Consider the following 56,222-nt stretch of genomic DNA (forward strand, 5'->3'; position numbering starts at 1 on the left):
CACCGACCTCAAGGTGCAAACCCAAGACGACCTGAACAACCACAGCACCCTGGCAGCGGCCAACAGCATCAACCTGGGCAGCGGCGGGCAACTGAACAATCAGGGCATCATCGAAGCCGGGGTCAACGCCGATAACAGTCGCAACCCGAATGGCGATGTCACCCTGACGGCGCAAAACCTGAACAACAGCGGCAAGAGCGTGGTGGCCAGCCGCGATCTGAACGTCACGACCAAGCAGACCCTAAACAACCAGGGCGGCACTTTGAGTGCAGGGCGGAACGTTAACCTCCGCGCCGAGACTTTGGATAACCAGAACGAGGGGCGGGTGCTGAGTAGCGGTAGCGCTGATCTTGCGATCAGCCAACTGAGCAACGCCCAGGGCGGGCTGGTCAACAGCCACGAGCATCTGAAGGTCCAGGTCGCCAACCTGAATAACCAAGGCGGTCAGCTCACCAGCTTGAAGACCCTGGAGCTTAAGGCCCGTCAGGTCGACAACAGCAATGCCGGACGTATTGCCAGTAACCAGGCATTGAGCGCCAGCGTAACGGGCTTGGACCAGCGCAATGGCGGTCGTTTGACCAGCGTTGGCGAACTGAGTCTGGACCTGAATAAGGGGTATCTGAACAACCAGGACGGTTTGATTCGTGGCCCGAGCCTGGTGTTGAAAAACCTTGCTGACGTCAGCAACCAAGGCGGTGAAATCTCCGCCGAACAGGGGTTTTCCTTGAACGCCCGCAGCCTGGATAACGGTGGCGGCAAGTTGCTTAGCGATCAAGCGTTGGTGCTGCGCTTGGACCAGGCGTTGAGCAACGTCCAAGGGGTGATCTCGGCCAATGGTCTGACGGCACGGGTATCTGCGCTGGATAACCAGTCCGGCACCTTCACCAGTCAGAGCGACCTGAGCCTGAGTGTTGACGGTGCGTTGAACAACAATCTGGGCGAGGTTTCCAGTGGTGCTGTTGCCCAATTGCATGCTGCCAGCTTGGACAACAGCCATTCCGGCAAGGTGATCGGCGATGGTGGTCTGAGTGCACGTATCACCGGGCTATTGGATAACCGAAGCAAGGGGCAGATCAGCGCCAAGGGCGCGATGGATTTAGAAACGGGTAGTTTTGATAACCGAGAAGGTCTGTTGAGTGGCAAGGACCTACTGACCTTGACTGCTGTTAGCTTGGATAACCGTAGTGGCGAGGTTCGTGCTGATCGAACCGTGCAGCTCAATATTGAAGAGGTCAGTAACCAAGAAGGGAAAATCACTGGCGTGGCAGGCGTGAATGTGACCGCCACGCACTTGGACAACAGCGGCGGTAAGGTGCTGTCGGGTACTGGTCTGGGGCTCAAGGTCGCGCAGGCCATCAACCAGAACAAGGGGTTGTTGTTCAGCAAAGGCAAGTTGACGCTGCAAGGCCAGCGCCTGGATAACCGCGACGGCAAACTGTCTGGCCAACAGGGTTTGAGCCTGTTGCTTAGCGGCGAACTGGATAACACTCGTGGCGGCCTGCGTAGCGACGGTGGCATTGACCTCACGGCGAAAGACATCAACAACTCAGCCGGCAAAGTATTCAGTAATGACGCAATCAAGCTGACCAGCCGCGGTGCGTTGAACAACCAGACGGGCTCGATCAGCGCCGATCAGGGCTTGAGCCTGAGCAGCGCCTACCTGGACAACCGCCAGGGCAACATCAGTGCGAACGGGGCGATGCGCCTGAACACGGGAGCCTTCGACAACACTCAAGGCGGGCACCTTATCGGTAAGGACAGCCTCGATCTCAAGGCCGAGCAGGTCAGCAACGGCACGGACAGCCTCATCGCCAGCGACCATGCCTTGACCGCCAGCGTGACCGGTCTTGACCAACAGGGAGGGCGGCTGTTCAGTAAAACCTCGCTGAGCCTGGACCTGAATCATGGTCTGTTGAATAACCAGCAGGGCCTGATCAATGGACCGCTGCTGATGTTGAAAAACCTCAATGGGGTGAACAACCAGAGCGGCGAGATTTCCAGTGCCCAGGCCTTCACCCTGGCCGCCAACAACCTCGATAACAGCGCCGGCAAACTCATCAGCGCCCAGGCGCTGACCCTGCGCATCGACAAGGCGCTGGCTAACGTCAAAGGCCATATTTCCGCCGCTGCTCTGCAGGTGCACAGCGCTAGCCTGGATAACCGCACGGGCATGCTCAGCAGCCGTGGCGTTACCGGCGTTGCCGTTGACGGATATTTGTTGAACCAGGGCGGCACACTGGTTGGTGACGGTGTTACCCGGCTCAGCGCCGCCAGTCTGGACAACGCCGAGGGTAAGGTGTCCGGCAAGAGTGATCTCGTTATCGAGGTCGCACAAATCAACAACCGCAAGGGGCTGTTGATTAGCCAAGGCACACTTCAGCTCGATGGCAGTACTCTGGACAATCAGAGCAGTGGCCTGGTCAGTGCAACCCAGGGGATACAACTCAAGGTTGGAGACATTGACAACCGCGGCGGTGAAATCTCCAGCAAGGCGGCTATCAGCCTAGAGAGCCAGCAACTGAATAACAGTGATGGCGCACGGGTGATAGCCGGACAGGCCCTGAACCTGACAATCGATCAGGTTCTGAACCGCAACAAAGGCGAGCTGCGTGCGCAGAGCGGACTGAGCCTGAGCGCAAGCAAGCTTGATAACAGTGCCGGTAGCCTGATCAGCGAGAAAGACCTTGATCTTGACCTTCGTGGCGAGCTGATCAATCGCCAGGGCTTGCTGAGCAGCGAAGGCCGCTCAAGCGTCAAGGTCGCGAGCTTAGACAACCGTCAAGGCAGCCTGAGCAGCGCCGGCTCCGTCAGCGTTACAAGCCTGGGAGCGCTGGACAATCAGGGCGGGCAACTGGTGACCGATGCAAGCCTTACGCTGCAGAGCCTGAGCCTGGATAACCGCCACACAGGCACCTTGAGCAGTGCCGGGCCCTTGACGATCGTTACCGGGGCTTTTGATAACAGTCATGGGGGCAATGTCAGTTCCCGCGAGACTCTCGATATTCATGCCGAGCAATTGACCAACCAGGACGGCGGGCAGCTCACCAGCAACCAGGTCTTGAGCGCAACGGTGAGTGGACTGGAGCAACAAGGCGGAAAGCTGTCGAGCCAGACCGCCGTAGAACTGGACCTCAACCATGGCCGGTTGAACAACCAGGGGGGCTTGATCAACGGCCAGCTGTTGAGCCTGAAAAACCTCAAGGAAGTGAATAATCAGGACGGTGAAATCTCCAGTGCGCAGGCGTTTACCCTGACTGCCGATAGCCTCGACAACACAGGCGGCAAGTTGCTGGGTAACCAGGGGCTGACTCTGCGTATCGCTCAGGTCTTGAACAACCTCAAGGGCCTGATCGCGGCGCAGTCTATTGATGCTCGTGCTGCCCGCCTGAACAACGATGCAGGCACCCTGACCAGTCGCAGTGACCTGCTGCTGAATATCGACGGTCAACTCAGCAATCGGCAGCAAGGGCTGATCGACGCCAGCAATACTCTGACCCTCAATAGTCGCGGCCTGGATAACCAGCATGGCTCACTGTCAGGCTCTGCCGTTGCCATCGACCTGGGCCGGGCCACGGGCGACCTTGACAACCAGAACGGCCTTGTTAGAAGCAGCGGTCCGTTGACCATCCAGCACCTGCGGGACCTGCACAACCTGGGTGGCGAGATTTCCACCACTGAAAACCTCAGCCTTGTCGCTCGCACGCTGGACAACAACGACGGCAAGTTGATCAGCCACCAGAGCTTGATCCTGGATGCCACCCAACTGAGCAACCAGGGCGGCCTGATGTCCGGCTGGCAAGGGGTGGATGTCAAAGGCATCGATCTGGACAACCGTAATAACGGCACGGTTTCCAGCCGTTATGGAAATGTCGATGCCCGTCTCGCCAACAGCCTGCTCAATCGTGGCGGCGGCGCGTTGGTTAGCCAGCAAGCCCTGAGCGTTACCGCCGCCAGCATTGACAACAGTGACCATGGTGCCCTCTCAAGCGCTGCCGAGCAGACTCTCAACGTCAGTGGTTTGCTCAGCAACGCTCAAGGCGGTTTGATCGATAGCGGCGCGGCGCTCGGCTTGAATGTGCAAGCCCTCGACAACACCGGCGGCACGATCAGCACTCAGCAGGCGCTGAGCCTGATTGGCACTCGCTTCGATAACAGCAACGGCTTGCTGATCAGCAAAGGGGCGGTCACCCTCGACCTGCTCGGTGCCTTGATCAACAGCCAGGGCAAGATAGGTAGCGCCGAATCCCTGTTGCTCAAGCGCACTACTCAGATCAATAACCAGGGCGGTGAATTGGCCAGCGAGGGCTGGTTGAACTTGCTCGCCGGTAGCCTGGACAACCGCAATCACGGCGCCATTGTGGCCAACCACAAGTTGACCCTCGCCACTGAGGGCGCGGTGCAAAACAGTGACGCCGGCCTGATTCATAGCCAGAACGCCGAGCTGCAACTCCAGGCCGCTAGCCTCGACAACGGCAAAGGCTCGATCCAAAGCAAGACTGGCCTGAGCCTCGACATCAGTGGCGATCTGGACAACCAGAGCGGCACGGTCATCGCCGAGGCGGGAGACCTCGATATCAAGGCCAGCACCATCGATAACCGTGGTGGCACCCTGTCCAGTCTCAAGGGCATCCTGCAAGCCAAAGCCCTGGGTGGCTGGCTGCGTAACGATCTCGATCTGCACAATAACCGTCAGGCCGGGGTGATACAGGCGCAAGCCCTGAACCTCGTCAGCGCCGGTATCAACAACAACGGTGGCCGCCTCTCGGCGCAAACCGGTGATGTCCTCATCAGTACCGGCGCTTTCGACAACCGCGATGGCGGCCTGTATGCGAAGCAGGCGGTCCGCGTCAGTGCCAGTAGTTTTGACAACAGCGGCGATGTCCGCGGCCAAGTCGCTGGTAGCCAGATCGACCTCAAACTCAGCGGCGTCCTGAACAACCAGAAAGGCATTATCGAAAGCGATCATGCCCTGACCATCGACGCCGCCAGCGTGGATAACCGCAAGGGACAGCTGCGTGCGTTGGGCACCAGCGGCAAAACTGAATTCCAGATCGGCGGAGTGTTCGATAGCCGTGCCGGCACCCTGGAAACCGCCAACAATGACCTGTCTCTGAATGTCGGCAGTTTTCTGAACGAAGGCGGTAGTGTCCTGCACGCCGGTAGCGGCACCTTCGACATCAGCACCGATAACCTGACCCGGGCGGGCGGCACCTTGGTCACCCGCGGCGCCCTGACGCTGAACACCGACACCTGGACCAACAGTAGCGTGATTCAGGCTGGCCGCTTGACGGTCAACGTCAACACCCTCAACCAGACTGCGGGTGGCCAGCTTCTGGCTTCCGAAAGCCTGGTGGGCACGGGTCAGAACTGGTCTAACGACGGGCTGATTGCGAGTGATGGCAGCCTCAATCTGACGTTTGGAGGAACCTACAGTGGCAGCGGGCGCGCCAGCAGCCAGGGCACTCTGGGGCTGAGTGCGGCGCAGATGAACCTGGCCAGCGGGGGGAGCTTGGCGGGTGGAGATACCACAACAATCAGCATCAATGGATTGCTAAATAATGCAGGCCGGCTGACATCTGCTGCTGATTTGATGATCAAAGCGGGAGTTATCACTAATCGTGGCTCTTTGGGTAGCTCACGGGCATTCACGTTGGCTACTGAAAACTTGCAAAACCTAGATGGGGCTGTTTTTAGCGGCTCTAACATGAATCTGTATGTTGATAGTCTGAGTAATAAGAACTCGGATATTTATAGTTTGGGTTTGGTTCGTATTGCTAAAAATGAACTGGGCGCTCGATCGGCGTTGTTGGAAAATATTTCAGGGGTAATAGAAAGTGTGGGGGATTTTTCTATTTTTTCTGATGTGGTTTTAAATAAGCGAGCCGATTTTGATGTTGAGTCAAAGTTGGAGTCTGGATATATTGGCGTTCGTTGCTATGAGTGCAGCAGTATTTACGATGATGAGCGAGGAAGAAACGGTACTCGCTCGCATTTTGTATTAGTGGAGACTTATGGCGAAAAAAGTATAGTTGGCAAAGGATCAAAGCAAGCTGGTTTAGTTTCAGGCGGTAATCTCTCCATTTTGGGAGGGGATGTTGTTAATGCTAATTCATTAATCGGTGCGGTTGGTAATATTTCTATAGAGACTCAATCGTTCTCCAATATGGGGACTTCTTTGGGTGGATATAAATCAATAAAGTACTTAAATTTAAACGCATCCAATAAAGCCCTTTGGGCTGATGCCTTGACCTATAACTCAATAAATGATCCTAATTACAATGGTGGTGTACATTTTTGGAATGCCGTTGGTGCAGAAGAAGTAACCCCGGTAAGAGTTCGTCTTACAAATACAGCAAAGGGGGAGCAGGCTAAAGCCTGGCAAATATTTGGAAGCTCTTGGGTCTATATCGGTGGTTTAGTAGGGCATCTTGATAGGGCTCTGCCTATTCCATCTGGTCGATATGTAAGTGGTGTGAGTTCTGAAGCGTCAGTTGGATTTAAAGGGGCTGACGTAATTTCCGAAAAAATAGTGGCGGATACGGGGTCGAAATTTATTCCGTCAATTGTTCAGGCAGGTGGTGCTTTATCTATTGCGGCCACTGAAAAGTTCTCCAATGGGGTGGAGCGGTCGTTTACTCAAAGTGCAAGCGGAGATTTTCGTAGTGTAGATACAAAGGTAGGGGAGGCTGGCGCGCCTGTTGTTATTCTTTTAAATAAACAGTTACCTCCCGATCTTGCACAACAGCAAATTAATCCACTGGCCTTGCCTGGGTTCAACCTGCCTTCTGGCCAGAACGGTTTGTTCCGCTTGAGCCAGCAAAGCGGCAATACACAAGCTCCTCGCGGGCCGCAAGACTGGAGCATGGGCAGTGCGGTGGTCAGCAGTGCACAGCGCCACCCAGCTCTGCCTGTCAGTTCGGGGCGTGAGGTGCAGATCACTGCTTCATCATTGACGCTGACCAGCACGCCGGAGCTGCCTCAGAGCGATCGTCAAAAATCTGATATTGCGGCTGATACGGCGACGAACAATGTCACCGTGCCGGTAAATGACGCTGAGCTTGCTGGGCGCATAACCCTGCCAACCGCTGCGGTGGACAATCAGGTCACCTCATGGAGCTCACAGAGCATCAGCCGCGTACAAGGTCTGCCAGACAGTCTCATCCGTTCGCAACCGCACAAGTACCTGATCGAAACCAACCCGTTGCTGACCGAACTCAAGCAGTTCATGAGCTCGGACTACTTATTGTCCAACCTCGGTTACAACCCAGACGAAAGCGCCAAGCGCTTGGGCGACGGTTTCTATGAACAACGGCTGATCCAGCAGGCCGTGGCAGCCCGTACAGGCCAGCGCTTTATCGACGGCCAGAATAGCGACGAGAAGCTGTTCAAGTACCTGATGGACAACGCCATCAAGAGCAAAGACTCACTTAGCTTGTCGTTGGGTGTCAGTCTGACTTCGGAGCAAGTAGCGGCTCTGACCCACGACATCGTCTGGCTGGAAAAAGCAGAGGTCAACGGGGAGCAAGTTTTGGTGCCCGTGCTGTATTTGGCCCAAACCAATAACCGCTTGGCGCCCAATGGCGCGCTGATTGCCGGTAATGACCTCAACCTGATCGCTGGGAAGAACCTGGATAATGCCGGCACGCTGCGAGCGACCGGGAACCTGTCTGTCCAGACAGGACATCATCTAGTCAATAGCGGCCTTGTTGAGGCCGGCAATCGCCTGGATCTGCTTGCAGGTAATACTCTGGTGAACAAGGCGGGAGGCATCATCGCCGGGCGTGACGTTAACGTTATTGCTACCCAGGGGGATGTTCTTAACGAGCGGACGTCCACTCGCTTGGAAAGTCAATTTGGAAGGTCCCACTATCAAAATGATGTGATGGATAGCGCTGCTCGTATTGAGGCGGCGAATGCCCTGACCCTGCAAGCCGGACGTGACATTAGCAATATCGGTGGAGGTCTGAAAAGTGGTAGCGACCTGACACTCCGGGCGGGGCGTGACATAAACATTGCGTCCGCAGAGCAACTCGACAATCTAGAGCAAAGTTCGCGTAGGCAAAATAAAACCGTCACCCAGTTTGGCTCTGTGGTAGAAGCTGGCCGTGATTTGAAGGCTGAAGCAGGACGCGATATCACCGCTATCGCCAGCGAGATTGAAGCCGCGCGCGACATCACCATGTCTGCCACGGAGAACCTTACCCTGGCCTCCGCAGCGGATGAGCAGCATTCCTACAGCAAGAGCAAGAAAGTCACCCGTCAGGAAGACCATATCAAGCAGGTAGGGACCAGCGTCCAAGCGGGTGGCGATGTGACCTTGGGCGCTGGCAACAACCTGATGCTGATCTCCAGTCGAGTCGAGGCAGGTGATGAGGCGTATCTGGTGGCTGGCGACAAGCTGGAATTGCTAGCAGCGCAGGACAGCGATTACTCGCTGTACGACATGAAGAAAAAGGGTAGCTGGGGCAAGAAGAAAACCCAGCGTGATGAAGTCACCCAAGTCTCTAACGTTGGCAGTGGGATCAAGACCGGGGGAGACCTGACGCTCAAGAGTTACGGTGACCAGAGGTATCAGGTCGCCAAGTTGCAAAGCAGCAAGGACATCACCCTGGATAGCGGTGGTGCCATCACCTTTGAAGGGGTGAAGGACCTGCACCAGGAGAGTCACGAGAAGAGCAGTAACAGCCTCGCCTGGACCAGTGCCAAGGGTAAGGGCAACACCGATGAGACTTTGCGTCAGAGTCAGTTGGTGGCTAAGGGCGAATTGATCATCAAAGCCACCGATGGTTTGAAGATCGACCTCAAGCAGATCGACCAAAAGTCCATCAGTCAGACCATCGACGCCATGGTGCAAGCCGATCCACAACTGGCCTGGCTCAAGGAGGCCGAGAAGCGCGGCGATGTGGACTGGCGCAGGGTGAAAGAGGTCCATGACAGTTACAAATACAGCCATTCCGGGCTTGGCCAAGGGGCGATGCTGGCCATCATTATCATCGTGACTGTTTTGACCGCAGGCGCGGCGAGTGGCGCGGTGGGTACGGCATTTGCGGGTGCCGGTTCTGCAGGTAGTGGCACCGTTATGGCGGCTGGCGGGGTTTCCACCGTTGGGGCTTCTGCAGGCACCTTTGTTGCTGCCGGTTGGGGCAACGCCATGGTTACGGCCGGCCTGACTTCAATGGCCAGCACCGGGGCTGTCAGTGTCATCAACAACAAGGGCAATCTTGGCGCAGCGTTCAAGGAAACTTTCAGCAGTGACAGCTTGAAAGGCGCTGCAATATCGAGCCTGACCGCTGGATTCACCACGGGAGTTATAGATCCTCAGCTAGGGGGACAAACCAAACCCTTTAATGGCCTCACCAAAGGATTTGATCTCAGAACACTGGAGGGTATTGGTGGTTTCGCAGCACATGCGGGAGCTCAGGGGGTGGCAGCAGGGGCGATTAAAACCGCCATTGATGGAGGTAGTTTTACTCAGAACCTGAATGCAAGCCTGGTTTCTCAAGCTGGAAACGTAGTCGCCGCTACTGCGTTTAACTTCGTTGGGGGGTATGCGCAAGAGCATTGGCAAGCTGCAAAGAATGCTGGTGATACAACGGGGATGGCTATGTGGGCTGAGGGGGGCGCAGCCAGAGTCGCGATGCATGCCTTGTTTGGTGGCGCGGTGTCTAGTGCTACAGGAGGTGACTTCAAGACAGGAGCTATCGCCGCTGGCGCCAGTCAGGCCATGGCGCAAGTGTTGAATGACATCTTTGATCAGCAGCCTGCTTTGAGGCAGGGATTCTCACAAATTGTTGGATTGGCGGTAGCGGGTGCTGCTGGAGGTGATGTCAACAAGGCTTCATGGGTTGCGCAGATGGCCGATGAATACAATCGCCAACTGCACCAGAAAGAAACCCTTGCCCTTGAGGAACTACAGCGCGAAGACCCAGAGAATGCCTACCAGCTTCGGGCCGCTGCCTGTGCCTTGGTAAACTGCTTGTCTTCGGTTCCTCCTGATGATCCCTTGTATAACGCCGTTGCACAGCTTGAGGCGGATGGGCGTAACTTCAAGGATGCGCAAGCCAAGCTCATGGGCACCGGAGCTTTTGATGAGTATGGAGCATGGGACAAGGCGAATGATGAACTTCTAAGAAACGACAAAGAGCTTAGTCGCTCAGGTAATGCTAGCCGAGCAGTCTTGGGAGCGGTTGGTGCAGCTGCCGGATTCGGCGGTGCGATATTGACTACTCCGGCCTGCGTCACGGGTTTAGGTTGCGCACTGCCTACTTTCTCTGCATTGGGGGGTACGCTCTCGTTCCATGATGGATGGCAGGCGACGGGCCAGTTGTTTGCTCCGTACGAATACACTCAAGGCAGTAAAGTCCTCAATTCGTTTAGCTCAGAGAACTATCCTGGCGATGTCAGCCCGATGCGCGACTATGGGACTGCTGCGGCTAGGGCGGCGCTTGAGATTGTCCTCTTCAAGGGCGCGGCTAAGCTCGCGAATGGGACGGGAGCTTCTGTTTTACTTAAGGAGCAAGCTGGTGCCAACGCTACAAAAGAGACCGCGAAAAATCTAGTCTCTGGGGAAACTAAGGTTGTAGGTATTGATAAGCCAGCGGCTAACGATGCTAATTTTACGTTGGCATTACCTTCAGGAAAGAAAGGGACTGTAGTTAGGGGGGCTTTAGAGGATCACGAGTTTAAACAGGCATCTGATATCGTTTCCTTTAGAGGTGGTGAATTTAAGGGGGCCGATACACCTAGTTTTGCGGGCATTGATGGCTGGCTTGATGGTGTTCCTGTTCAACTTAAGACAGTCAAAGGGACTAGTATAAACTCGGTTAGAAGAAATATCCTTAGTGGTGCTGAGGATATGGCTAAAGCTGGGTATAAGGGGGATTTGTATATTGATGCAGCTAGTACAAGAGTGTCCATGGAAAAGATGTTAAGTCACTTTAAGTCGGGGTCCCCAGTCTCAAATGTTGTTGGTGAAGGGACGGTGAATAATATTTATATAAAAACTCAGGATGGCTGGATGAATATATCCTCTGGTCGAGTTTCTCAATATAAAGGGTGGGAATGATGTCGGCTGGTTTATTTGTTCCGATCAGGGTGGTTCCTGATTTTAAGAGTCTCTTGGGTGGACTGTTTACCTTTCTTTCCGGCTTTTTTATATCGGCAGGTCAGCTAAGGGTTGGTGTGAGTCTTGGCGGAGGGGGGGAGCTAATTAATAGTTTTGTCTTTGTGCATGATCAAGAGCAGAAACCTCTGTGTTGGATTAGTTTTATGGAAGTGGCTGAGGATTTGAGAGAAAGCTCAGAAGTGGATTTGCCTATTGTTGCTCAAGTTACAAGGAGCTCGGAACATAATATGTTGTTTTCAGTGGCAGTTGCTTGTGCGATAGGAAAAGCGTTCGGAGGGCGAGTGATATATGATGATGGTCAGGTGTATTTTGATTGCAAGAAAGACGTTTATACTCTCTTGGAGAGTGAGGAGTATCTTTCCGCCAGATTGTGAAAGTGTTTGCTGAGTTTGGGGGGATGTATTTTTTGAGCTGGGCGCAAACTGTGCTTTTAGTTAAATATCAAGGTTGAAGTGGAGCTGCTTTGTACCGCCCCTTTCTGTTTATGCTAATTTTCAACAGGCTGCGTTTTCACACAGCCTGTTCAAGCTGCCTTTTTTGCTTACTGGAGCACCTGCTCCAGCATCCGCCTTGTCGTCACATCCATTAAATCACACCCATCGCGCAGCAAAATGTTGCACACCAGCGACAGTTCCTGAAGCACCACTACATCTCTGGGCGTGTCATCAGAAGCCGTTAAGTTCTCCAGCAGTTGAGTCACGGCGCGAATGCAATGCGCCATTGCATCGTGCAGGACGTCTATGGGAGCTTGGGTATCGATCAGCAGGGAGGGAGTGTTGCAGTTAGGGGTCGGTTATAGCTTGATAACGAGTCATTTATTGAGCGTTTTTGGTTTGACTGAGGACTCTGTAAATCAGATCGCCAAACCCGGTCGTTCTTTCAACGCTCCCTCGACTATATCCAGCGTTCCTCCCTGTCCTTTAAGCCTCATTCCTACTGGATTGTCTGCTTCTGCGGTAAGGCAATTCCTAATTTGTCGAGAGGACCTGTTCAAGCCGGTCCGCCGTGATTTTCCTGGCTTACAATGCCGCCGCTTATCGCCATGCAGGGGTGGTTTTCAGGTGGCGGTGCGTTGTTGAAACCTTCTCAAGGAAGATCCGTCATGCGTCTGTTGTCTCTGCTCTTCACCCTCGCTTTGCTCGCCGGTTGCGCCTCCACCCCGGACTATTACATCTCGCCCAAACCGGTACGGATTCCCGCCAACGCGACTTACTGGATCGACACCTTCAACCTGCAACTGGTCGGCGAGAGCGAGCGCTTTCTGCCCGAGGACAAGTTGCGCCAGCAACTGGGCATGGAGTTGATCCGGCAATTGGGCAATGCCAATCGCTATGCCGCCACCAAGGACAGCGCCGACTACTTGCTGGATGTGAATGCGGTGTACAAGCGCCGCCTCAGTGATTCCCAGGGCGGGCTGGTGTCGATGGTCGTCGATGACAATACGATCCTGGCCAGTGTCGACTTTGGCTACAAGGTGCAGGTCAAGCGCGACGGCGCCGAGGTGTTGCATTTCGCCCAGGAGCGCGATGGTTTGCAGCCGGCCGGGGCCATGGGCCAGTTGCGCAATATGAAGACCATGTTGGGGGCGATCACCAACAGCGGTAATTCGGATGTGGAGAACTTCTACATTTGTGCTCTGCCGAGGTTCATCGTTCGCGATATCACGGCCATTCCTTCTCGTTGAGTGAGTGTGTGGAGGGATTGTAGGAGCGAGCTCGCTCGCGATGAGCGCCAGGGCGTCGCGTTCTTTCAGTAGCGGCGCGTTATCGTTGGCGTTGTTCGCGAGCGAGCTCGCTCCTACAGGGGGATCAACATGCTTTTTGGGTTATAGCTTTTTCACCGGAATGCAGATCTCACACTCCAGCTCCCCGGTCTTGACGTCGTAGAAGGCATCCGCCGGGTAGCGTTCGAAGGCCGGGCGCGGGTCGAATTGCAGGCCGCTCTTGGGCAGCCAGTCGCGGCACAGTTCGATCCAGGCGTCGGCGATAGCCGGGCCCAGGCCGCGGTAGTGGGCCACGGCGTAGAGGCCGCCGGGCAGGGTGGTGATTACGGCGGGAGGGCTGGCCTTGAAGTCTTCGGGTACTTCCACGCAGGCGTCGTAGCGGCATTTGTCGGCGGGGGTGAGGTCCGGGTCGTCGTGGCCGATGCCGTAGCGCACGCGGTTGAAAAGTTGATGTTCGAGCATCCATGGCGCTGCGGTTTCGCGCCAGAACACGCCAATGCCCGGGCCGTAGGCGCCGATGTAGCGCAGGTAGGCCACGCGGGTGGCGGGTAGTTGCTGCAGGGTGACCTTCATCGCGGTTTCCTTCAGGTGAATGAAGGCGTCAGGATCGTCGAAGGCGGGGATGTGGGTCTGATCAGGATTGCGCAATTCACGCAGGCGGCGTTCGCGGATGTCGTCCAGGCGGCGGTGCCAGCGTTTGGGCTCGGTGTCGCGCCAGGTGCTTGGGGAGACTGAGAAGTGCTGTTTGAAGGCCCGGGAAAAGGCCTCGCCGGAGCCGAAGCCGACTTCCAGGGCAATTTCCAGCACTGAGGCCGAGGGGCGGCTGGCCATGAGGTAGGCACCGCAGGCCAGGCGTCGGCGGCGCAGGTAGGCACCCAGGGGCTCGCCGACCCAGGCGCTGAACAGGCGGTGGAAGTGGTAGGGCGAGAAATGTGCGACCCGCGCCAGGTCCGCCAGCTCCAGAGGTTGGTCCAGGTGTTGGTCGATATGCTCCAGCACCCGGCTCATGCGCAGGGTGTATTCGTGGAGGCTGTGATAGGCGGCGCTCATGTCTACAGCTTAGTTGGCTGTGTGGGTCGTCACAGTCTGCCGCAGATTTGTGCCGTTTGTGAGTGCGATTCGCCGGCAAGCTGGCTCCTGCGGCAGGTTCTCAATCGTCGCAACAGCAACTGCTGCTCTTGCCCTGGGGCGTTGCCTGGTAGCGATCGTGGTGCCGGACCCAGCCCATGATCTGCTCTTCGTTGCGCCCCTTGGGCGTCAGGTCGAGGAAGTTGTAGGCCCCCAGCAACAGGTCCAGCCCGCGGGCATAGGTGGAATAGGTGTGGAATATCTCACCTTGCGGGTTGCGGTAGAACACGCTGAGCCCGGGCAACTCCTGCTCATCGCCACTGGCCTGTTCGTAGTTGTAGCTGGCAGTGCCCTGGGCCAGTTGCTCGGTGCTGAGGCTGACGCCGAAGTCCTGGTTGAAGTCGTCGCCGGCGCTGGAATACCAATCGAAATGCCAACCCATGCGCTGGCGAAAGGCTTGGAACTCGGCATAAGGGGCGTGGGAGACGGCCACCAGCGCTACATCGTGATGGGCCAGGTGCTGGTTGGCGCCATCGAAGTGGTCGGCGACGAACGAGCAACCCTTGCAGCCTTCCTCCCAACCTTCGGCAAACATGAAGTGGTAGACCAGTAGTTGGCTGTGTTCGCCAAACAGATCGGCCAGGCCCAGCGGGCCATCGGGGCCATGAAACTGATAGGGTTTGTCGATTTTCACCCAGGGCAGCGCCCGACGTTCGGCGCTGAGCTGGTCGCGCTGGCGGGTGAAGGCCTTTTCGTGGATCAGGTGCTGTTTGCGGGCTTGCAGCCATTGTTCCCGGGAGACCACGGGATGCTCGGTGACGGTCATGACATCTCTCCTCAAGGCAGTGGGGGCGATGGGTCTTACACACGCTAGTCGCTTGGCGCTGGAGTGGATCGACAAACCGCCCAGCGGTTTTCCGATCAGGGGGCGGCGGCCTGGGGTGGATTTCCTGAACGGCTGAATGGCCTGCCGGTCACAACTTGTGAAGGCATTTCATTGGCTTGTCTGGAGGTTGAATCAGGATGACGACTTATAACTGGGATCTGATCGAACGACTGCTGCACGAAGTGCAGAACGGCGCCGGCCACAGCTTCACTCCGCGACCCTATGCCGAGCAGCATGCGGCGGCCAAGGCGGCGGAAGGCGAGCCCACCGGCAATCTGGATGACCTGAAAGTCACCGCCACCGAGTACGAAAAGTTACTGCTGGACCGAGGCTTTATTGAAAGCCGGCCGGAAGAGGAGGGGGGCAATGGCGAGAACTTCGTGCTCACGCCCCGAGGTTCCAGCCTGCTGTGCCTGATCGACAGCAGCATCCCGGGCAATGATCACCCGCGCCAGGTGCTGGATGAGCAGGCCGATGCGCTGGATCCGGCGACCTTCGATCAGGTGGCCTCCAAGGCCCAGATCGCCTAGGTTGCACCTAGCCCTGGCGGGCGTTCTGCAGGCATTTGAGCTCGGCGAAGTCCTTGCGCACTCCGTCGATTTTCTTCAGCAGGCGCTGGCGCTGGGCCGGGGTGCTTTGTGCCATCAGGTCCACCAGCAGGCTGCGTGCGGCCTGTTCGGTGTGGGCGTAGGCCTGGCGATAGTCCGGCGTCCATAAGCTCTCGCGGTGTACCAGCAATTGCTCGATACGTTGTGGGAAATCGCTGTTTTGCCGGTGCTCCACGGCCGCGCTGAATTGCGCCTGCCAGTGGGCTCGGTTGGCGATCCACTGCTGGTTCTGCTCGCCCAGGCTGCTGGACCATTGTTCCACCCGTTGCTGCTGACTCGGGCTCAAGGGGCCGAGCCAGGCGTTCAGACGCTTTTTCATGCGTTGGCTGCGCTGCTCTATCTGTTGCGCCAGCGGCGGCTTGAGGTATTGCTCCTGGTGTTCCTGCAAGTCCTTGGCGAAGGCAGAATTCATTTCTTTGACTTGCTGGTCGTTCAGACCCTGGAGCAGCTCCACGGCGGACGGGGTGATCTGCCGGGCGGTTTCGGCGATGGCTTGCTTGGCTTCCCGGGTGCGCTCTTGCAGGCCCTGGTCGCTGACCTGGTTGTTCTGCACCATCAGTTGCAGGCGGTCGAGCCAGTCCAGGTAACCCGGGAGCTGGGTGGTGCAATGCCAGCTCAGGTGCTGCTGCAGGCGCTGGTTGAACCAGCTCTTCTGCTCGCTGTTCATGTCCAGGTAGTCGTTGAGGTTCCAGGGAATGATCACATCCAGGTTGCGATAGGCCAGGCCGACCCGGCTACAGGCGCCCAGCAGCAGGCTGATGATCAGGAGCGGAATGAGGAGGTGCCAGCGGCGCGCCATGTTCGAGTCCTTGCGAGTGCGGGTTGCTGTATCTGAACCCTGAAGGCGCCTCGCAGTTCAGACGTTCAGTAGAACGCCCGTTCGGCCTTGAAGGTGAGCAGGCCGTCGCATTGCGGGTTATGCCCGGAGTAGGCGCTGCAGTCGTTGCCGCTGAGGCTGGAGTCACTGTAGATCAGGTTCAGGTCGATCCCCAGCCAGGGGCGCGAGAGCTTGATCGACCAGTCATTGAAGCCGGCCACGTAGCCGCCGTCGGCGATCGAGACGCCATTGTTCAATTGATGGGTGGTGTATTTGACGCTGACGCCAATGCCGAACGGTACGTTGCCGCCCAGGTCAGCGAACAGGGTGCTGTTGCGTTTGTCCGGGTCGTTGCTGAAGGCCGCGCCGAAGCGGCTGCCGAGCAGGGTCAGGCCGCCGTAGAATTCCTGGCTGTCCTGGGTCCGCAACTGCGGGTAGTTGTAGTGGATCATTCCCAGTTCGTAGCCCAGGGTCTGGTCGAAGGGCTGCTTGAAGCCCAGGTAGGAATCCACCTCCAGTTTGCTGGAGGGGCTCAGGCCCATGCTGGGGGCCCACTGGCCGGCATACCAGCCACTGTCGTGGCTCAGGTCGAGGCCGCCGTGGAACGAGCCGCTGGAAGCCGGCTTGACCAGGCCCTGGGCCATGCTGCGGCTGGGGCTGGTGCCCAGCTTGAGGTCGAAATCCCCCAGCTCGCGCTGGAAGATTTGCCCATGGGCAATGGGGCAGGCCAACAGCAGGCTGCAGGCCAGCAACGAGGATTTGAGCATGCAGCACTCCCTGAACTGCGCGGAGCGACAACCTGAAAGGCGGCTGAAACGATTGATCTAGAGGGGGTAAAGGATACCGGCGAATGCCATTGGCTGAAGGCCGTTCGTCGATTTGCTGGTCGTGGGGAGAAGAGGGGGTGCCAGTCCTAGCGCTTTGAGGGCAAAGCGCTAAGGGACCAGGATAATGCGCGGGGGAGTTACTTCTTGCCCAGGCTGATCTGCTTGGACGGGCCGAAAGTCTGGCCGCTGACGCCTTTGGCGATCTGCTGGATTTCGCCGCCCGATTTCAGGAACGCTGCGATCTGTTCGTTGATCGATTCACTGGTTTCAACGGCGGGAGCTGGTTTTGCTTTGCTGTTGGAGGCTTTTACTCGCATGGCGGCCATTTAACCTTTCGGGAAAATTAATTTGGCCAGGCATCTTATCAGAAATACTTGACAATTGCTTGGTAAATATCCCCTGGAACACAAAGGCGCTTCCTGCTGTTTTTCCTAAGTTTATTTTTCGGATATTTTCCTAAGTCGCTGTTTTAACTAAGGACCCATCGAAAAAATTGCCCTCTCGCCGTGCTCCGAAAAGGCTCGATGCACGGCTGTTCGCCTGACGAGCGGCCGGTTGAGCGCCGGGAGCGCCAGAAAAATCAAGGATTTCGTGGCCGGCGATTCAGGAGCGTCAACGCAGGCCTGGAAAACAGGTAGAATGCCGCCCACGCAATGAGGGTATTGGAAATGGCTTTAGTCGGGCGCTACAACAGTTTGCAAGTGGTTAAACACACTAACTTTGGTTTGTATCTGGACGGTGGGGCGGACGGCGAAATATTGCTGCCCAATCGTTATATCCCCAAGGACATTCCCAGCGAAGATGAAGACTGGCTGAATGTTTTTGTTTACTTGGACAGTGCTGACAAGTTAATCGCAACTACCGAAAAGCCGAAAGTTCAAGTTGGTGAGTTCGCCAGCCTTAAAGTCGTCGAAGTTAACAGTATCGGGGTGTTCCTGGACTGGGGGCTGCCCAAGGATCTGCTGCTGCCGTACTCCGAGGAAAAGCGCCAGATGAACGCCGGCGAATACTGCGTGGTACATGTCTACCTGGACAAGCACACTCGCCGTATCACCGCCACGGCCCGTCTGGACCGCTACCTGGACAAGACGCCGGCCAACTACAAGGCCGGCCAGGAAGTCGACTTGCTGGTGGCCGAGTCCACCGACATGGGCTTCAAGGCCATCATCAACAACAAGCACTGGGGCCTGATCCACAAGAACGAAGTGTTCAAGTTCCTGCGCTCGGGGATGCAAGAGAAAGGTTTCATCAAGGAAGTGCGCGCCGACGGCAAGATCAGCCTGAGTCTGCAACCTGTCGGTGAACAGGCGGCCACCAGCCTGAACTCGAAGATCCTTGCCAAGTTGCGGGAAAACGATGGCTCGCTAGCGGTCAGCGACAAGAGCGACCCGGCCTTGATCAGCAGTTTGTTCGGGGTTAGCAAGGGCAACTTCAAGAAGGCCATCGGTGCCCTCTACAAGCAGGGCCAGATTGTCATTCACGCGGATCGTATCGAGCTAAGCTGAGACTCACTTCACGCTGCGGGCGAGGCTTATGAAAACCACGCTGGTTGCCTGGCTCGCCACCTTGCTGGCGTTCCTGCTACTCGACGGGCTCTGGCTGGGGCTGATGATGGGCGAAACCTACCGGGCCCAGTTGGGGGCGCTGCTGCTGGAACAGCCACGGCTGTTGCCGGCAGCGCTGTTCTACCTCCTCTACGTTAGCGGTTGCCTGCTGTTCGCCGTGCGGCCCGCCCTGCAACAGGGCGGCTGGCGCCGGGCTGCGTGCCTGGGGGCGCTGCTCGGGCTGGTGGCCTATGGCACTTATGACCTGAGCAACTGGGCGACCTTGCAGGGCTGGTCGGCTTCCCTGGCGCTGCTGGACATGGCCTGGGGCATGCTGGCCAGTGCCCTGGCCTGCAGTTTCGGCGTCTTCTGTGCCTGCCGCTGGGTGCCTGGCGCAGGCAGCGGTAGCTAGGTCTGCTCCAGGGGGCCAGTCAGGCGCGGCGGCAGTTCTTTATTTCGGGTAGGGGTCATGTCATTGAATCAATGTGAGGTATGGCGGTGAGCATCGAACGGCGCAACGCTGATGGGTTTGCCCTGCAGGTGATGTTGGGGCTGTGCCTGATCTGGGGCGTGCAGCAGGTGATGATCAAGTGGGCCGCGGCGGACATCGCACCCATCATGCAGGCGGCCGCCCGTTCGGGGATCTCGGCGCTGCTGGTGGCTGTACTGATGTGCTGGAAAGGCGGCTGGTCCCAGGTTTCCAGTACCTGGCGCGGCGGCTTGCTGGCCGGCGCTCTGTTCGGCCTGGAGTTCCTGTTTATCGCCGAAGGCCTGAAGCTCACCAGCGCCGCGCACATGTCGGTGTTTCTCTACACCGCACCGATCTTCACCGCCCTAGGGGTCAATTGGCTGTTGCCCAGCGAACGCTTGCGGCCCTTGCAATGGTTGGGGATCGTCCTGGCCTTTATCGGCATCAGCATTGCCTTTGCCGGCGGGATCTCCCTGGACAACCTGGACCGGCGCATGCTCCTGGGTGACATTCTGGGATTGCTGGCGGGGCTGGCCTGGGGCGCGACCACAGTGGTGGTGCGGGCTTCGCGGCTGTCCGAGGCGCCGGCGACCCTGACCCTGTTCTATCAGTTGATCGTCGGTTTCGTCGGCCTGTTGCTGATCGCCGTGCTCAGCGGCCAGGTGACCCAGGTCAGCCTGACGCCGGTAGCGGTGGCCAGCGTGTTGTTCCAGGGGCTGGTGGTGTCGTTCTTCAGCTACCTGACCTGGTTCTGGCTGCTGCGGCGTTATCTGGCGGCGAACCTGGCAGTGTTTTCCTTCATGACCCCTATGTTCGGCGTGACCTTCGGCGTGCTGTTACTGGGCGAGCCCTTGAGCCTCAACTTCGTGCTGGGGGCAATGCTGGTGCTGTTGGGTATTACCTTTGTCAGCGCCGAACAGTGGCTGCGGCGGCGGATCCAGCGCTTGTTGTAACCCGCGCTTCACGAGACCACCGCACGGCGCTGTGCCCTTGGTTGCAGTTGCCAGAGCAGGCTGGCGCCGATCAGCAAGCCGCAGCCCGCCACCACCAGCGCCAGTTGCAGGTCGCCGCTGAAGTGGCTGCTCAGGGCGGCCAGCAACGGGCCGCTCAACTGGCCCACGGCAAAGCAGGCAGTGAGCAGGCCGGCGTTGCGCTGGGCCGACTGCGGCGCCAGTTCCCGGGAGCGCTGCATCACCAGTTGCATGCAGGCCAGGAACGGCGTGCCGCACAGCAACACGCCCAATACCAGCCCCAGGCCACTGCCCAGCAGGCAGGCAAAGACCCCGGCGGCCTGCAGCCACAAGGTCGCCATCAGCCATTGCCGGGTGCTGTGTGGGGTGTGCCGACGCAGGCTGGCCAGGGCCACGCCCACGGCCGCGGCCAGGCCGAAACCGGGCCAGAACAGGTCGGCCTGCCACTGGCCCTGGAAGCGTGCATTGGCCATCTGCGAAAGAAAGGTCGCGGGGATGATGTAGCCCACGCCATACAGGGCGTAGACCAGCCCCAGGCGCGCCACGCTGTGCTCAGGGGCGCAGGTGCTCTGCATTTCGCCATTGGGGCGCGCCGAGGCCGGGGGCAGGATCGGCAGGATCACCAGCAGCATCAACAAGGCGACCGCGGCATACAGCAGCCACAGGTTGGCCGAGCTCTGCCCCAGAAGATTGGAGCCCAGGGCCAGTAGCCCGGTGAGCATGATGCCCAGCCCCGGGCCGGCGAACACCAGGGCCCCGAGGCGTGGCCGGCCCGCCGCCTGGGCCAGGGGTTGGCTCAGGGCCGTGATCATCACCAGCACCCAGGCGCTGGCCACCCCGGTGCCGAAGCGCAGCAGCAGATGCGGCCAGAAGCCCTGGGCCCAGAACGAGGCCAGGGTCAGCAACACGCACAGCCACAAGCCGCCCAACAGGCGCAGGCGCACCTGGGCCGGACGCCGGGCGAACATGGCGTCCAGGGCTCCGAGCAAATAGCCCAGGTAATTGGCGGCGGCAATCAGCCCGGCGGCGGTCAGGTCGACCTGGCCTTCACTGATCAGGTGCGGCAGTTGCGGGGTCAGGGCGAAGCGGCCAATGCCCATGGCCATCATCAGGGCAATGAAGCTGGCGAGCAGGCGGAGCAGGGGAGACATGGTCGGCTTTCCATCAATGGGGGTAATGACCGTCAGGCTAGGGCTGATTGACTTTCTTTAAAAATGAATAATATTGAGTAACTTGTTCAGTTTTGGAGAAAATCATGGAGTTCAGCCAATTGCGCATCTTTCAGGCCGTGGCCGAGGAAGGCTCCATCACTCGCGCCGCCGAGCGCCTGCACCGAGTGCCGTCGAACCTCTCGACCCGGCTCAAGCAACTGGAGGAGCAACTGGGGGTCGAACTGTTCCTGCGCGAGCGTCAGCGCCTGCAGTTGTCGCCGGCGGGCAAGGTGCTGCTGGATTACGCCGCGCGCCTGTTCGCCTTGCACGATGAGGCCCATGCCGCGGTGCAGGGTGGTCAGCCGGCCGGGGAGTTTGTCCTGGGCACCATGTACAGCACCGCGGCGATTCACTTGCCGGCCTTGCTGGCGCGTTATCACCGGGCTTATCCGGCGGTGAACCTGCAGGTGCAGTCCGGGCCCAGCGGCGAGTTGCTCGAAGGCTTGCTCACCGGGCGCCTGGATGCGGCCCTGGTGGACGGGCCTCTGGAGCTGGCAGGCCTGGATGGCGTGCCCCTGTGCGACGAGACCCTGGTACTGATCAGCGAAGCCGACCATCCGCCGGTGCGTACGGCCCGTGACGTGGAGGGCCGTGCGGTGTTCACCTTTCGCCAGGGCTGCTCCTATCGCATGCGTCTGGAATCCTGGTTTGCCCACTACCACGCCGCGATGGGGCGGGCCATGGAGATCGAGTCCTATCAGGGCATGCTGGCCTGTGTGATCGCCGGTTCCGGGGTGGCGCTGATGGCCCGGTCGATGCTCGACAGCCTGCCGGGTCGCGAAAGCGTGGCGGTGCATGCCCTGGCCGAGCCTTTCGCCCGGGCCACGACTTGGTTGATGTGGCGCAAGGGTATGGTCGGCGCCAACCTCAATGCCTGGATCGAGCTGCAACAAAGCGCTGGCGTGCAGCTTGCGCAGCAGGCGCGGGCCCATGCTTGAGCGCCCGATGGCCATTGGCTTTAATCCAGTAACAGTTCATTGCCATTGCGCAGCAGCGCGCTGGAAAAGATAGGGCTATTATCTGCTTGAGGCGGCGCAGTATCGCCGCTCGGCACGACCCTGAGGGGGCACTATGAAAGACAAACTGCAAAGCTGGCTGCACGACCTTGGCGTCGCACTGGGCCTGATCGAGCCACCGCTGCAACCGGTGCCGATTCCTACCGACGAAGAGCTGCGGCGCCGTCAACAACGTCGTCGCTGAAGCAGAGGCGAGAGCGGAGTGCAGGCTCCGGCTCTCGCGGATGTTTTCTAGCCGGCAGTCGCTGGGCCACAGGCCTGGGGCAATCGGGTCAATCCTGGTTTTGCCGGGCCTTTTCCAATAACCATTGCACCAGATCATCCACCTTTTCCAGTTGCCCTAGCGCTTGCTGCTCTTCACGGGGCAAGACACCCAGGTCGAACCTGTCCTCCAGGCGCCACAGCAGCGCCTCGATATCATCCCTGTCCAGCCCCAGTTCAGAGAGACCGCTCTGGTCATCGAAATCCACAGGCTCATCCAGCCAGTGGCGAATGAGCAGGTGCACCGCCGCGCGCGCTTGGGCCCGATTCATCTGCGTTGCTCCCGATACGACAGCAGGTCAGGCGGGACGGGCAGCGTCGGCGCGGGTCTTTTCCAGGATGAACAGGCTCAGCTCGCTGATGCTGCTGATTCGAGACAGGTCGCGGTCGGGGTCCAGGCGAATGTTGAACTCTCGCTCCAGGCTGTGCAGCAGGGCCTTGAGGTCCAGGGAGTAGGTGTCGTGTTCGCGAGCCTGGCAGGGCGGTATTGGCCACTTCTGGGCCATTTGTGCATCGATGGCATGACGGATGCTTTGCTGGATGTAGAAACGGTCCATAAACACCTCGGGGCAGGGAGAGGCTCTTATTGTTTTATGACCCCATCCAAGGGTGAAGCGATAGCGTGCACTGAGGCGGCCAGCGATCCTTGTACTGTTTTCCTGCGGGAACAGTCGTCGCTGGATCTGAGTACAGCACAGGTTTTTTTCCGACGGGGTGACCATTCGTCCATTCATGGGGCCGACGAAAATGGCTGCGGGCGTTGCCCTTCGGTGCCTTGAGGCGTTTGCCAGGCGAAAAAAAACGGGTGCGGCCACCGACGCCGCACCCGTCGAAGAAAAGCTTCAGAGCTCCGGCTTCATGTCAGATTGCGTTGGCCAGGGGCGCAGGGCGCCGGGAAGCCAGGCTCACTACCACGAAACTGACCAGGCCCACGACCAGGCTGTAGTAGATCGGCGTGTTGGCATCCAGGCCGTCCTTGAACATGAAGAACAGTGCGGTGATGAAGCCCAGGCTCATGCTGGTGATGGCGCCAGCGGTGGTGGCGCGCTTCCAGTAGATGGCGCCGATCAGCGGGATCAGCATGCCGCCCACCAGCAGGTTGTAGGCCAGGGTCAGGGCGCTGATCACATCGCTGACCACCAGGGCGATGCCCAGGACCACCACACCCAGCAGCAGGGTGGCGATACGGTTCTCATGGACATCACCATTGCCGCTTGTACGACCGCCCCGTAGCCGCGGCAGCAGGTCCTGGGTCACGGTGGTGGAGGCCGCCAGTAGGCCGGCGCTGGCGGTGGACATCAGCGCCGCCAGGGCGGCGGCGATCACCAGGCCGCGGATGCCGTTGGGCAGGCTGGTCTCGACGATGCTGGCAAAGGCGTTGTTGACGTTGTCCAGATCGGGCAGCAGCACCTTGGCGGCCATGCCGATCAGCGCGCCGGCCAGGCCATAGAGCACGCAATAGATACCGGCGGCGGTGCCGGCGACCTTGGCCACTGTTTCGCTCCGGGCGGTGAACACCCGCTGCCAGATGTCCTGGCCAATGAAGATGCCGAAGAAGTAGATCAGGAAGTAGGTGAGGATGGTGTCCCAGCCGATGGCGGTGAAGTCGAAATAGCTGGCCGGCAGCTTGGCTACCAGGGTGTTCCAGCCGCCGGCGTCGGCGATCGACATCGGCATCAGCAGGAATACCAGGCCGATGGTCATGATCAGGAACTGCACGATATCGGTCAGGGTCAGCGACCACATGCCGCCGATGGTGGAGTAGAGCACCACCACGCCGCCGCCCACCAGGATCGAGACCCAGAACGGCAGGCCGAACAGCACCTGCATCACAGTGCCGATGGCGATGGTCGAGGTGGCGCCGATCATCAGTGCGTAAACCAGCATGATCAGGCCGCTGGCGTGGCGTGCTGCCGGGTTGTAGCGACGCTCAAGCACCTGGGTCACGGTGTAGATCTTCAGCTTCAGCAGGGGTTTGGCCAGGAACAGGCTGAGGCCGACGATGCCCAGACCGATGGCGCCGCAGAGCCAGAAGCCGGAGATGCCATGGACATAGCCCAGGCGCACGGTGCCGATGGTCGAGGCGCCGCCCAATACGGTGGCCGCCATAGTGCCCAGGTAGAAGCCCGGCCCGAGGTTGCGGCCGGCTACCAGATAGTCGTCACGGGTCTTGGCCCGGCGCATGCCGTACCACCCCAGGGTGATCATGCCGGCGGCATAGATCAGTACTACGAGAATATCCAAGCCCATGTTGGGGTCCTCACAAACAGGTTGTTATTGTGGTCGCCCGCGTCTGCGGGTGGTCAGCCGGTGCTCCGGCAGGGTTACAGGGGTTAGGTCAGGCCTGATGGGGCCGGGGGGCAGCGAAAGCGCTCCGGGAGCCAGAACCTTGCGCCGCCCAGCCGGGCTCTACAGTGCTCGGGCACTCAACTGCGAGGCTTGCGCAGCCTTGGTGGCTTGGCTGCGAGGGTCATCGGGGCCATACACCGCTGGCGGTTCCGGGAACAGGCTGAGCAGCGCCAGGTACAGCAGCGAGGCCAGGCCCAGGGTCACCGGCAGGCTGATATCGATGCCGTCTGCCAGGTTGCCCAGGGGGCCGACGAACTGCCCCGGCAGGTTGACGAAGCACAGGCCCACCAGGGCGCTGGGAATCCAGGCCCCCAGGCCACGCCAGTTCCAGCCGTGGTTGAACCAGTAGCGCCCGCCGCGCTCACCACGGGTGAACACTTGCAGGTCATCCGGGCAGTAGTAGCCGCGGCGAACCAGCAGGCCGATCAGCATGATCACCATCCACGGGGTGGTGCAGGTGATGATCAGCACGGCGAAGGTCGAAACGCTCTGCACCAGGTTCGCCGCGAAGCGCCCGATAAAGATGAAGGCGATCGATAGCACGCCGATCAGCAGGGTCGCCTTGACCCGCGACAGCAGTCGTGGGAACACGCTGGACATGTCCAGCCCGGTGCCATACAGCGAGGTGGTGCCGGTGGACATGCCGCCGATCACCGCGATCAGGCACACCGGCAGGAAGAACCAGCTCGGCGACACCGCCAGCAGCCCGCCGACATAGTTGTTGGCGGCGATGTAGTCCGGCGCCTTGACCGCCACGATGGTGGCGGTGGCCAGGCCGAAGATGAACGGGATCAGGGTGGCGAACTGCGCGGCGATCACCGCCAGCATGATGCGCCCCTTGGGGGTGTGCCGCGGGATGTAGCGTGACCAGTCGCCGAGGAAGGCACCGAAGGAAATCGGGTTGCTCATGGCCACCAGCGCGGCGCCGATGAAGGCCGCCCAGAAACCCGCCTGGCCCATGGCCAGGGTGCCGGCGAAGTGGCTGTCGAAGGCCGGGGCGAAGGCGAAGATCCCCAGCAGGAACAGCAGGCTGGCGGCCCACACGGCGATGCGGTTGACCCACAGCATGAAGCGGAACCCGTAGATGCATACCGTCAGCACCAGCAGTGCGAACAGGCCGTAGGCCAGGCCCAGGGTCAGGTCGGTTTCCGGCAACTGCGCCAGGCGCTTGGCGCCGCCCACAAGGGCGTCGCCCGAGCTCCACACCGAGAGCGAGAAGAAGGCGATGGCGGTCAGCAACGACAGGAACGAGCCAACGATGCGTCCGTGCACACCGAAATGCGCGCCGGAGGACACCGCGTTGTTGGTGCCGTTGATCGGCCCGAACAGGCCCATGGGTGCGAGGATCAGTGCACCCAGGGTCACTCCCAGGACAATTGCCCAGAGCCCGGCCTGGAACGACAGGCCGAACAGCACCGGGAAGCTGCCCAGCACAGCGGTGGCGAAGGTATTGGCGCCGCCGAAGATCAGGCGAAACAGGTCGCTGGGGCCGGCGTCGCGTTCGTGGTCGGGGATCTGTTCCACCCCGTTGGTTTCAATGCTGCTAAGGCTTTTTTCTTTGTTGTTGTTATTCATGATCTGCTCCGATCACATTGGCTAAGGGGGGGGCAGCCCTTCCGGCATAGCGGACAAATGTTCGTGACAGGCCAGCCAAAGGCCTTGTTGTTGTTTGCGAAACACAATGGTTTCGCGTTCCTGGCTGAAGTGTTGCTCTCCTTGCATGCGCAGCTGTGTGGCCACGTCATGAATAAACACGGCGACATCGCCCTGCAGGCTGACGACGGCGTTGCTCGAGGTGCATGACAACACCTCGAAGCCGTCCTCAGCGCGCCACTGATCCCACAGTGCCTGGTAGGCATCGCGTGACAGCAGCGGCTGAGGAAGGGTGTAGAAAACGAAACTGGCATCGGCGCTGAACGCCGCGAAGTAGGCTTCGCGGTCGTTACGGGCGAAGGCCGCGACCAGTTCGGCCGCGGCGTTGAGGACGTTCTGTTGGTCGCTCATGGCCGGGACTCAGCGATGGGTCACGCCAGGCAGTACGCAGAGCATTTCGTACAGCAGGTTGGCGCCCAGCAGCGAGGTATTGCCGGTGGTGTCATAAGGTGGCGAAACCTCCACCAGGTCGCAGCCCACCAGGTCCAGGCCCTGGCAGCCACGGACAATCTCGATGGCCTGGATGGTGGTCAGGCCCCCGATTTCCGGGGTGCCGGTGCCTGGGGCCCAGGCCGGGTCGATGCCGTCGATGTCGAAGCTCAGGTACACCGGGCCGTTGCCGACTTTCTCGCGGACTTCGGCCATCAAGGGCTCCAGGGATTTGTGCCAGCATTCTTCGGCCTGGACCACGCGAAAGCCCTGCTTGCGGCTCCAGTTGAAGTCTTCGGCGGTGTAGCCCTGGGCGCGCAGGCCGATCTGCACCACGCGGTCGCAGTCCAGCAGGCCTTCTTCCACAGCGCGGCGGAAGGTGGTGCCGTGGGCGATCTTTTCACCGAACATGTGGTCGTTGACATCGGCGTGGGCATCAATGTGCACCAGCCCGACCTTGCCGTGTTTCTTGTGGATGGCCCGCAGGATCGGCAGGGTGATGGTGTGGTCGCCGCCCAGTGTCAGGGGAATCACGTTGTGTTCGAGGATGCCGTCATAGGCTTCTTCGATGATGCGCACCGCGTCCAGCAGGTTGAAGGTGTTGATCGCTACGTCGCCGATGTCTGCCACCGACAGCGAGTCGAACGGGGCAGCACCGGTGGCCATGTTGTAAGGGCGGATCATGACTGATTCGGCACGGATTTCCCGCGGGCCGAAACGGGTACCGGCACGCAGCGAGGTGCCGATGTCCAGGGGCACGCCGACGAACGCAGCGTCCAGGCCGGCAGCGGATTGCAGATGGGGAAGACGCATCATGGTGGCGATGCCGCCGAAGCGCGGCATTTCGTTGCCGCCCAGTGGTTGGTGGAGAATCTTGTCCACGGGATAGGCCTCATCGTTGTTTTATATTTATGGGGTCGACGGCGCAGTGAATCCTGCCCGAGCAACCGAGTGGGGCCGATTCTGCGAAATGTAGTGCGGGGAAAGAATCGCTACGAACAAATACTTAGTTCAGATTTTTCTAAACTAATGGCCGATGGCGCGCTAGACTCCCGCGCTGCTCCCCAGGCCTTTCGTGGCGAAGGAGCTGCTCCCGTCCGGTGGTGCAGCCATCGTGATCCGGGTTGCAAGGTTGGATTGAAAGCGGGCATGGAGGCCATCGGGGTTGCTTTTCCGCTCCTCGAGAACCCGCACCCTCGCCGCAGTGAGGTTGTCGTTTTGCCTGTTATCGGAGCCTGTCATGGCCAACGCTTTACCTGATCTGAAACTATTGCGCATCTTCGTCAGCGTGGTGCGGCATCAGGGGTTCGCCAACGCCCAGCACGAACTCAATCTTTCCACCTCGGCCATCAGCACCTACATGAGCCAGCTGGAGGCATCCCTGGGCCTGGTGCTCTGCCACCGTGGCCGCGGTGGTTTCAGCCTGACCAGCAAGGGCGAGTTGTTCCACCAGGAAACCCTGCGCCTGCTGGGCGAGCTGGAAGGTTTCGAACAGTACGCCGCAGCCCTCAAGGGCGAGCTTCGCGGGACCCTGAACCTGGGGGTGATCGACTCCACGGTGAGCGACAAGGCCCTGCCGTTCGCCGAGGCCATCGGCGCCTACAGCCAGGAGCATCCGGCGGTGCACCTGCACCTGTCGGTGATGAGCCCCCACGAGTTGCAACTGGGGGTGCAGGACAATCGCCTGGACCTGGCCATCGGCGCCTTTTCCACGCGCATGAGCGGCCTGGTCTACATGCCGCTGTACCGCGAGCAGCATTGGCTGTATTGCAGCAACCGCCACCCGCTGTACAGCGAGCGGCGCATTCCCGAGCAGGTGATCACCCAGCAACGCATGGTCGGCCGCGGCTACTGGAGCCAGGCCGAACTGGCCCGTCACGGCTTCAAGCACAGTGCGGCGACGGTAGAGAGCATGGAGGCGCAGTTGATCCTGGTGCTGTCCGGCGCCTACATCGGCTACCTGCCGGAACATTACGCCCAGGCCTGGGCGGACAAGGGCGATTTGCGGGTGCTGCTGCCGGCAACCTTCGGCTACCAGGCGCCGTTCTCCATGATCATGCGTCGCGGACGCGGTCGTGAACCGTTGATCCAGACCTTTCGCGACCTGCTCAAAGCCCAGCTCAACCAGTCATAAGGAGGTCCCATGTCTCGAGCACGCTGCGAGCGTTGCCTGCGCCCTGCGGGCCATTGTCTGTGCCCGCTGATTCCCCAGCTACCCAGCCGCACCCGAGTGCTGCTGTTGCAGCACCCCAGTGAGGTCAACCATGCCTTGAACACCGCGCGTCTGGCGGCGTTGGGGCTGACCAACGCCGAACTGGTGGTGGGGGAGGTGTTCGAGGAGCTGCCGACGTTGCTCGACCAGCCCGGATATCGAGCTTGCCTGCTGTTCCCGGCGGATGATGCCCGGCCATTGCAGGCCTATGTCGAGATGGACGACCCGATGCTGCTGGTGGTGCCCGACGGCACCTGGCGCAAGGCGCGCAAGTTGCTGCACCTCAATCCGTTGCTGGCGGCGCTGCCACGGGTGACCCTGGCGAGCGCGGTGGAGTCTCGCTATCGCCTGCGCAAGGCCCCGGGCCCGGGAGCCTTGTCCACTGTGGAAGCGATCGTGCAGGCATTGCAGGTACTGGAAGCACCTGCTTCGTTCGAACCGCTATTGCGGCCTTTCGAGGCTCTGATCGAAGGGCAAATTGCCGCGATGGGCGAAGACACCTACCAGCGCAACCACGCCAAATCCTGACCGCTCCCGAATCCGGAGCCGCAGGCGGTGATGGCGCGCGCAAGGGCTCCGCTCTTCCCGGCCACCCCACAAACCTTCAGGAGCGCCGCAGGGTCTTCTGCCGCAGGATATAGAGACTTACCAGCACCGCGCTGGTCAGCATGAAGCCCCGGGCCCAGGGCGATGGCACCAGGTAGCAGGAGAAACCGATGCTCAACCACATCAGGCCGATGGCGTAGACCTTGCCCTTGAGCGGAATGCCGTTGCCGTCGAGATAGTCGCGGATCCACGGACCCAGGTGCGGGTGGTTTACCAGCCATTGGTAGAAGCGTGGCGAGCTGCGGGCAAAGCAGGCGGCTGCCAGCAGCAGGAAAGGCGTGGTAGGCAATACAGGAAGGAAGATGCCCACTACCCCCAGCGCTACGCTCGACCAGCCGATGGCCAGCAGAACGTAACGCCATAGCAGGGGGCGTTGGCCTATGGGCTTGGCCATAGGCAACGACTCAGTGGTGGCGCGGCTTGAGCAGTGCAGGTTTTTCGTCGGGTGCGTTGCACAGCAGGTACAGCGCGGTCAGCGCTTCCGGGATCTGCACGATCATGTCGTCCATCAGGTTGGCATCGCTGGCGATGTCGGAGAACTCCGGCTGTTCATCGAACAGGCCGGAACCCACCATGATCGGCAGCAGCATCTCGCTGACTTCTTCCTCGGCGGTTTCGAACCAGGCCGCTTCACGCAGGAACACGCCTTCCATGAAGCCGATGCACCAGCCGCGCAGGTCGGAGTCGTCCGGGTCCTCGCCCAGGTCGAGTTCGCAGGGCAGCTCGAATTCTTCGTCGGAAGCCAGTTGACGGGCGATGTGCGCCTTGAGGGCCAGCAGGGTCGACTCGATGGCTTCGCGTTCGGCGTCGTCACGGTAGTGCGGCTCTTCGGCGAACAGGGCGTCGATCCATTCACGGTCCGGAACGCTTTCCGAGCAGATGGACAGCGCGGTCAGGTAGCCGTGAGCGGCCACGTAGTCCAGCGCCTCGTCGTGCAGATCATCTGCATCGAGGAAGACTTGCAGGCGGGTTAGTTGCTCAGCGAAGGACATTGACGGCTACCTTGGGGAATAAACGATGCTGAATTCTAGGCTTTCTTGCGCGCTCAAGCCAGCCGCGGTGCCGATTTGAGCGGTTCTAAAGGTTACCAGCGGTCCATTGTCGGTGCCCTTTGCCGGGAAGGGGTCGGGTATACTCGCGCGTTTTGTGATGCCCTGCAGGCTGGCCGTCCGCTTCGGACAAGTGCGCTTACGCAAATGTCGGTGAAGCGTGCCGGTTTTTCGTCCAGTCTGCCCCCAGGGATTTCAGCGATTTTTGGAGTTTTTCATGCTCGAACAGGCTCAACGCGTCCTCAAGGACATCTTCGGCTACGACAGTTTCCGTGGTCGCCAAGGTGCGATCATTGAGCGCGTGGCCAGCGGCGGCGATGCCTTGGTACTGATGCCCACCGGCGGCGGCAAGTCGCTGTGTTTCCAGGTTCCGGCGCTACTTCGCGAAGGGCTGGCGGTGGTGGTTTCGCCGTTGATCGCGCTGATGGACGACCAGGTTGCGACCCTGGAGGAACTCGGTGTCGCAGCGGCAGCCCTGAACTCCACCCTCAGCCCCGAGCAGCAGCGTGACCTGGCCGCGCGCATCCGGCGCGGCGAAGTGAAGATGCTCTACCTGGCCCCCGAGCGCCTGGTCCAGCCGCGCATGCTGGCGTTTCTGCAGAGCTTGGAAATCGCCTTGTTCGCGATTGATGAAGCCCACTGTGTGTCCCAGTGGGGCCACGACTTCCGCCCCGAATACCTGCAATTGGGGCAACTGGCGCAGATGTTTCCCCAGGTGCCGCGCATTGCCCTGACCGCCACGGCTGACAAGCGCACCCGGGAAGAGATCGTCAATCGCCTGCACCTGCAGGACGCCGAGCGTTTTCTCTCCAGCTTCGACCGGCCGAACATCTTCTATCGCATCGTGCCCAAGGAGCAGCCCCGCAAGCAGTTGCAGGCCTTCCTCAACGAGCGGCGCAGCGATGCCGGGATCGTCTATTGCCTGTCGCGCAAAAAGGTCGATGAAGTAGCTGCATTTCTCTGCGAGCAGGGCTTCACCGCGCTGCCCTACCATGCCGGGTTGCCCAATGAGCTGCGGGCCTATCACCAGAAGCGCTTCCTCAATGAAGAAGGCCTGATCATGGTGGCCACCATTGCCTTCGGCATGGGCATCGACAAGCCCAACGTGCGCTTCGTGGCCCACATGGACTTGCCCAAGTCACTGGAAGCCTACTACCAGGAGACCGGTCGCGCTGGCCGTGACGGCCTGCCGGCAGATGCCTGGATGGCTTATGGGCTGCAGGACGTGCTGATGCTCAAGCAGATGCTGCAGAACTCCGAGGGCGACGAGCGCCACAAGCGTCTTGAGCAGCACAAGCTCGATGCGATGCTGGCCCTGTGCGAGGAAACCCGTTGCCGGCGCCAGACCCTGCTGGCCTATTTCGATGAAGACATGCCGCAACCCTGCGGCCACTGCGACAACTGCGTCGATGGCGTACAGACCTGGGACGCCACTGAGCCGGCACGCCAGGCGCTGTCGGCGATCTATCGCACTGGCCAGCGCTACGGCGTCGGTCATCTGGTGGATGTGCTGCTGGGCAAGGACACGGAGAAGGTTCGCAGTTTCGGCCATCAGCACCTGTCGGTATTTGGTGTCGGCAAGGCCCGCAGCGAAGGCGAATGGCGTTCGCTGTTCCGCCAGCTGGTGGCCCGCGGCTTGGCGGATATCGACCTGGAAGGCTACGGCGGCCTGCGCCTGAGCGACAGCTGCCGCCCGCTGCTCAAGGGCGAAGTGACCCTGGAGTTGCGTCGTGATCTCAAGCCGCAAACCACCCCCAAGAGCAGCACCAGCCAAGCCAGCCAGCTGGTACGGGGCGAGGAGCGCGAGCAGTGGGAGGCGCTGCGGGCCCTGCGGCGCAAGCTGGCGGAAGAACATGGAGTGCCGCCCTATGTCATTTTCCCCGATTCCACCTTGCTCGAAATGCTTCGCAGCCAGCCCGGCTCCATGGCCGAAATGGCCGAGGTCAGCGGCGTGGGCGCGCGTAAGCTGGAGCGTTATGGCGCAGCCTTCCTCGAAGTCCTCGGCGGCGGCGTCGAGGCGCCGAAAGTGGTTGCCGACCTGCGCCATGAACTGATCACCCTGGCTCGCGCAGGGATGACCCCCGTGCAGATCGCCGGCCAGTTGCAGTGCACGGAAAAGAACGTCTACACCCTGCTCGCCGAAGCCATCGGCAAGCAGCAAATTTCGCTGGAGCAGGCCCTGGACTTGCCGGAAGACCTGCTGGGAGAGATCCAGGATGCGTTCCTCGACGGCGAGGGCGAGTTGCCGCCAGTGGCCGAAGTTATCCCGATGTTTGCCGGACGGGTGCCGGAAGGGGTGCTGTATTGCGTGCGTGCGGCCTTGGAGTCGGAGTTTGAAATGTGAAGGGGTGCGTCAATGTTGTAACGATTCAGTCCCTTACAGGCCTTGCCTCCGGGCAAGGGGCATGCTTAGCTGACTAATAATTAGTTTTTCCTTATTTTCAGTCTGATCATGAGTGTTTTATGCCGTTAACCGATGAACACCGTTTTGGTATGCAGCTGGCGCATATGTCTCGCGGCTGGCGTGCCGAACTGGACCGCCGCCTGGCGGGGCTCGGCCTGTCCCAGGCCCGCTGGCTGGTGCTGTTGCATTTGGCCCGCTTCGAAGAGGCACCCACTCAGCGCGAGCTGGCGCAAAGCGTCGGCGTAGAAGGGCCGACCCTGGCTCGCTTGCTGGACAGCCTGGAAACCCAGGGCCTGGTTCAGCGCCAGTCGGTGGTGGAAGATCGCCGGGCGAAGAAAATCGTTCTCTGTCCGTCCGCCCGCCCCTTGATCGAACAGATCGAAACCATCGCCACCGCCCTGCGTCATGAGCTGTTCGTTGGCGTTGACGAAGAAGACCTGCGGGTCTGCATTCGCGTTCATGAGCGCATCCTGGCCAATCTGGAAAAATCCTGACGCCTTCTCCGGGGTTGCCTGACCCCGGTTTGTCTCGTTTCTCTCTCATTCTGAATTCAAGCCTGCTGCGCCCAGGGGCGTTTCTTGCGTGCCTGTCAGAAGGTCTGGCCCAGATTCAGCGACAGGGCTTTCTGGTTGTCGTCGTTGAAGCCGTAGCTGAAGTTCAGCGGCCCCAGCGGCGTGTCGAAGCCGAGAAAGATGCTCGCCGCGTTGATGTAGCCGCTGTCGAAGGCATTATCGTTGTTCCACGCCCGGCCCCGTTCCAGCGAGCCTCCCAGGTACAGTGGAAAGTCCAGGGGCAGGTAGGAGCGCGGTGTCAGGCGACGGAAGTACACGGCGTGAGCCAGGCTGATGTTCTGCCCGGAGAGGGCGTCCTGGCGGAAACCGGACAGTTGTCGAGCTCCACCGAGCAGGAAGCTGGACGTCACCACGTCGGCGTTGTCCAGGGTCCGGCCATAGCGACCGCCCAGGACAAAGGTATTGGGGCCGCTGCTCAGCGCCTTGTCCAGCTTGAACTCCCACTGCCGGTAGCGATTGTCCGAACCCAGGCTGGGTTCGAACTGGCGCAGGCTCAGCTTGATGTCTTCGCCGGAGTGAGGAAAGTAGACGTTGTCCAGCGAGTCGAAGGAGTACTGCAGCTGGTAGTAGCCTTCGTTGAAGTTTTCGCTGGGCAGGTTATGGTCGCCGATGCGCACATCGGCCTTGCCCCAGGCTTCGCCGACGCCGAAACGCACTTCGCCGCTGTTGCCGATCTGGCGCCCAAGGTTGAGCCCGAAACCGTAGCGTTCCACGCGGTATTCGGCGATCGGGTCGTTGTCCAGCACCGCCTCGACGTTCTGCGCTTCGGCGGCGATGAAGGGCGCAATGAAGTAGCGTGAACCGGCATCCAGTGGCTGGTAGAACTCGCTGTAGAGTTCCTGCTGATCACCAATCTGCACCCGGGTCAGCCATTCTGCACCCAGGCTGTTGATGCCGTTCATGCGATAGCTGGCGCCGATATTGAACGCGCTGTCGCCACGCATGTCATCGGACAGGTTCAGCCCCAGGCGCAGGTAGTCGGTACCGCTGCGCTTGCCCCGGGCGCTGATCACCAGCGTGTTGTCCTGGCCCTTGTGGGTGACGCGATACTGCACCTGTTCGAAGAAATCCAGGCCGTACAGGGTGCCCATGTCGGTTTCCAGGCGGCCCAGGTCCAGCGGCTCGCCGATGCGCTGGCGGATGTAGTAGCGGATCACTTCGTCGCTGACCTTGGAGTCGTTTTCCACCTTGATCGCGCTGATGATCGGCGTGCGCTGGCTGGGCTGGCGCGCAGCGGTCAGTTCGGCGTCCAGCGCATGGGCCGGGCGCAGACGGGCCAGGCGCGCGTCGAGGATGCGGGTGGCGCGGTAGCCGGCGTCGATCATTTCCTGGGCCCGGCCAAAGTCGGTAACGCCAAAGCTCGACAGCGCTGGCTGGATCAGCACGTCGTCCTTGTGCAGCGCCGCCAGTTGCACCTCCGAGTTGCGCCGGGTCATCAGGGTGATGGACTGGTTCAGCACGTCGACCACGGTATTGAGTTGCTTGCGCGAACGCAGCGGTGTGCCGATGTCCACCACGATGGCGATGTCGACCCCCATGTCCCGCGCTACGTCCAGGGGAATGTTGTCGGTCATGCCGCCGTCCACCAGCAGACGGCCATCCAGTTCCACCGGTGCGAACACGGCCGGGATCGACATGCTGGCGCGGATCACCTGGGGCAGGTGGCCCTTGCGAAACACCACTTTCTCGCCGCTGGCGATATCGGTAGCCACGGCCCGGAAGGGGATCGGCAGCTTGTCGAAGTCACGGGTATCGCTGGCGTGGGCCAGTTTGCTTTCCAGCAGCAGCGCCAGGTTCTGTCCCTGGATCACCCCCAGCGGCAGGCCCAGGCTGCCGTCGTCGCGGAAGCTGAGTTTCTGCTTGACCAGGAAATCCCGATCGTCCTGCTTGCGCCGGAACGGCACGTCTTCCCGGGGCGGGGCATCGGACAAGGCTTGTCGCCAGTCGATGTCCAGCGCGAGCTTTTCCAGTTCGTCGATCTTGTAGCCCGAGGCATACAGCCCGCCGATCACTGCGCCCATGCTGGTCCCGGCGATGGCGTCGATGCGGATGCCCTGTTCCTCCAGGGCCTTGAGCACCCCGATGTGGGCCAGGCCGCGGGCGGCGCCCCCAGACAGCACCAGGCCGATTTTCGGTCGTGGCGCTTCGGCAGCGTGAGCGAGCAAGGGCAGCAGGCAGAGGAACAGGCAGGACAGCAGGCGGCGCATTACGGTTCTCGGGGCGGGCGATAAAGCCGGCTATTATAACGACGCCCTTGAACCCAGGAGTCGGCCGTACCATGACTGAACGTAAACCCGAAGTGATCATCACCTATTGCACCCAGTGCCAGTGGCTACTGCGGGCGGCGTGGCTGGCCCAGGAACTGTTGAGCACCTTCAGCGACGATTTGGGCAAGGTGTCCCTGGAGCCGGCGACCGGTGGGGCCTTTCGCATCACCTGCGATGGCGTGCAGATCTGGGAGCGCAAGGCCGATGGTGGCTTTCCCGAGGCCAAGGTGCTGAAGCAGCGGGTTCGCGACCAGATCGACCCCGAGCGCGACCTGGGCCACAACGACCGTACTCAGTGAGAGCCGGCTTCAGCCGTGGCTGCCTTGCTGCCCGAACCCGCCGACAGGCGGCTTGAAACCACGATGGCAACGATGATCAAGGCCCCACCGAACAACATGCGCAGGGTCGGGTTTTCGCCGAACAGCAACCAGGCCACGGTAATTCCGTAGACCGGTTCCAGGGCAAACACCACCGCTGCGGTGCGCGCCTTGATCACTGCCAGGCTGGCAACAAACAGGCTGTGGGCCAGACCGGTGCAGAAAATTCCCAGCAGGCTGATCCACAGCCAGTCCATGGCCCGCACCTGGCCAAGCTCGGGAGCCGCCACCGGCAACAGGCACAAGGCGACCACCACGTTTTGACAGAGCGCCGCCTGCACCGCGGGTATCCGCCCGGAGCTGGCACGGTTGTTCAGCGACAGCAGCGCAAACAGCAGGCCCGAGCCCACGGCCCAGAGCAGGCCGGTGGTGGCCTGGCTCGCCAAGTCGAAGTCCGGGGTCACCAGCACCAGGCCGATGCTGACCAGCAGCACCAACAGCATTTCGTTGAAGCGGATCCGCTCGCGGAAGATCAGGCCTTCGAGAATCACCGTGAACGCCGGAAAGCTGGCAAAGCCCAGGGTCGCGATAGCCACCCCCGCGACCTTCACCGCCACGAAGAAACTCACCCAGTGCCCGGCCAGCAGCAGGCCGCTGAGCAGCAGGCGCCGCCAGTCGGTGGCGGCCAGTTTCTGCCAGGGGGTGTTGCTCGCCAGGCGGGCGAAGACGCCCAGGGCGAGCACGGCAAAGGCTGCGCGGCCGAAGACGATGACCGCGGGCGAAGCGGCGGCGAGCTTACCGAATACACCGGTCAGGCCGAACATCAGGGCACCGATATGCAAGGCGCCAAGGGCGGTACGCGGAGTCATTTTTATCCTTAACCACAAGACGGGCAGTAATGGCCTTAGGCGGCAATGGGCTCAGTCTAGGGGCGGGGCGGCCTGTTGGTCTGTCGCGATCCTGGCGTTTTTTGTCGAGGGATTAGCGTCTGCCCCTTGGCGCAGTTGGCGCGGCGAGTGGCCGTACTGCCGCAGTATCGCCGCACCAAAAGCACTCTGGGAGCTATAGCCCACGCGGCTGGCGATTTCGCCCATGGGCAAGGTCGATCCGCGCAACAGTTCCAGGGCCATGTGCAAGCGCCGGCGTCGAACGTATTCCATGGGGCTGGCCCCGCACTCGGCGATGAACCGTGCATGCAGGCGGGCCGCGGACAGCCCGGTGATACGGGCCAGGTCGGCCACCTGCAAGGGGTGGGCGGCGTGACGATCGATATGGGCATTCAGGGCGGCATAGGGCAGGCGGCGCTCGCCGGGCTGGCTGTCGGCGCGATGATTGAGGCTGGCCAGCAGCAAGACCGCGCCTTGCAGGGCAATCAAGGGGTCGTCCACCGGGCTGTCCGCCAGCCAGTTGACCAGGCGGCTCTGGCTCGGCCCCAGGACCTGGTGTCGGGGCGCATCGAGCAAACGCCGGCTGGCCTCGGCATGTTCCCCCAACGATTGCTGCACCCAGTGTTCGCCGGGTATGTCCAGCACCAGGCAATGGCTGCCGCTGGGGCTGCCGCAGACATGCCGGGCGCCGGCCGGCACCACCACAAAGCTCTGCTGCTGCACCTGGCTGCCCTGGCCTTCGACTTCGAAATCGAGCTGGCCACGCAGGCCGAACACCAGCTGCGCATGTTCGTGGCTGTGGGCGATCAGGTCATGGGTGTAGTGGCGCAGGGTGAGGATAGATCCCATCACGGTCTCCTTGGCAGGCGGCCAGTCTACACCGGTGGTTGGACGTTTCGCGCTGTCATCGCACTGCCGCATTTGTGTCATGGGCTATTAATCGCTGGGGCGCAAGCTCGCAAAAAATCCAGGAGAGCGTCCATGACCCATGCCGAACTCGCCAAGCCCAGCCGCAAGCAACGGGTGCGGACCCTGTGGATTTCAGACGTGCACCTGGGCACCCGGGATTGCCAGGCCGAACACCTGGCACGCTTTCTCAAGGCCTATCACGCCGATCGGATCTATCTGGTGGGCGACATCATCGATGGTTGGAAGCTGCGCGGCGGCATGTACTGGCCACAGGCCCATACCAACGTGATCCGGCGCCTGCTGACCATGAGCAAGCGCGGTACCGAGGTGATCTACGTCACCGGCAACCACGACGAATTCCTGCGGCGCTACTCCAAGCTGGTTCTCGGCAATATCCAACTGGTGGACGAGGCGGTGCATGTCACTGCGGACGGGCGCCATCTGCTGGTGATCCACGGCGATCAGTTCGATGTGATTACCCGCTATCACCGCTGGCTGGCCTTTCTCGGCGACTCGGCCTACGAATTCACCCTGACCCTCAACCGGTGGCTCAACCACTGGCGGGCGCGTTATGGCTATGGCTACTGGTCGCTGTCGGCCTACCTCAAGCACAAGGTCAAGACGGCGGTGAGCTTCATCAGCGATTTCGAGGAAGCTATTGCCCACGAATGCGTCAAGCGCGAGTTGCACGGGGTGGTCTGCGGCCACATTCACCATGCCGAGATCCGTAAGGTGGGCGAGGTGGATTACCTCAATTGCGGTGACTGGGTGGAGTCCTGCACGGCCCTGATCGAGCACTGGGACGGCAGCATCGAACTCTATCGCCTGGCCGAGGCCCAGGCCCGTGAGGCCCAGCTCAAGGCGGAGCGGATGAAAGTCGCGGAGCCGGCCTGAGCCCGGGGCCGACCGGCGTTTTTCAGGCCGGGCTGGCCTGCTCCATGGCCGCCTTGTACAGCGACTGCCGGGGCTGGGCGAACAGCCGTTGCAGCATGGGCTCGAAGAAGCTCAGGGGCAGGCTCTCGTAGGCCGGATCGAAGGCGGCGGCGTCGTACTTGGCGCAGAACTCGGCGGTGTACTGGTACAGCGGGTGGTCACTGAACTGCTCGCGCAGGTGGCGATCCATGCCCAGGTGATGGAAGAAGTAGTAACCCTGGAAGATCCCGTGTTTCTCCACCATCCACAGGTTTTCCGGGCTGACAAAGGGCTTGAGAATGGCGGCGGCGATATCCGGATGGTTATAGGAACCCAGGGTATCGCCAATGTCGTGGAGCAAGGCGCAGACCACGTATTCCTCGTCGCGCCCGTCGTGCCAGGCGCGGCTGGCGGTCTGCAGGGAATGGGTCAGGCGGTCCACCGGGAAGCCGCCGAAGTCGCCTTCCAGCAATTGCAGGTGGGCCAGGATGCGTGTCGGCAACTGCTTGGCGTAGGCACTGAAGTCCGCGGCAATGATCGCCCAGTCCTCCTGGGTGCCGTTCTGCATATGGGTAAAGCGCGCCTGGGTGTTCATCGGTCATCCTCTTGTTGTCATGGGGCGGGTCTGCAAGGCCTCGCCCTGTGGGGAGCCGCTTGCGGCCCCGTGGGGTTTAGAAGGGCACCTTGCCCAGGATCATGTCGCGGTACATGACGAAGTCCCCCAGCAGGCTGTACAGCGGATGCTGGAAGGTGGCCGGGCGGTTTTTCTCGAAGAAGAAATGCCCGATCCAGGCGAAGCCATAGCCGGCTATCGGCAACACCAGCAGCAGCCACCAGGCGCCTTTGCCGATGGCCAGGGCGAGGATGAAGATCACCAGGCTGGTACCGATGAAGTGCAGGCGTCGGCAGGTGCTGTCGCTGTGCTCGCTCAGGTAGTAGGGATAGAACTCGGCAAAGCTGTTGAACTGTCGGATGTTTTCCATGGCCGCGATCTCTTTGTCTGTTGTTCTGTCGGCGGATGTTCGGCGGGGAGCTTATTTGAGTCTAGAGTCCTTGGCGGTGCAGGCCAGTGACAATAGGCGCCACTTTAGTATCCTTGGGAAATTGGCCGTAGCATGCGGCTCATCATGTAAGTACCCCTCATGAGCGAACGAACGACTTCTGCAAGCTGGACCCTGGGAATCGTCAAGGCCCTGGAGATGGACGGCCTGGATTGTCGGGCCTTGTTCAAGCAGCTGGGGCTCGACTACGGTGCCCTGGAAGATCCCGACGCGCGCTTCACCCAGGACTCCATGACCCGGCTCTGGCAGCGCGCCGTCGAGCTTTCCGGCAACCCGGCGATCGGCCTGAACATGGGCAAGGTGGTGCGTCCAGCGTCTTTTCACGTGGCTGGGTATGCATTGATGTCGAGTCGTACCCTGGCGGAGGGGTTTCAGCGGCTGGTGCGTTATCAGCGGATCATTGCCGAAAGCGCTGACTTGAGTTTCCGCCTTCTTCCCGAGGGCTATGCACTGATTCTGACGGTGCATGGCGACCATCTGCCGCCCACTCGGCAAAGTGCCGAGGCTTCGCTGGCCTGTGCCCTGGCCTTGTGCGGCTGGCTGACGGGGCGCGCGTTGCAGCCGCGCAAGGTGTTGCTGCAGGGCGAGCAGCCCGGGGACCTGCAACCCTACAAGGACATGTTCCACGCGCCCCTGGTGTTTGCCGCGCCCTTTGATGCGCTGATCTTCGAGCGTGCCGACATGGAGGCCACGCTGCCCACCGCCAACGAGGCCATGGCCCTGCTGCACGATCGTTTCGCCGGCGAATACCTGGCGCGCTTCTCCGAAAGCCGGGTGACCCACAAGGCGCGGCAGGTCTTGTGTCGCCTGCTGCCCCAGGGGGAGCCCAAGCGTGAGATGGTGGCGCAGACGCTGCACCTGTCCCAGCGCACCTTGCAGCGCCGGCTGCAGGAAGAGGGCACCAGCTTCCAGACGCTGCTGGATGACACCCGCCGGGAACTGGCAGAGCAGTACCTGGCGCAGCCGCGCATGACCCTGCTGGAAATTGCCTACTTGCTGGGGTTTGCTGACCCGAGCAACTTCTTTCGTGCATTCCGCCGCTGGTTCGATGCCACGCCCGGTGAGTACCGGGCGCGGCTACAGGCCGCGCCGGCCCCGGTCAATGACGCCAGAATGCCGGAATACACAACACGAACACCGTGATGATTTCCAGCCGGCCCAGGAGCATGCCCAGGGACAGGATCCACTTGGCGGCGTCCGGCAGGGTCGAGAAGTTGCCGGCCGGGCCGATGGTTTCGCCCAGGCCCGGGCCCACGCCCGACACGGTGCTGGCGGCACCGGTGAGGGCGGTCATCCAGTCCAGGCCCAGCAGCGACAGGGCCAGGGCGATCATGCAGATGGTGATGGCGAAGAAGAACGAGAAGGTCAGGATCGAGCGGACGATTTCTTCGTCCAGGCGATGGCCGTTGTACTTCTGCTTGATCACCGCCCGCGGGTGAATCAGTTGATTGAGGTTGGCCTTGAGCAGGATGTAGGCGACCTGGAAGCGGAAGATCTTGATCCCGCCGGCAGTGGAGCCGGAACAGCCGCCGACAAACCCCAGGTAAAAGAACAGCATCAGTGAGAAATTGCCCCACAGGCTGTAGTCGCCCAGGGCGAAGCCGGTGGTGGTGACCACCGACGTCACGTTCAGCGCCACGTGGCGCAGGGCCTCGAGCCAGTGCAGGTCGGTGGTCCACCAGTACCAGGTGCCGAGTACCAGCCAGGTCACCAGCAGCAGCCCGAGCAGGCCCTGGACCTGTTGGTCCTTGATCAGCGCACGGCGGTTGCCACGCAACGTGGCCACATAGAGGGTGAAGGGCAGGCTGCCGAGGATCATCACCACCACCGCCACCCAGTGCACCGCCGGTTGCTTCCAGTGGGCCAGGGAATCATCCGAGGTGGAGAAACCGCCGGTGGAGATCGCCGACATGGCGTGGTTGATGGCATCGAACACGCTCATCCCGGCCCACCAGAACGCCAGGCTACCGAAGATGGTAATGCCCACGTAGGTGGCGACGATCAGCCGGGCGACCATGTGCGAGCGCGGCATGACCTTTTCCGAGCGGTCCGAGGACTCGGTCTGGAACAGGCGCATGCCACCGATACGCAGCAACGGCAGGATCGCCACCGCCATGCCGATAAAGCCGATGCCCCCCAGCCAGTGCAGCATCGAACGCCAGATCAGGATCCCCGGGGACATACTGTCCAGGCCGCTGAGCACCGTGGCGCCGGTGGCGGTGATGCCGGACATGCTTTCAAAGAACGAGTCGGTGTAGCTGATGTGCTGGGTCAGCAGGAATGGCAGGGCGGCAAAGATGCATACCACCAGCCAACTGGAGACGGTCAGCAGGTACATGTCGCGGGGACGCAGATGAACATGCTCGGGGCGCCCGGGGATCACCAGGGCCAGGCCGGCGATAAAGGTGATCATGCTGGCCCAGAGGAAGGACGGCAGGTCGCCGGTACGCTCGAAGACCACCAGGGTCGCCATCGGCACCACCATGGCGATCGCCAGGGTGATGAGGAAGATGCCGATGATGAAACCAATGATCCTTAAGGTCGGCAACGCCATGTGTTCCGCTCGGGCTGGTAAATGAAGGGCGCCCATTCTACCTGCGGGGCAGGGCATGTAAACCGGCACCCGGCCGGCAGATCCCGCTAGAATGGCCGGACATTTTTTTCAGGAGGTGGCCGATGGAGGCTCTCGACGCTTTGCTCAACCGTGTTTCCGTGCCGCGCCTGGTGGAGCCTGCGCCTAGCGCCGCGCAGCGCGAAGCCTTGTTCGCCGCCGCCTTGCGCGCTCCGGATCATGGTCAGTTGCGCCCCTGGCGCTTCCTCACCGTCGAAGGTGCGGCGCGCGAGCAGTTGGGCCAGTTGCTGGTCGAGGCGGTACAGCTGCAGGGCGGCGAAGTGACTCAGGCGGCCCTGGACAAGGCGCGGGCCATGCCCCTGCGCGCACCGCTGGTGGTTGTGGTGGTCGCTCGCTTGCAGGAGCATTTCAAGGTGCCCAGGAGCGAGCAGTTGCTGGCAGCGGGCTGTGCGGCCCACGCTATCCTGCTGGCGGCCTACGCCCAGGGGATCGGCGCAGTATGGCGTACTGGCGAGTTGTCCTACTCGCCCCATGTAGCCAAGGGCCTGGGCCTGGAGGACGGCGAAGAGATCATTGCCTTCCTGTATCTTGGTACGCCGCTGAATGAGCCTCGGATCGCCCCCAAGGTCGATACCGCCGAGTTCGTCAGCGCCTGGACTGCCAGGGCCTGATTTTCCTCTTCTAACGCTGTGTATCTCGCGGGCAAGCCCGCTGTTGCCGGACCTGGCGGTAGCGGCTTGCCCGCGTTGCGTTCAGGCCTGCACCACGGCGCCGGGGACCAGGGGCAGTTCCAGGGTGGCGATGAAGCCGCCCTGAGGGTGGTTGGCCAGCAGCAGGCTGCCACCGTGACGCTCTGCGGCGCGACGAGCGATGGCCAGCCCCAGGCCATGGCCCGGAGCGCTTTGCCCCGGGGCGCGGAAGAAGGGTTCCCCCAGCTGGCTCAAGTGCTCGGCCTCTACGCCGGGTCCATGATCGCGCACGCTGATCTGGATCTTCTCGCCTTGGCGTTGGGCCGTGACTTCGATTGCGTGCCCGGCAGGGTTGAAGCGCTGAGCGTTGCGCAGCAGGTTGTCTACTGCCCGCTCCAGCATGGTCGGCCAACCGCGCAGGTGCAGCTGTGGCGGGGCGGTTATCAGCACCGGTTGTTCCGGGCAGGCCAGTTGCGCGTCTTTCTGCACGGCGACCAGCAAGGCGTTGAGGTCCACCTCTTCGGCGCTGGCGTTGTCCGCGTCGACCCGGGCCAACACCAGAATCTCGCTGATCAGCGCTTCCAGGCGGTCACATTCGCGGGTCAGCCGCGGCCAGAGCCTTTCCCTTTCTTCGGGGGCGGCCCGCTCCGCCAATGCCAGGGCGATGCGCAGGCGGGCCAGGGGCGAGCGCAGTTCGTGGGACACGTCCCGCAGCAGTTGGCGCTGGCTGCCGATCAGGCTCTGCAGGCGCGAGCCCATGCGGTTGAAGTCCCGGGCCAGTACACCGAATTCGTCGCGGCGGTTGGACAGGCGCGCCAGGCTGTTCTGCTGGTAGGTGGCCTGGCCCAGGTCATGTACCGCGCCGCGCAGGCGGCTCAGGGGGCGGGTGATGGACAGGGTGACCAGCAGGCTGAACAGGGTCAGCACCACCAGGGCGATGGCCAGGGCGCTGAGGGGCCAGGTCAGGCTGTCGCGGTGCCAGGCGTCCAGCTCCGGATGGGGGATGCGGTAGATGAATAGATAGGTGTCACCGGTTTTCGGGCTGGTGTATTCCGCCGTCAGGCGGCGCCAGGGCAGGTGCCGGTCGTCATTGTTCTGCCGGGCTTCGAAGGCCGCAGCACGGCGCGGGAAGGTGCCGCGAACCACCGGGTCGCCGCTCTCGTTGAGCACCTGGACATCGATGTGGTACTGGCGCTTGCGCTGCTGGAGGATGTCCTGGGCAGCGTCCTCGCCCTGGTTCTCGTAGGTTTGTGTCCATTCCTCGGTCAGGCTGTTGAGGCCGGGGTGACGGCTGAGGATCCAGGCATCCTGATTGAGCATGTGCCCGAGCAGGATCGACAGCCCTGCAACCAGGGTGATGGCCAGCCAGAAGCTGGCCAGGATGCGCCAGAACAATGAACGCACAGGAACTCCTCGAACGCGAAAGCCCAGTGGGGGGAGGCCACTGGGCTGGGGGTGGACGCTAGCGCATTATTGCGCTTTTTGCGGTTGCTGCGCTTTCCAGGCCTTGAACTCGGCCCATTCGGCGCGACGCTCCTCTTGTTTCTTGACGATGGCATCAAACTCTTTCTGCTGCTCTGGCTTGAGCAGGGCGCGGATATCGGCCTGGGTTTTCTGGTGCTTGGCGGTCAGCTCATCCTTCATGGCTTTCTGGTCGGCCGGCGAGAGTTTCTCCAGGTACTTTTCCACCACGGCCTTGCGGTCGTGCATTTGCTCGCCCATCAGCTTGCCGATCTGCTGGCGCTGTTCGCGGCTTAGGTCCAGTTGGCCGAAAGGGCCTTTGCCACGCATGTGCTCGCTGTGCCGAGGACCGTCCATGGGGCCCATCGGGCCGTTGCCTTCCGGCATGGCCATGGCCACGGTTGGCAGGGCGGCGGCGAACATCAGAGCGATCAGGGTCTTGCGCATGGTGTGTCTCCTTGTCTCATTCCCGGTAAGTTCCGGATGAGTTCAGGTTACCCAGATCAAGGTCAGCGGCAGTCAGCGGAGGGTAAAGCTTGGGTAAAGAAGGTATTTCAGGGCCCTGACAAATCTGCCAGGGCACATCGGGATCAGAGGCTGTAGTAGTAGCCGCGGCTGCGCAGGGCGACGATCCGTGGACGGCCGTCGGGGTGCGGGCCGATCTTCTTGCGCAGGTTGCTGACATGCATGTCCAGGCTGCGGTCATACAGGGTCAGCTTGCGGCCCAGGGCGAGTTGCGCCAGTTCCTGCTTGTCCAGGGGCTCGCCCGGTTGCTTGAGCAGGGCTTCGAGCAGGCGGCTTTCGGAAACGGTCAGGGTGATGTCCTGGTCGTCGATGTTGACCACACCGCGTACGGGGCTGAAGCACAGGTCGCCCAGTTCCATCTGGCTGGAGGTCGCCACCGGATGGCTGCGGCGCAGTACGGCACGCAGGCGGGCGGTGAGTTCACGGGGGTCGCAGGGCTTGGCCAGGTAGTCGTCGGCGCCCAGTTCCAGGCCGAGGATGCGGTCCAGGGGTTCGCCACGGGCCGAGAGCATCAGCACTGGCAGGTCGGGGTGCTCAGTGCGCAGTTGCTTGAGCAGCTCCAGGCCGCTGCCGTCGGGCAGCATCACGTCCAGTACCACCGCTGACGGTGCCATGTCGGCCAGGGCGCGACGGGCGCTCAGGCCATCGTGGCAGGCCCGCACCAGAAAACCTTCCTGGCTCAGCCAACTGCTCAGCAGCTCGCACAGCTCCTGGTCATCATCAATCAGTAACAGGTCGCTCATGAATCTCTCAATTTAGCCATTGTCGACGCTTGCGATGCCCGCCACTGGCGAAGATCCCGCAGAGCAGGGCCAGCAGGGCCACGCCGCCGCCGGTGACGAACCATTGCTGTTGATCGGTCAACAGGCGGGGGGCAGGGTTGGCCTGAGCCTCTTTGAGCTGCAGCTTGAGGCGCTGGTTCTCCTGGCGCAAGCGGGTCAGTTGGGGGCTTTCCCGTTCGGCATCGGTATTTTGCAGTTGTTTGCTCAGTTCATCGCGCAGGCGCTCGCTTTCTTTCAAGCGTTGCTGCAACTCGGTGATCTGACTGCCGGCGCTCAGTGACAGCGGCGTGGAATGGCCGGTGTCCTGGGTTTCCTCGGCAAGGGCTGGAGCCCCGATCGACAACATGACCAACAGCAGGCACAGCGGACCTTGGCGCATCGAAACTCCTGATTCCAATCGAGTGTTGGGCAGGTTGTCGGCAGTCAAACGAGAATAATGAGCGATTGAGAGCGCGATGAGCCGCGAAGGTTCATCGCACCCGGGAGGATTTACGGCATCGATTGCTTGAACGGCTTGACCTGTACATGGGCGTAGACGCCGCAGGTCACGAACGGGTCGGCGTCGGCCCAGGCCTGGGCGGCACTCAGGGAGTCGAACTCGGCAACGATCAGGCTGCCGCTGAAACCGGCCGCGCCCGGGTCATTGCTGTCGATCGCCGGGTGCGGGCCGGCGAGTACCACGCGCCCCTGATCCTTGAGCACTTGCAGCCGCTCCAGGTGCGCCGGCCGGTTGGCCAGGCGTTTTTCCAGGGAGTTGGCGACGTCTGTGGCAATGATTGCGTAAAGCATGTCAGTCCTCGGTTTTCGGGGTGGTGGGATCGGCGTCATGCAGGTGGCGCGAGAGGTAGATACCCTGGCCCACCAGGAACAATACGGTCATGCCCAGGCTGCCGAAGACCTTGAAGTCGACCCAGATGCTCTGGAAGGTGAAGGCGACAAACAGGTTGGCGGCGCCGCAGAACAGGAAGAAGGCGATCCAGGCGATGTTCAAGCGGGTCCATACCGGGTCTGGCAACGTCAGGGCGTGGCCCATGATGCGCTTGATCAGCAGGCGGTCGCCGACGAAGTGGCTGCCGATGAAGGCCAGCGCGAACAGCCAGTTGACCACCGGAGCTTTCCATTTAAGGAAGGTTTCGCTGTGGAAGGCCAGGGTCAGGCTGCCGAAGACCAGGCAGGCGATCAGGGTCAGCCACTGGCTTTTTTCCAGCTTGCGCTGGGAGATGAACAGGGCGCCATACACCACCAGGGAACTGATGATCAGCACCGCTGTGGCGCTGTAGATGCCGCCCAGGGTGACTTCGTGACCGGCAAGGTCGACGACGCGGGGATCAATTTTATAGACGATGAAAAACAGGAACAGCGGGATGAAGTCGATGAATTGTTTCACAGTGGCAGCCAGAAGCAGGATGTCCCGGCATAATAACAAACATCCTTGGTAGCGAAAGCGCCAGCTGACTTGAGGTTTTATCGTCCTGTGAATGTTGATTTGCACTGCCATAGCACGGCCTCCGACGGCGCCCTGGCGCCCGCGGTTCTGGTTGCGCGTGCGTACGAGAGAGGCGTGCGAATCCTGTCCCTGACCGACCACGACACCCTCGAAGGGTTGGACGAGGCCCGTCAGGCGGCGCAGCAACTGGGCATGCAACTGGTCAATGGCGTCGAGCTGTCCTGTACCTGGGGCGGCGCCACCATCCATGTGCTGGGTTATGGCTTCGATACTCGCGCTCCGGCATTGGTGCAAGCCATCGAAAAACTCCATGAAGGTCGCTGGCTGCGTTCGGAGGAGATCAGCCGCAAGCTGGCCCTCAAGGGCATGCCGGGAGCGCTGGAAGGCGCCCGTGCGATCCAGCAGGAACTGGGGGACAGCGGCAATGCACCGGCGCGGCCGCACTTTGCCGACTACCTGGTGCGTGCCGGTTTCGTGAAGGATCGTGCCGAGGCGTTTCGCAAATGGCTGGGGGCCGGCAAGCTGGGGGACGTCAAGCAGCACTGGCCGACCCTGGAAGAAACCGTCGGCACACTGCGGGCCGCGGGGGCCTGGGTCAGCCTGGCCCATCCCTGGCATTACGATTTCACCCGCAGCAAGCGTCGCCGCTTGATTGCCGACTATATTCAAGCCGGTGGTCATGCTATCGAAGTGGTCAATGGCCACCAACCTGCAGAGCAAGTGGGCAGTTTGGCTATCCTTGCTCGTGAATTCGGACTGCTGGTCAGCGCTGGCAGTGACTTTCATGGCCCTGGAGGCTGGTCCGAGATTGGTGAGTATCGCCCGGTCCCGGAAGACCTGCCGCCCCTTTGGTGTCGGTTCAAACATGAGCCAATTATTGCCGCCTGAACAGGTAGAGACAGTGAGTCAATTTTTCCAGATCCACCCGGAAAACCCCCAGCCGCGCCTGATCAAACAGGCCGTCGAGATCATTCGCAGCGGCGGTGTGGTGATCTATCCCACCGATTCGTCCTACGCCGTCGCCTGCCAGATGGGCGACAAGGGCGCAATCGAACGGGTTCGACGCCTGCGCCAGCTGGATGACAAGCACAACTTCGCGCTGATCTGCAGCGACCTTTCGCAGTTGGGCCTGTTCGCCAAGATCGACACCGGCACCTTCCGTCTGCTCAAGGCCCATGTACCGGGGCCCTACACCTTCATTCTCAACGCCACCCGGGAAGTGCCGCGCCTGCTGCTGCACCCCAAGCGCCGGACCATCGGCCTGCGGGTACCGAGCAACCCGATCGCCCTGGCGCTGCTGGCCGAGCTGGGCGAGCCGCTGATGAGCGTCAGCCTGATCATGCCCGGTGATACCGAGGCCCTGAGCGATCCCTACGAGATGCGCCAGTTGCTGGAGCACCAGGTGGACCTGATCATCGATGGCGGTTTCGGCAGCACCGAGTCGTCCACGGTGATCAACCTCGCCGACGGCGAGCCGGAAGTGATCCGCGTCGGCTGCGGCGACCCCGCGCCGTTCATGGCCGAGGCCTAGATGTCCGCAGTGGAAACCGTCGACGACCAGGCCGGCGCCCAGCAGGAGCTGCCTTTCGCCATGGTCTACGGCCAGGCGGTCATGGAAATGCCCCTGGACCTGTACATCCCCCCGGATGCCCTGGAAGTCTTTCTCGAAGCCTTCGAAGGCCCGCTGGACCTGCTGCTGTACCTGATCCGCAAGCAGAACATCAACATCCTCGACATCCCGGTGGCGGAGATCACCCGCCAGTACATGGGGTATGTGGAGCTGATGCAGTCGGTGCGCCTGGAGCTGGCCGCCGAGTACCTGGTGATGGCGGCAATGCTTGCCGAGATCAAGTCGCGCATGCTCCTGCCGCGCTCAGCCGAGGTCGAGGAAGAAGAGGATGATCCGCGGGCCGAACTGATCCGCCGCCTGCAGGAATACGAGCGCTTCAAGGCGGCCGCCGAGGGCATCGACGGCCTGAGCCGGGTCGGTCGCGATGTGCTGGTGCCCAAGCTCGACGCCCCGGAGGCCAGGGCGCGCAAGCTGCTGCCGGATGTGGCCCTGGAAGAGTTGCTGATGTCCATGGCCGAGGTGCTGCGCCGTGGCGACATGTTCGAAAGCCATCAGGTGAGCCGCGAGGCGCTGTCCACCCGCGAGCGCATGAGCGATGTGCTGGAACGGCTCAAGGGCGGCGGCTTCGTGCCCTTTGTCGAGCTGTTTACCGCCGAGGAAGGGCGCCTGGGGGTGGTGGTGACCTTCATGGCGATCCTCGAACTGGTCAAGGAATCCCTGGTCGAGCTGGTGCAGAATGAGCCCTTTGCGGCCATCCACGTACGGGCGCGAGCCGAATAACGAGCTTAAATCATGAACCTGAATGAACCCCGCGAGCTGGCGCCCCTGCTCGAAGCCTTTCTGTTGGCCTCGGGAAAACCCCAGTCCCTGGAACGCCTGTTCGAGCTCTTCGAAGAAGCCGAGCGGCCGGACCCGGCGGTCTTCAAGAAGGCCCTGGCCCTGCTCGGCAAGTCCTGCGAAGGGCGGGCCTTCGAGCTCAAGGAAGTGGCCTCCGGCTATCGCCTGCAGATCCGCGAGAAGTTCGCGCCCTGGGTCGGCCGCCTGTGGGAAGAGCGCCCGCAACGTTACTCGCGCGCCATGCTGGAAACCATGGCCCTGATCGCCTATCGCCAACCCATCACCCGGGGCGAGATCGAGGACGTGCGTGGCGTGGCGGTCAACAGCCATATCGTCAAGACCCTGCTGGAGCGTGAGTGGATCCGCGTGGTGGGGTATCGCGACGTACCGGGCAAGCCGGCGATGTTCGCCACCACCAAGGCGTTTCTCGATCACTTCAACCTGAAGAACCTCGACGACCTGCCGCCTTTGGCGGAACTGCGGGAGATCGAGGCCGAGCCGGTACTGGAATTCGACGACGCGCCGGTGCCCGAGCACCTGCAACAACTGGCCGATGCCAGCGCCGAGCCGGAGGAACCCAAGGAAGAAACCAGCTTCCATACCCTGCTGCTGGAGCTCGATTCCATGGAGGAGGGGATCAAGACCGACTTCGAAGACTTGCACCGTGATGGTGTGGTGGAACCGGAGCAGGGGGGAGTGCAAGAGCCCGTGCCGGATCTCCCGCAGGAGGAGGCCCGGACCGAATCTGAGGTCCTCGCCGATGACCCCGATGAATTCCCGGTCGAACCCGAGGACCGGCCGCCGGTCGAAGCAGAGGATGATGTGCTGGGCGTGGCCGAGGCCCGGGCCAAGTTGCTCGCCGCAGTAGCTGCACTGGAGCCTGCTACGCCGCAGTTGAGCGAGGAAGAGGCCGAAGCCCTGGCCCTGGCCGAAGCCATCGAAAACGAACGCCGCCTGCTGGACGAGTGACCTTGTAGTCGCTGGCCGGCTCGGCGCATGGCTGGCGGTATTTTTCGCCGGCAAGCCGGCTGCAATTGCGCGCCACCGGCCGGCGGAAAAAGTCCTGAGGGGCGACTTATCAACTAGTCTGTGATGCGCAACCGCCGCCATGAGCGTATGATTCGCGACCCTTTGGCGATCCCTTCGCCACAGACCCTGTTTTCCACCCTTCAGGCCGCTCAAGCCTGAAGTGACACACCGGGAGGTGCCCAGATGAGCGATACCGATCAGAACGACCAGGAAATCCGTCCAGCCGGCGAAAAACTGCAGAAAGTCCTCGCCCGCATCGGCGTCGGCTCACGCCGCGACGTCGAGTCCTGGATCAGCCAGGGCCGGATCAAGGTCAACGGCAAAGAGGCCACCCTGGGCCTGCGCGTCGACCTGCATGACGCCATTTCCATCGATGGCAAGGTGATCAAGCGCGAAGAGGCCGCCGAATCGGTGCGCCGCGTGATCATGTACAACAAACCCGACGGCGAGATCTGCACCCGCGACGACCCGGAAGGCCGCCCGACCGTGTTCGACAAGCTGCCGCGTCCGCGCGAAGGCCGCTGGATCAACATCGGCCGCCTGGACATCAACACCACCGGTCTTTTGATGTTCACCACCGACGGTGAGCTGGCCAACCGCCTGATGCACCCTTCCTACGAGATGGACCGCGAGTACGCGGTGCGTGTGCGTGGCGAGGTCGACGACGAGATGATCGAGCGCCTCAAGGCTGGCGTCATGCTCGAAGACGGCCCGGCCAAGTTCACCGACATCCAGCAGGCGCCCGGTGGCGAAGGGTTCAACCACTGGTACCACTGCGTGGTGATGGAAGGTCGCAACCGTGAAGTGCGCCGCCTGTGGGAATCTCAGGGCCTGGTGGTCAGCCGCTTGAAGCGCGTGCGCTTCGGCCCGGTGTTCCTCAACTCCGACCTGCCCATGGGCCGCTGGCGCGAAATGAGCCAGTACGAAGTCGATGTGCTCAGCGCCGAAGTCGGCCTGACGCCGGTGGCCTTGCCGCAGCTCAATGCCAAGTCCAAGGACAAGCTGGAGCGCATGCAGCGCAAATCCTCGCGTCCAGTGGGCAAGAGCGAGCGCGTGCGCACCCTGCGTCCGGCCAACGGTGCAGCGGCCAGCCCACGTGTTTCCCGCGAGCCGCAGATCGAAGGCGAGCGCCCTGGCCGCAAGCCGGCCGCCCGTCCGGATGGCGAGCGTGGCTCCCGTGCGCCGCGTCCGGCTGCGGGCCGGGGTACTCCGGTGGCCGAACGCCCGGCGGACACCAAGCGTCCGGCCAAGCCGGCGCCCAAGTCCAAGCGCCCAAGCCTGGTGCTGGACAAGGACGCACCGTCCGGCAAGCGCCGTGGCGCCCCGGCCGGTTCCGGCCAGCGTCCCGGTTTTGGTCGCCGCAAGCCGGAGTGATCCCGCCCTGCGGACAAAAACGCCAACCCCTGGGTTGGCGTTTTTTTTTGCCTGCAACTGCGTAGGTGCCGGCTTGTCGGCGAGCCGGGCTGCCCGTCTTGCGCAGGCTGATAGCGGCCTTCGCCGGCCAGCCGGCTCCTGCGCTAGAAGGCGAACTGGCCGTCGAACACAGGCTTGTTATCCACCGCCAGCACTCCGGAACTGAAGATCAGGTCCAGGTGATGGCTGCCTTTGGCGCCGCCCCCCAGGCCCAGGTGCAGGCCGCAATGGCGCTCTTCAAAGCCGGAGTTGCGCCCGTAGAGGGACCTGATGCCCTCGTTGGTGCCGATTCCCAGTTCCTCTATGCGTCGGTTGGACGGGTTGGCATCCAGGTACTTGTTGAAGTCATTGGCCAGCCCCGGCACCTCGGTGGCCACCCGGCTGATGCTGGAGTTCTCGATCCACAGTTCCAGCGGCGCTTTCAGCACCCCGTACTTGCGGGCGAATGGGATGGTGCTGAGGAAGGTACCGAGAAACTTCACGTGGCCGTTGATGGTATCGCTGTGGGTGGCGATTTCCCCAGGGGCCAGGTCGTAGTTGCCGACGCCGTTGATGTCGGTCCATTTCTTCACGCTGTTCAAGGGCGTTTCGAAATAGGAGCCCTGAAGGTCGCTGAAGCTCAGGGTGGTGGCCTGGGACAGGCGGCGGATCAGCGTGGCGTTGAGGTCGGCAATGCGTTGCGGCTCGACGCTGAAGGTGTCGTAGAAGTACTCGCCGTAATCCTTGAACAGCAGGGACTTCTTCCAGTGCTCGGCCATCAGCCCATGCAGCGGCCGCAGGAACTCCGGGCCGTCGGGGCGTGGCTGGGGCAGGGTCGAGGAGTCGTAGAAGAAGATATACAGGTCACAGTCGATGATGGCCTGGGCGAGGGTCGTCGCTGGCTCCCGGTCCAGGCGCAGGGCGCTGACTGTCAGTGGAGTGGTCTGGCGCGACTGTTCGAGGATGGCGCTGACCATGGCCTGGTACTCGGCGGTGTGGCCGATCACTACCCTGGAGGGCTGGGCGCCGCTCAAGGCCGGATGCCGCTCGAGGTAGTACAGGAAATGGCGGATGGCGCGGGTCTGGTCCATAAAACCTCCCTGGAGGACAAAGGTGACCGGCGCAGGCACCAGGCCTGCGCCGGTCCGGGCGCCTTACATCGGCCACATGGCAGTGCCGAATGGCACCACCGCGTCAGCCTGCATCATTTCCACTGCTGCTTCATGGGTGGCGGCTTCGAACCAGTCGTCCAGTTGCAGTTCGGTTTCCAGGTCTTGTTCCAGTGCTTGCATGGTGTCTCTCCTAGATACAGTGCGTGTAAACAGTCCATTGGTGGAGCAGTTGAACAGCGGAGAACGGGACGGTTGCTGAGCCGCTCATCCACTCCCGGAACTTGTCGGCTGGCTGAGCCGGCAAGTGGCTGGAAACCTAGTTCAGGGCATTTTGAAGTGCAAAAAAATAATTAGATTATTTTCTGCTGAACTTTATTTTCTATTTTTAGGTTAAATATTTATCCCCTGAAAACAAAAAGCTAAGGCTTTTTACGTTGTCGGGCGGCGTGGGTGTCAATTTGCAGTCGGTTCGCGCGCTGATCTGATTTGGCAATTTATCGTTACGACTCGTAAAGAAAAAATTACGAAATGCGCCGTGATCTGCCTGTAATCCGCGGCGACCTATGTGCTGTAAGGAAAAGCTGCCGGCAGCGGCCAGGGAAAGCCAGCGCCGAGGCTCTAGCCCGCTTGTTCCGGGGCGCCAAGGCAGGTGAGATGCACACCTGCCTGCGTACAGGTGCATAACAAGAAGGAGGCGCAATGAACGCCGTAACCGACTTTCACCAATACCCTTCGATGGGCGATGGCCTTCGCTCATTCATCGACGACCCCACTCGGTCCGTCCACTTTCGCGCCGCCGATGCCGAGCATCGGGCTGGCCCCGCAGGATTCCGGTTACCGGCACGCTGAGAAAGCAGTGTCTGGCGGCAGGGAGTCAGGGGTGTACAATGCGCGGCGTTTTAACTGTGACCCAACTGCGTACCCGCGCATTTTGCGCCTAAAACGTGCTTTCCAGACCGCTTGCGAGGCGCTGAAGAGCTCGCTGCAAGGCCAATAAACTCAAGGTTATCCACCTTGTTCACTCCGCCGCGTCACGAGCGTGGTGGGTTCGATTTCGTCACAGATAAAAACAAACAGGTGACGCATGACCGTTAAAAGAACGCTGAACTTCTGGTGCCTGCGCTGGGGTTTGATCCGCGCCGCTTAAGCCTTTACCGGGCGGCAACGTCTGACACACATTACCTTGCGTGAGAGCCTTTTCATGAGTGGACAAAACTCGCATTCGGGCGAGCTGAAACGCGGCCTGAAGAATCGCCATATTCAACTGATCGCCCTGGGCGGCGCGATTGGTACCGGTTTGTTCCTGGGGTCGGCCGGGGTGCTCAAGTCCGCCGGCCCGTCGATGATCCTCGGTTATGCCATCTGCGGTTTCATCGCTTTCATGATCATGCGCCAGCTCGGCGAGATGATCGTCGAGGAGCCGGTGGCCGGCTCCTTCAGCCACTTTGCCCATAAATACTGGGGCGGCTTTGCCGGTTTCCTCTCGGGCTGGAACTGCTGGATCCTCTATATCCTGGTGGGCATGTCGGAGCTGACCGCGGTCGGCAAGTACGTGCACTACTGGTGGCCGGACGTCCCGACCTGGGCCTCGGCAGCCGTGTTCTTCGTCATGATCAACGCCATCAACCTGGCCAACGTCAAGGTCTTCGGCGAGGCCGAGTTCTGGTTCGCCATCATCAAGGTGGTCGCCATCGTCGGCATGATCGCCCTGGGCAGCTACTTGCTGGTCAGCGGCCACGGCGGCCCGCAGGCCTCGGTGAGCAACCTGTGGTCCCACGGCGGCTTCTTCCCCAATGGGGTCAGCGGCCTGGTGATGGCCATGGCAATCATCATGTTCTCCTTCGGTGGCCTGGAAATGCTCGGTTTCACTGCAGCGGAAGCCGACAAGCCGAAGACCGTGATCCCCAAGGCGATCAATCAGGTGATCTACCGCATCCTGATTTTCTACATCGGCGCCCTGGTGGTGCTGCTGTCGCTGACGCCGTGGGACACCCTGCTGGTGACCCTGAACGCTTCCGGCGATGCCTACAGCGGCAGCCCGTTCGTCCAGGTGTTCTCGATGCTGGGCAGCAACACCGCGGCGCACATTCTCAACTTCGTGGTCCTGACCGCGGCGCTGTCGGTGTACAACAGCGGTACCTATTGCAACAGCCGCATGCTCCTGGGCATGGCCGAGCAGGGCGATGCGCCCAAGGCCCTGGCCAAGATCGACAAGCGCGGCGTGCCGGTGATGTCGATCCTCGCGTCGGCGCTGGTGACCTTCGTCGCCGTGGTGCTCAACTACCTGATTCCGCAGCACGCCCTGGAGCTGCTGATGTCCCTGGTGGTGGCGACCCTGGTGATCAACTGGGCGATGATCAGCTACTCGCACTTCAAGTTCCGCCAGCACATGGAGCGTACCGGCCAGACCTCGCTGTTCAAGGCGCTGTGGTACCCCTACGGCAACTACGTCTGCCTGGCGTTCGTGGTGTTCATCCTGGGCATCATGCTGATGATCCCGGGCATCCAGATCTCGGTGTACGCGATCCCGGTGTGGGTGGTGTTCATGTGGGTCTGCTACCTGATCAAGAACAAGCGCAGTGCCCAGCACGCGCTGCAGTCGGCCAGTGCTGCGCTGAAGTAAGCGCGGCCCCGGCCATGACAGACCCGGCTG

Annotated in this window: 52 protein-coding genes; 23 read left to right on the forward strand and 29 right to left on the reverse strand. The window is 61.3% G+C overall.

The genetic code is table 11. The features are described 5' to 3' along the window. Positions 1-13 precede the first annotated feature (13 nt). Positions 14-11,065, forward strand: a complete 11,052-nt coding sequence (locus KCG88_RS27395) for a DUF637 domain-containing protein (protein WP_348984541.1) — start codon at positions 14-16, stop codon at positions 11,063-11,065. After that, positions 11,065-11,499: a hypothetical protein gene (locus KCG88_RS27400; protein WP_210713552.1), complete on the forward strand. Its 435-nt coding sequence runs from the start codon at positions 11,065-11,067 to the stop codon at positions 11,497-11,499. The genes KCG88_RS27395 and KCG88_RS27400 overlap by 1 nt, the downstream gene beginning before the upstream one ends. Positions 11,500-11,666: 167 nt before the next feature. On the opposite strand, the gene KCG88_RS27405 is transcribed toward KCG88_RS27400, so the two are convergent. After that, positions 11,667-11,891 (reverse strand): hypothetical protein, encoded by a 225-nt coding sequence (locus KCG88_RS27405; RefSeq protein WP_047284417.1) that lies wholly within the window; start codon positions 11,889-11,891, stop codon positions 11,667-11,669. A 336-nt stretch (positions 11,892-12,227) separates the two neighbouring features. Here KCG88_RS27405 and KCG88_RS27410 point away from each other — a divergent pair, with 336 nt between their 5' ends. Continuing rightward, entirely contained in the window at positions 12,228-12,809 is a 582-nt protein-coding gene (locus tag KCG88_RS27410; protein ID WP_210713553.1) for a hypothetical protein, read from the forward strand. A 141-nt stretch (positions 12,810-12,950) separates the two neighbouring features. On the opposite strand, the gene KCG88_RS27415 is transcribed toward KCG88_RS27410, so the two are convergent. Both KCG88_RS27415 and KCG88_RS27420 read right to left on the reverse strand, forming a co-directional pair. Next, the gene (locus KCG88_RS27415) at positions 12,951-13,898 is read right to left on the reverse strand and encodes an AraC family transcriptional regulator (RefSeq protein WP_210713554.1); all 948 of its coding nucleotides are present in this window, start codon (positions 13,896-13,898) and stop codon (positions 12,951-12,953) included. Between the two features lie 100 nt (positions 13,899-13,998). Then, entirely contained in the window at positions 13,999-14,742 is a 744-nt protein-coding gene (locus tag KCG88_RS27420) for a thioredoxin family protein (RefSeq protein ID WP_047336018.1), read from the reverse strand. 197 nt (positions 14,743-14,939) lie between these two features. On the opposite strand from KCG88_RS27420, the gene KCG88_RS27425 reads away from it, so the two are divergent. After that, positions 14,940-15,332 (forward strand): hypothetical protein, encoded by a 393-nt coding sequence (locus tag KCG88_RS27425; RefSeq protein WP_011059899.1) that lies wholly within the window; start codon positions 14,940-14,942, stop codon positions 15,330-15,332. 7 nt (positions 15,333-15,339) lie between these two features. Here the strand turns inward: KCG88_RS27425 and KCG88_RS27430 are convergent, their stop codons facing one another. The 3 genes from KCG88_RS27430 to KCG88_RS27440 form a co-directional block, all read right to left on the reverse strand. Beyond that, entirely contained in the window at positions 15,340-16,209 is an 870-nt protein-coding gene (locus KCG88_RS27430) for a DUF6279 family lipoprotein (RefSeq protein WP_210713555.1), read from the reverse strand. A gap of 65 nt (positions 16,210-16,274) precedes the next feature. Further along, on the reverse strand, positions 16,275-16,994 hold the full coding sequence (locus KCG88_RS27435; RefSeq protein ID WP_047336019.1) for a TorF family putative porin: 720 nt from the start codon (positions 16,992-16,994) through the stop codon (positions 16,275-16,277). A 197-nt stretch (positions 16,995-17,191) separates the two neighbouring features. Beyond that, entirely contained in the window at positions 17,192-17,380 is a 189-nt protein-coding gene (locus tag KCG88_RS27440) for a hypothetical protein (RefSeq protein WP_016962619.1), read from the reverse strand. Positions 17,381-17,722: 342 nt separating this feature from the next. Here KCG88_RS27440 and KCG88_RS27445 point away from each other — a divergent pair, with 342 nt between their 5' ends. The 3 genes from KCG88_RS27445 (at position 17,723) to KCG88_RS27455 (ending at position 20,020) form a co-directional block, all read left to right on the forward strand. Next, entirely contained in the window at positions 17,723-18,559 is an 837-nt protein-coding gene (locus KCG88_RS27445) for a S1-like domain-containing RNA-binding protein (RefSeq protein WP_026020046.1), read from the forward strand. Positions 18,560-18,587: 28 nt separating this feature from the next. Next, the gene (locus KCG88_RS27450) at positions 18,588-19,010 is read left to right on the forward strand and encodes a DUF2177 family protein (RefSeq protein ID WP_210713556.1); all 423 of its coding nucleotides are present in this window, start codon (positions 18,588-18,590) and stop codon (positions 19,008-19,010) included. A gap of 86 nt (positions 19,011-19,096) precedes the next feature. Next, on the forward strand, positions 19,097-20,020 hold the full coding sequence (locus KCG88_RS27455) for a DMT family transporter (protein ID WP_047284674.1): 924 nt from the start codon (positions 19,097-19,099) through the stop codon (positions 20,018-20,020). 8 nt (positions 20,021-20,028) lie between these two features. On the opposite strand, the gene KCG88_RS27460 is transcribed toward KCG88_RS27455, so the two are convergent. Continuing rightward, the gene (locus tag KCG88_RS27460; protein ID WP_210713557.1) at positions 20,029-21,189 is read right to left on the reverse strand and encodes a YbfB/YjiJ family MFS transporter; all 1,161 of its coding nucleotides are present in this window, start codon (positions 21,187-21,189) and stop codon (positions 20,029-20,031) included. A gap of 104 nt (positions 21,190-21,293) precedes the next feature. Here KCG88_RS27460 and KCG88_RS27465 point away from each other — a divergent pair, with 104 nt between their 5' ends. Further along, a complete protein-coding gene (locus tag KCG88_RS27465) occupies positions 21,294-22,187 on the forward strand; it encodes a LysR family transcriptional regulator (RefSeq protein WP_210713558.1) in 894 nt (297 codons plus the stop codon). A gap of 133 nt (positions 22,188-22,320) precedes the next feature. Then, a complete protein-coding gene (locus KCG88_RS31165; RefSeq protein WP_011059908.1) occupies positions 22,321-22,449 on the forward strand; it encodes a PA1414 family protein in 129 nt (42 codons plus the stop codon). A gap of 88 nt (positions 22,450-22,537) precedes the next feature. On the opposite strand, the gene KCG88_RS27470 is transcribed toward KCG88_RS31165, so the two are convergent. From KCG88_RS27470 to speB, 6 genes are all read right to left on the reverse strand, one after another. Further along, the gene (locus tag KCG88_RS27470; protein ID WP_047336023.1) at positions 22,538-22,798 is read right to left on the reverse strand and encodes a hypothetical protein; all 261 of its coding nucleotides are present in this window, start codon (positions 22,796-22,798) and stop codon (positions 22,538-22,540) included. 27 nt (positions 22,799-22,825) lie between these two features. Next, a complete protein-coding gene (locus KCG88_RS27475; RefSeq protein ID WP_047284428.1) occupies positions 22,826-23,083 on the reverse strand; it encodes a hypothetical protein in 258 nt (85 codons plus the stop codon). 304 nt (positions 23,084-23,387) lie between these two features. Further along, positions 23,388-24,776 (reverse strand): sodium:solute symporter, encoded by a 1,389-nt coding sequence (locus KCG88_RS27480; protein WP_047284429.1) that lies wholly within the window; start codon positions 24,774-24,776, stop codon positions 23,388-23,390. A 159-nt stretch (positions 24,777-24,935) separates the two neighbouring features. Continuing rightward, complete coding sequence (locus KCG88_RS27485) at positions 24,936-26,450, reverse strand: cytosine permease (protein WP_047284430.1); 1,515 nt, start codon at positions 26,448-26,450, stop codon at positions 24,936-24,938. A gap of 21 nt (positions 26,451-26,471) precedes the next feature. After that, positions 26,472-26,879, reverse strand: coding sequence for a nuclear transport factor 2 family protein (locus tag KCG88_RS27490; RefSeq protein ID WP_047336025.1), 408 nt, complete (start codon positions 26,877-26,879; stop codon positions 26,472-26,474). Positions 26,880-26,888: 9 nt separating this feature from the next. After that, the gene (speB, locus tag KCG88_RS27495; RefSeq protein WP_047284432.1) at positions 26,889-27,839 is read right to left on the reverse strand and encodes an agmatinase; all 951 of its coding nucleotides are present in this window, start codon (positions 27,837-27,839) and stop codon (positions 26,889-26,891) included. 358 nt (positions 27,840-28,197) lie between these two features. Here speB and KCG88_RS27500 point away from each other — a divergent pair, with 358 nt between their 5' ends. Together KCG88_RS27500 and KCG88_RS27505 are read left to right on the forward strand one after the other, a co-directional pair. Further along, positions 28,198-29,091 carry a LysR family transcriptional regulator gene (locus KCG88_RS27500; protein ID WP_011059913.1) on the forward strand — a complete coding sequence of 298 codons (894 nt, stop codon included), beginning with the start codon at positions 28,198-28,200 and terminating at the stop codon, positions 29,089-29,091. A gap of 9 nt (positions 29,092-29,100) precedes the next feature. Beyond that, positions 29,101-29,697 (forward strand): DTW domain-containing protein, encoded by a 597-nt coding sequence (locus KCG88_RS27505; RefSeq protein WP_210713559.1) that lies wholly within the window; start codon positions 29,101-29,103, stop codon positions 29,695-29,697. Positions 29,698-29,773: 76 nt separating this feature from the next. On the opposite strand, the gene KCG88_RS27510 is transcribed toward KCG88_RS27505, so the two are convergent. Then, complete coding sequence (locus tag KCG88_RS27510) at positions 29,774-30,169, reverse strand: YbaN family protein (protein WP_047284434.1); 396 nt, start codon at positions 30,167-30,169, stop codon at positions 29,774-29,776. A gap of 10 nt (positions 30,170-30,179) precedes the next feature. Next, a complete protein-coding gene (locus KCG88_RS27515) occupies positions 30,180-30,767 on the reverse strand; it encodes a YecA family protein (protein ID WP_011059916.1) in 588 nt (195 codons plus the stop codon). Positions 30,768-31,041: 274 nt separating this feature from the next. Between KCG88_RS27515 and recQ the strand changes: the two genes are divergently transcribed. Together recQ and KCG88_RS27525 are read left to right on the forward strand one after the other, a co-directional pair. Beyond that, complete coding sequence (gene recQ / locus KCG88_RS27520) at positions 31,042-33,168, forward strand: DNA helicase RecQ (RefSeq protein ID WP_210713560.1); 2,127 nt, start codon at positions 31,042-31,044, stop codon at positions 33,166-33,168. 119 nt (positions 33,169-33,287) lie between these two features. Continuing rightward, positions 33,288-33,722, forward strand: a complete 435-nt coding sequence (locus tag KCG88_RS27525) for a MarR family transcriptional regulator (RefSeq protein WP_011059918.1) — start codon at positions 33,288-33,290, stop codon at positions 33,720-33,722. Positions 33,723-33,817: 95 nt separating this feature from the next. Here the strand turns inward: KCG88_RS27525 and KCG88_RS27530 are convergent, their stop codons facing one another. Beyond that, positions 33,818-36,007 (reverse strand): patatin-like phospholipase family protein, encoded by a 2,190-nt coding sequence (locus tag KCG88_RS27530; RefSeq protein WP_047284436.1) that lies wholly within the window; start codon positions 36,005-36,007, stop codon positions 33,818-33,820. Between the two features lie 71 nt (positions 36,008-36,078). Here KCG88_RS27530 and KCG88_RS27535 point away from each other — a divergent pair, with 71 nt between their 5' ends. Further along, positions 36,079-36,366, forward strand: coding sequence for a SelT/SelW/SelH family protein (locus KCG88_RS27535; protein WP_011059920.1), 288 nt, complete (start codon positions 36,079-36,081; stop codon positions 36,364-36,366). Here KCG88_RS27535 and KCG88_RS27540 read toward each other — a convergent pair. Together KCG88_RS27540 and KCG88_RS27545 are read right to left on the reverse strand one after the other, a co-directional pair. Continuing rightward, positions 36,360-37,253, reverse strand: a complete 894-nt coding sequence (locus tag KCG88_RS27540; RefSeq protein WP_015634597.1) for a DMT family transporter — start codon at positions 37,251-37,253, stop codon at positions 36,360-36,362. The two genes, KCG88_RS27535 and KCG88_RS27540, sit on opposite strands and share 7 nt — an antisense overlap. A gap of 51 nt (positions 37,254-37,304) precedes the next feature. Next, a complete protein-coding gene (locus tag KCG88_RS27545; protein ID WP_210713561.1) occupies positions 37,305-38,120 on the reverse strand; it encodes an AraC family transcriptional regulator in 816 nt (271 codons plus the stop codon). A 132-nt stretch (positions 38,121-38,252) separates the two neighbouring features. Between KCG88_RS27545 and KCG88_RS27550 the strand changes: the two genes are divergently transcribed. Next, positions 38,253-39,074 carry a UDP-2,3-diacylglucosamine diphosphatase gene (locus tag KCG88_RS27550; protein ID WP_047336029.1) on the forward strand — a complete coding sequence of 274 codons (822 nt, stop codon included), beginning with the start codon at positions 38,253-38,255 and terminating at the stop codon, positions 39,072-39,074. 22 nt (positions 39,075-39,096) lie between these two features. Here the strand turns inward: KCG88_RS27550 and KCG88_RS27555 are convergent, their stop codons facing one another. Next, positions 39,097-39,687, reverse strand: a complete 591-nt coding sequence (locus KCG88_RS27555) for a phosphohydrolase (RefSeq protein ID WP_210713562.1) — start codon at positions 39,685-39,687, stop codon at positions 39,097-39,099. Between the two features lie 76 nt (positions 39,688-39,763). Next, complete coding sequence (locus tag KCG88_RS27560) at positions 39,764-40,075, reverse strand: DUF962 domain-containing protein (RefSeq protein ID WP_047284441.1); 312 nt, start codon at positions 40,073-40,075, stop codon at positions 39,764-39,766. A gap of 159 nt (positions 40,076-40,234) precedes the next feature. Between KCG88_RS27560 and KCG88_RS27565 the strand changes: the two genes are divergently transcribed. After that, positions 40,235-41,296, forward strand: coding sequence for an AraC family transcriptional regulator (locus KCG88_RS27565; RefSeq protein ID WP_047284442.1), 1,062 nt, complete (start codon positions 40,235-40,237; stop codon positions 41,294-41,296). On the opposite strand, the gene KCG88_RS27570 is transcribed toward KCG88_RS27565, so the two are convergent. Then, positions 41,253-42,707 carry a TrkH family potassium uptake protein gene (locus KCG88_RS27570; RefSeq protein ID WP_047284443.1) on the reverse strand — a complete coding sequence of 485 codons (1,455 nt, stop codon included), beginning with the start codon at positions 42,705-42,707 and terminating at the stop codon, positions 41,253-41,255. The two genes, KCG88_RS27565 and KCG88_RS27570, sit on opposite strands and share 44 nt — an antisense overlap. A 122-nt stretch (positions 42,708-42,829) precedes the next feature. On the opposite strand from KCG88_RS27570, the gene KCG88_RS27575 reads away from it, so the two are divergent. Then, entirely contained in the window at positions 42,830-43,396 is a 567-nt protein-coding gene (locus tag KCG88_RS27575; protein ID WP_047284444.1) for a nitroreductase family protein, read from the forward strand. 81 nt (positions 43,397-43,477) lie between these two features. On the opposite strand, the gene KCG88_RS27580 is transcribed toward KCG88_RS27575, so the two are convergent. The 6 genes from KCG88_RS27580 to KCG88_RS27605 all read right to left on the reverse strand — a co-directional run bounded on the left by KCG88_RS27580 (position 43,478) and on the right by KCG88_RS27605 (position 47,569). Next, entirely contained in the window at positions 43,478-44,818 is a 1,341-nt protein-coding gene (locus KCG88_RS27580; RefSeq protein ID WP_047284445.1) for a HAMP domain-containing sensor histidine kinase, read from the reverse strand. Between the two features lie 66 nt (positions 44,819-44,884). Then, positions 44,885-45,322 (reverse strand): LTXXQ domain protein, encoded by a 438-nt coding sequence (locus tag KCG88_RS27585; protein ID WP_047336030.1) that lies wholly within the window; start codon positions 45,320-45,322, stop codon positions 44,885-44,887. A 143-nt stretch (positions 45,323-45,465) separates the two neighbouring features. After that, positions 45,466-46,143 carry a response regulator transcription factor gene (locus KCG88_RS27590; protein WP_047284450.1) on the reverse strand — a complete coding sequence of 226 codons (678 nt, stop codon included), beginning with the start codon at positions 46,141-46,143 and terminating at the stop codon, positions 45,466-45,468. A 7-nt stretch (positions 46,144-46,150) separates the two neighbouring features. After that, positions 46,151-46,561: a translation initiation factor 2 gene (locus tag KCG88_RS27595; RefSeq protein WP_019093743.1), complete on the reverse strand. Its 411-nt coding sequence runs from the start codon at positions 46,559-46,561 to the stop codon at positions 46,151-46,153. Between the two features lie 110 nt (positions 46,562-46,671). After that, positions 46,672-46,971 (reverse strand): YciI family protein, encoded by a 300-nt coding sequence (locus KCG88_RS27600; RefSeq protein WP_047284452.1) that lies wholly within the window; start codon positions 46,969-46,971, stop codon positions 46,672-46,674. Position 46,972: 1 nt separating this feature from the next. Then, positions 46,973-47,569, reverse strand: coding sequence for a septation protein A (locus tag KCG88_RS27605; RefSeq protein WP_011059933.1), 597 nt, complete (start codon positions 47,567-47,569; stop codon positions 46,973-46,975). An 87-nt stretch (positions 47,570-47,656) separates the two neighbouring features. On the opposite strand from KCG88_RS27605, the gene KCG88_RS27610 reads away from it, so the two are divergent. The 5 genes from KCG88_RS27610 to rluB all read left to right on the forward strand — a co-directional run bounded on the left by KCG88_RS27610 (position 47,657) and on the right by rluB (position 52,439). Next, complete coding sequence (locus KCG88_RS27610) at positions 47,657-48,517, forward strand: PHP domain-containing protein (protein WP_047284455.1); 861 nt, start codon at positions 47,657-47,659, stop codon at positions 48,515-48,517. A 13-nt stretch (positions 48,518-48,530) separates the two neighbouring features. Then, positions 48,531-49,160, forward strand: a complete 630-nt coding sequence (locus KCG88_RS27615; protein WP_041120586.1) for an L-threonylcarbamoyladenylate synthase — start codon at positions 48,531-48,533, stop codon at positions 49,158-49,160. 120 nt (positions 49,161-49,280) lie between these two features. After that, positions 49,281-49,979, forward strand: coding sequence for a ScpA family protein (locus KCG88_RS27620; RefSeq protein WP_169893818.1), 699 nt, complete (start codon positions 49,281-49,283; stop codon positions 49,977-49,979). 12 nt (positions 49,980-49,991) lie between these two features. Continuing rightward, positions 49,992-51,005: an SMC-Scp complex subunit ScpB gene (gene scpB / locus KCG88_RS27625; RefSeq protein ID WP_210713563.1), complete on the forward strand. Its 1,014-nt coding sequence runs from the start codon at positions 49,992-49,994 to the stop codon at positions 51,003-51,005. Positions 51,006-51,248: 243 nt separating this feature from the next. After that, positions 51,249-52,439: a 23S rRNA pseudouridine(2605) synthase RluB gene (rluB, locus tag KCG88_RS27630; protein ID WP_047336032.1), complete on the forward strand. Its 1,191-nt coding sequence runs from the start codon at positions 51,249-51,251 to the stop codon at positions 52,437-52,439. A gap of 143 nt (positions 52,440-52,582) precedes the next feature. Here the strand turns inward: rluB and KCG88_RS27635 are convergent, their stop codons facing one another. Further along, complete coding sequence (locus KCG88_RS27635) at positions 52,583-53,548, reverse strand: leucyl aminopeptidase (RefSeq protein ID WP_210713564.1); 966 nt, start codon at positions 53,546-53,548, stop codon at positions 52,583-52,585. 63 nt (positions 53,549-53,611) lie between these two features. Further along, a complete protein-coding gene (locus KCG88_RS27640) occupies positions 53,612-53,749 on the reverse strand; it encodes a hypothetical protein (protein WP_011059941.1) in 138 nt (45 codons plus the stop codon). 1,021 nt (positions 53,750-54,770) lie between these two features. Here KCG88_RS27640 and KCG88_RS27645 point away from each other — a divergent pair. Then, positions 54,771-56,192 carry an amino acid permease gene (locus tag KCG88_RS27645; protein ID WP_047284462.1) on the forward strand — a complete coding sequence of 474 codons (1,422 nt, stop codon included), beginning with the start codon at positions 54,771-54,773 and terminating at the stop codon, positions 56,190-56,192. Positions 56,193-56,222: the final 30 nt, after the last annotated feature.

It is taken from the genome of Pseudomonas sp. MWU349, from assembly GCF_017947325.1.
Lineage (GTDB): Bacteria > Pseudomonadota > Gammaproteobacteria > Pseudomonadales > Pseudomonadaceae > Aquipseudomonas > Aquipseudomonas protegens.

What these genes read in the sequence shown, in the direction of transcription:
- KCG88_RS27400 (WP_210713552.1), top strand. Translation starts at nt 11,065, where the DNA reads ATGTCGGCTGGTTTATTTGTTCCGATCAGGGTGGTTCCTGATTTTAAG.
- KCG88_RS27410 (WP_210713553.1), top strand. Translation starts at nt 12,228, where the DNA reads ATGCGTCTGTTGTCTCTGCTCTTCACCCTCGCTTTGCTCGCCGGTTGC.
- KCG88_RS27415 (WP_210713554.1), bottom strand. Translation starts at nt 13,898, where the DNA reads ATGAGCGCCGCCTATCACAGCCTCCACGAATACACCCTGCGCATGAGC.
- KCG88_RS27420 (WP_047336018.1), bottom strand. Translation starts at nt 14,742, where the DNA reads ATGACCGTCACCGAGCATCCCGTGGTCTCCCGGGAACAATGGCTGCAA.
- KCG88_RS27425 (WP_011059899.1), top strand. Translation starts at nt 14,940, where the DNA reads ATGACGACTTATAACTGGGATCTGATCGAACGACTGCTGCACGAAGTG.
- KCG88_RS27430 (WP_210713555.1), bottom strand. Translation starts at nt 16,209, where the DNA reads ATGGCGCGCCGCTGGCACCTCCTCATTCCGCTCCTGATCATCAGCCTG.
- KCG88_RS27435 (WP_047336019.1), bottom strand. Translation starts at nt 16,994, where the DNA reads ATGCTCAAATCCTCGTTGCTGGCCTGCAGCCTGCTGTTGGCCTGCCCC.
- KCG88_RS27440 (WP_016962619.1), bottom strand. Translation starts at nt 17,380, where the DNA reads ATGGCCGCCATGCGAGTAAAAGCCTCCAACAGCAAAGCAAAACCAGCT.
- KCG88_RS27445 (WP_026020046.1), top strand. Translation starts at nt 17,723, where the DNA reads ATGGCTTTAGTCGGGCGCTACAACAGTTTGCAAGTGGTTAAACACACT.
- KCG88_RS27450 (WP_210713556.1), top strand. Translation starts at nt 18,588, where the DNA reads ATGAAAACCACGCTGGTTGCCTGGCTCGCCACCTTGCTGGCGTTCCTG.
- KCG88_RS27460 (WP_210713557.1), bottom strand. Translation starts at nt 21,189, where the DNA reads ATGTCTCCCCTGCTCCGCCTGCTCGCCAGCTTCATTGCCCTGATGATG.
- KCG88_RS27465 (WP_210713558.1), top strand. Translation starts at nt 21,294, where the DNA reads ATGGAGTTCAGCCAATTGCGCATCTTTCAGGCCGTGGCCGAGGAAGGC.
- KCG88_RS31165 (WP_011059908.1), top strand. Translation starts at nt 22,321, where the DNA reads ATGAAAGACAAACTGCAAAGCTGGCTGCACGACCTTGGCGTCGCACTG.
- KCG88_RS27470 (WP_047336023.1), bottom strand. Translation starts at nt 22,798, where the DNA reads ATGAATCGGGCCCAAGCGCGCGCGGCGGTGCACCTGCTCATTCGCCAC.
- KCG88_RS27475 (WP_047284428.1), bottom strand. Translation starts at nt 23,083, where the DNA reads ATGGACCGTTTCTACATCCAGCAAAGCATCCGTCATGCCATCGATGCA.
- KCG88_RS27480 (WP_047284429.1), bottom strand. Translation starts at nt 24,776, where the DNA reads ATGGGCTTGGATATTCTCGTAGTACTGATCTATGCCGCCGGCATGATC.
- KCG88_RS27485 (WP_047284430.1), bottom strand. Translation starts at nt 26,450, where the DNA reads ATGAATAACAACAACAAAGAAAAAAGCCTTAGCAGCATTGAAACCAAC.
- KCG88_RS27490 (WP_047336025.1), bottom strand. Translation starts at nt 26,879, where the DNA reads ATGAGCGACCAACAGAACGTCCTCAACGCCGCGGCCGAACTGGTCGCG.
- KCG88_RS27500 (WP_011059913.1), top strand. Translation starts at nt 28,198, where the DNA reads ATGGCCAACGCTTTACCTGATCTGAAACTATTGCGCATCTTCGTCAGC.
- KCG88_RS27505 (WP_210713559.1), top strand. Translation starts at nt 29,101, where the DNA reads ATGTCTCGAGCACGCTGCGAGCGTTGCCTGCGCCCTGCGGGCCATTGT.
- KCG88_RS27510 (WP_047284434.1), bottom strand. Translation starts at nt 30,169, where the DNA reads ATGGCCAAGCCCATAGGCCAACGCCCCCTGCTATGGCGTTACGTTCTG.
- KCG88_RS27515 (WP_011059916.1), bottom strand. Translation starts at nt 30,767, where the DNA reads ATGTCCTTCGCTGAGCAACTAACCCGCCTGCAAGTCTTCCTCGATGCA.
- recQ (WP_210713560.1), top strand. Translation starts at nt 31,042, where the DNA reads ATGCTCGAACAGGCTCAACGCGTCCTCAAGGACATCTTCGGCTACGAC.
- KCG88_RS27525 (WP_011059918.1), top strand. Translation starts at nt 33,288, where the DNA reads ATGCCGTTAACCGATGAACACCGTTTTGGTATGCAGCTGGCGCATATG.
- KCG88_RS27530 (WP_047284436.1), bottom strand. Translation starts at nt 36,007, where the DNA reads ATGCGCCGCCTGCTGTCCTGCCTGTTCCTCTGCCTGCTGCCCTTGCTC.
- KCG88_RS27535 (WP_011059920.1), top strand. Translation starts at nt 36,079, where the DNA reads ATGACTGAACGTAAACCCGAAGTGATCATCACCTATTGCACCCAGTGC.
- KCG88_RS27540 (WP_015634597.1), bottom strand. Translation starts at nt 37,253, where the DNA reads ATGACTCCGCGTACCGCCCTTGGCGCCTTGCATATCGGTGCCCTGATG.
- KCG88_RS27545 (WP_210713561.1), bottom strand. Translation starts at nt 38,120, where the DNA reads ATGGGATCTATCCTCACCCTGCGCCACTACACCCATGACCTGATCGCC.
- KCG88_RS27550 (WP_047336029.1), top strand. Translation starts at nt 38,253, where the DNA reads ATGACCCATGCCGAACTCGCCAAGCCCAGCCGCAAGCAACGGGTGCGG.
- KCG88_RS27555 (WP_210713562.1), bottom strand. Translation starts at nt 39,687, where the DNA reads ATGAACACCCAGGCGCGCTTTACCCATATGCAGAACGGCACCCAGGAG.
- KCG88_RS27560 (WP_047284441.1), bottom strand. Translation starts at nt 40,075, where the DNA reads ATGGAAAACATCCGACAGTTCAACAGCTTTGCCGAGTTCTATCCCTAC.
- KCG88_RS27565 (WP_047284442.1), top strand. Translation starts at nt 40,235, where the DNA reads ATGAGCGAACGAACGACTTCTGCAAGCTGGACCCTGGGAATCGTCAAG.
- KCG88_RS27570 (WP_047284443.1), bottom strand. Translation starts at nt 42,707, where the DNA reads ATGGCGTTGCCGACCTTAAGGATCATTGGTTTCATCATCGGCATCTTC.
- KCG88_RS27575 (WP_047284444.1), top strand. Translation starts at nt 42,830, where the DNA reads ATGGAGGCTCTCGACGCTTTGCTCAACCGTGTTTCCGTGCCGCGCCTG.
- KCG88_RS27585 (WP_047336030.1), bottom strand. Translation starts at nt 45,322, where the DNA reads ATGCGCAAGACCCTGATCGCTCTGATGTTCGCCGCCGCCCTGCCAACC.
- KCG88_RS27590 (WP_047284450.1), bottom strand. Translation starts at nt 46,143, where the DNA reads ATGAGCGACCTGTTACTGATTGATGATGACCAGGAGCTGTGCGAGCTG.
- KCG88_RS27595 (WP_019093743.1), bottom strand. Translation starts at nt 46,561, where the DNA reads ATGCGCCAAGGTCCGCTGTGCCTGCTGTTGGTCATGTTGTCGATCGGG.
- KCG88_RS27600 (WP_047284452.1), bottom strand. Translation starts at nt 46,971, where the DNA reads ATGCTTTACGCAATCATTGCCACAGACGTCGCCAACTCCCTGGAAAAA.
- scpB (WP_210713563.1), top strand. Translation starts at nt 49,992, where the DNA reads ATGAACCTGAATGAACCCCGCGAGCTGGCGCCCCTGCTCGAAGCCTTT.
- rluB (WP_047336032.1), top strand. Translation starts at nt 51,249, where the DNA reads ATGAGCGATACCGATCAGAACGACCAGGAAATCCGTCCAGCCGGCGAA.
- KCG88_RS27635 (WP_210713564.1), bottom strand. Translation starts at nt 53,548, where the DNA reads ATGGACCAGACCCGCGCCATCCGCCATTTCCTGTACTACCTCGAGCGG.
- KCG88_RS27640 (WP_011059941.1), bottom strand. Translation starts at nt 53,749, where the DNA reads ATGCAAGCACTGGAACAAGACCTGGAAACCGAACTGCAACTGGACGAC.
- KCG88_RS27645 (WP_047284462.1), top strand. Translation starts at nt 54,771, where the DNA reads ATGAGTGGACAAAACTCGCATTCGGGCGAGCTGAAACGCGGCCTGAAG.